Here is a 57,671-nt window from a genome sequence, read left to right as displayed (position 1 = left end):
TTTTTAAAAAGCCTTCATATCTTTTTTGGAGCATATTATTAATCTTCAAAGGAGCTTCCTTTTACAATTTTTTTTATATGGTTTATAACCAGTTTTGGTTTTGGTTCAGAATAGTGAAAAAGGAGGAAATATTTATAGATTAAATAAGGGATTATTAAGCTAATAAATCCTAAAAAGTAAACCCAAAAGCTATTTGGGTACTTGGTAACAATAAATAAAAATATGGCGGCAATTATTGTATACCCAAACGCATAAATATAGCCCTTTAAAGAGTTTTTTAAAGAATCCCATGTAATAGTGAACTCCACTTGCTTGTCTACAAAAGTACCAGTAATTTCCATTGGTGGAGCATCTTTAGTGATAAACTTAAAGTTAGTATCATCAATTTTTCCTTGGTATTCGTTGCGAAAAAGAAAATCGAAAGAAGTAAACTTGTCTTTTATTGATTTTTCAAAACAGGTTTTTATCTCCTGCTGATTTAAGTGGGTTGATAACTTGATAGTTTTTTTATTCATTAGTGCTATTCGGTTCTATAATCAACCAATTTTACCGGACCTTCCAACAAAGTTCTAACAATTTGGAGCGTACCATCATCTCTTGTGGCAATGTGCCATTTAATTAATGAGATGGCACCATTTTCTATTTCTAAACCAGTAATACTTCTGGGGTGTACACAACTACCATCATTAAAAAAGGCAATGTCTCCAGGTTCAGGAAAACGCGGTCTGTGGGTATGACCAAAAATGGTTAATAGGTTATTGTTATCTGCAATCCATTTTTTGGCACGTCGTTCAACTTTTATAAGCTCTTTGTAGTTTTTAGCAGGACTTGTGGGGTCTGCAATACCCATAACGTTTAAGGGTTTCCATAGAATTCTAACCATAAACCTGCTCCATTTCCAAAACAAAAAATTCCACCAATCGGCTTGATGTCCGTGGGTTAAAAACAGTTCTTGTCCCGTTTCAGCATGCTTTAAAACAATGGCTTCATTATACGTAATATCCCCAAAAAGCTCAACATCTTCTCCAACTTTCGGATCAAAATAACTTGAAAGGTGTCTTTTTACGTAATTTGGATTTCGGTAAACCATATCATGATTCCCCCAAATCATATGCAGCTTATTTTCTTTATGAAACTGCTGCATCAACAGAAACACATTTTTATGTGCATGCAAAATAGAATTGAAAGATATGTTTTCCCATAGTTCATCGCCATCACCCAATTCACAATACTGAAAACCTTCTTGGTAATAATGCTTTAAAGCATGGAAGTAAATGTTGCGGTTATTGGCAAAATCATCAGCAAAACTATTATCGCCTCTATGGCAATCACTAAATAAAATGAATTTACTGTCATCATTAAATTCAACAGTTTTGGCATTTTTATAAGCGTGGTCTAATCTTTTTCTAGATGAAAACATATTGTAGATTTTCTACGGCATGCTAAATATAGAAATTATTAATTAGTATCTAGACCGATTTTTTCAAGAGCAATGGGTAAAATCCGACTAACAAATCTGGAGTATGCCAAAGAGGAAGGATGTAAACCATCATTTGCTACAAGGTCTGGGTTTTCCAATCCATCTCTTGTAATATCTGTAATATAAACATAGGTTATTCCATTTTGGCTGCAATAGTTTTCTATAAAATTATTGTATTTATCAATGTCTTGAGAAATATGGCTATTTCCGTTTCCAAATGGCGTATAAGCATAATCTGGAATAGAGATAACAATTAAACGAGATTGTCCTTCTTTTGCATATTTTATGGCATCCCTTGTCAATTCAGCAAACTCATTTTCAAACACCTCAAAAGGTAAGCCTTGAAACTGATTATTCACACCAATTAAAAGGGTGACTAAACTATAGTCTCCACCAAGTTTTGCACTAGTTAAGGCATTTAAAAGATTAGTGGTAGTCCAACCTGTGATAGCAATAACTTTTGCATCGGCCTTTAAGTTATTAATTCGTGCTTTTAAACTGTCTTTAAGTTGTTCTGGGAACCTACATGTAGAGCATACATTTTGGCCAATGGTATAACTATCTCCAAGAGACAGAATTTTTAAGGAGTCATTTTCAACCGGATTAGAGATTTCTAGCTCATTTTTTTTTGGACTTTGGTTGTCATTTGAGTTGGTTGAGCAACCAAAATAGAAGACTAGCCCAAAGCTCATACAGAGCATTATGGTTTTCAATTTCATTTTTCTTTTAAAGATAATACAATAAAAATAAAACCGATTTAAACAAAAAAGCGCTTCTAAATGAAACGCTTTTTATAATCTTCTATTTCTAAATTGATATTTTCTCTATGGATTAGTAGACCATAAGGAGGCTCCTTTTAATAAGGCTCGTCTTGGTAACTTTATTCCAGCAGTTATTAATTCTGCAAAATCTTCTGGTTGTAAAACATTTTCAGAGCCTTTTTCCATCATACCTAAATCAAGAGTCATGTCTGTTTCTATAGTACTAGGTGTTAATGTGTTTACTCTAATATTATTTTTTCTAACTTCTTTCATTAAAGATTCAGACATCCCAATAACTGCAAATTTTGAGGCACAATATCCCGAAATATTTGGGTTGCCATTTAAACCTGCTGTAGAAGATATATTAATGATATCTCCTTCATTTTGTTTGATGAGGTTCGGCAATACTTCTTTGGTTACATAATACATGCCCATTACATTGGTTTGTATCATAGCGCTCCATTGTTCAACGGGCATATCATTAAAAGACCCAACAGAACAAATTCCTGCGTTGTTAACTAAAATATCAACGCCACCTAAAGTGTCTATGATGTTTTTGATACTGGGTTTAACTTCTTCATAATTACCAACATCAAATACCGCATAAGTAGCTTTAACACCCAGCGCTTCAATTTCAGAAACTGTTTCTTTTAAAACGGCTTCATTTCTGCCTGTTATTGCTACGTCAATGCCTTCTTTGGCAAATGCAATGGCTGTTGCTTTTCCCAATCCTCTACCACCTCCTGTGATGATGGCTTTTTTGTTTTTTAAATTTTCCATTCTATATATTTTAAGTTGGGTTTATGTTCAAGTTCTTTTTTATTTTCTAAAGTTTGTATATCTAAAAATTAGCTTCAATCCATAGGCCAGGAATAACGGCATTATCTATTGTGCTCATGCCTCCAGGCCGGATGTCATATTGTAAAGCAGGTTGCAATACAAAATAGTTTGTGATTTGAAAACGATAGCCCAATTCCAATACTATTTCTGAAGACAAATCATTGTCTTGTAAAGTCTGCCATTCATCACTAAAGGTACCAATTGTAGCAAAAAATAACATTCGGTCTTCTGTCCTAGATTTTATTGGTCCTTTCCAGTTGATGCCAAAACTACTTTGAAATGGCAATTTGGCCACCTCACCATGAGGAGAATAAGCCATTGTTAGAAAGGAGGTTAAGTTATCTGTTAAATCTATATCCATATGTCCATATAAACGGAAAAAATAGTCAGAGGTCTCAATGGAATCAAAATTAGCTAAACTACCAAAAACTTGGTTTGCTCCTATATAAACTCTGGTCTTGTGATCTGCCATTTTTCCAAACCAATCATATTGAAAAAATACGGATAAATCATCAGAAGACCTAAAGGCAAAGTCTAATCCATGCAAGGTTTCGTCAAATACAGTCTTGCTCAATTGATAAACACCCAATTGGATTTGATGTTTAGAATTGGGCTTGAATTTTAGCCTGCTTCCCCATGTTGCGAAAGGAAACGTTGTTGTATTACCGTCTAGTAATAAGGCTCTAATGACACCATTTACCGTATTGTTGAGTGCATAAAAATAGAGTTTAGAAACCATAAAGTCATCAACCGATGTGGTGCGTCCTGCTTTTAGGGAGAACTGGTCTCCAAAATCTTTTTCTATACTTAAATCATATAAAAAGGTGCTTTGACCGCCAACAATATTCAGTGGTTCAAAAACGGAACCAACCTCATTGGAAAGTCCGGCACCATGACGGTTTATCATAGATACTTTTCCACGAGTGCCTTTCCATCCTAGTATTTTTTCAAAATCAAGTTTGAAACCTGTGTAAAGTTGTCCGGCATATCTACTCGCGTGGTCTAATCCTCCGGATATATTTGCTGCCGCAATTGAGGCATATGAAATAAATGAGTCAATGCCACTGGTCTCAATTTTAACATGTGTTTTACTGGCTTCTTTCTCTTGTCCCATTAAAGAAAATGAGGCAAAAGCAAAGCCTAGTAAAATCAATTTTTTCATTTTACTTGTAAATTAAGTTCAAAAGGTTGCCGTTAATTTCAAGGTTCAAAAAAACGCTAAAATATTTTAGCCTATTTCCTTATTCTTGAAGGCAACCTATAAGATTTAAGTAATAATAGTGTTATACAATTTGGAGTATAATTGCCTTTATTTCCCAGTCCAATAATCCATGACCAAGACACCGCCTATAATAGGACCTACTTTACTCACTAAGGCTAAATGTGCCTTGTGAAAAAGGTATATTTCTCTGGCATGCTCATCATTAAACGTTAAGGTAAAACAGTGGGTGAACCCATCACTATGTCCTTCTGTACTGTCGTTTACGCCCCATTCAATATTAGCTATTTCAGGAATTTCATTTTTAAGGTTTAAAAATGTTTTAACAGCTTCATCAATTTGTTCTTGGGTAGCATCTTCTTTATATTTTAAGTTCACCATGTGCCTTAAAATCTTGCCTTCTCTTTTAATTTCTGGAGCAACCTTGTAGCTAACAACTTTACCAAAATCAAACCTAAAAGACCCTGCTATCATGAAATTGGTATCCTCAATTTTATGAGACCTCAATCCGTAGTAAATAGAATAACCAGTTTCTAAATAATTCATTGGTGTTAAAATCCCATCTTCACTCAATTTACAAAGTTGAATAGCTTCATCATCTCTTGTTCCAACAGCAATAACAGCTTCATTGTTTTCCACCGAAACAACTTCAATTCTTGTTTGCCCCTGCAGCTTTGTAGTTTCATCATCTTTTAAAACTGAATGCGGAACCAAAGCGCCCTTTTTGTTTATTTTGAATATACTAACGCCATCACCATGATATACAAAATCTGGTCTTTTTATAAAGCCACCTCTTTTGTAATATTTGTGATGTCTGTGACCTACAATAATGTAATAGTTATCTCCTAATTGAACCCCAGTTACTGGGTAGGCGCCTGTTAAATATCTGTCTTCAGTATTATCGCTAATATTGTTTATGTTTTTAAACTTTCCGTTTTCATAAACTCTAAAACTACTCACACCGTTATCTTGAAAACCACCTGTGTATAAATAGGTTCTACCTTTAATTTTGTGGGTATACATACCAATAATGCCATCAGTATGAATGGTTTCATTATCTGCCATAGATTGAACATGCGTTAATTTACCATCATCCTCTATCTTGAAAGAACTTAATCCTGGAGTTTCTTCTAAACCGCCAACAAAGAGATAAGACGATTTTTTCATGTGCACCACCTGCAAGGTAATAGCAACACCAAGGTGTGTTTCATCGGAATCTTCAACTAAAGCTACACGTTCAATAGAACCATTGTCAAGAATTTTAAAAGTTTCAATAACGTTACCAAATTTATTGGCTACAAAAAGAAAGTCGGTTCCGTTAATATTATCGGCCACCATACCTCTTGCAGGTCCTTTTTTCATGTGTAATTCGTGACTGCTTATGGGTGTAAGAATTCCTTCTTTATCCATACTGTAAACATCAACATCTCCAAAACCGCCCACATAAACGTAATGCGAACCATCTTTTTCATAGCTTGTTACCGTAACTGTATTTTTAGCCGATATACTTTTAAAATCTTGTCTGTAAAGCATTAAATCATCTTGCACTTGCGATAAACAAATTTGCGATAATATCAATGCGATAATGAAAACTCCCTTTTTCATATTCTTAATAGTTTTAGTCTTTTTCAAATGTAATTAATCTATAATTGATTTAGCTCCTGCAATTGCAATTGCTCTATCTTGTTCTATGGTGCCACCGCTAACGCCAATAGCACCAATAATTTTGCCGTCTTTGTTTTTGATTGGTATGCCTCCAGGAAAGGAAACAAGCCCCTGATTAGTCAATTCAATATTGTAAATAATACCTCCCGGTTGCGTTAATTCACCTAGTTTTCCGGTGTCAATATTAAAATAACGTGCGGTTTTAGCTTTTTTAATAGCTACATCAATACTTCCTAAATAAGATTCGTCCATTCTAACAAATGCTTTTAAGTTTGCACCTGCATCAACTACTGCAATATTTACTAAGACATTAGATTCTTCAGCGTTTTTCTTTGCTGCTAAAAGTGCTTTAAAGGCTTCGTTATGGGAAATATCATTAGTAATTTGGGCCTGGGCCACGTTTGATAGTAATGTTAATACAAGTGTAACAATACAAATTTTTAACTGTTTAAGCGTGCTCATAATTCTGAATATAATTTTATAATGCAAAAATTATAAACCATTCAGAGAAAATAGTTGAACAAGTTCAACTTAATAAAAAATTAAGACTGTTTTTTAATTTTACTTAGGAATTCATGTGTAATACCCAGATAACTAGCAATTTGTTTGTCTGTAATTTTAGATACAATATTTGGGTAAGTGTTTGCAAAATAATGATAGCGTTCTTTTGCAGTGTGAGTATGGTTTCTAATTAATCGACGTTGCCATGCTACTAATGCTTTTTGAGACATGACTCTAAATAGTTTTTCCACGGCTGGAACAGATTCATAGAGCTTTAATTTATCCGTTCTATCAATTAAAAGTACTTTACTGTCTTCTAAAGCTTGAATGTTTAAGCTGGAAGGTACTTGGTTCATAAAGCTGTCAATATCCATTAACCACCAATCTTTTGTTGCAAAATATAAGGTGTTTTCGTTTCCTTTTTTGTCGATTGTAAAAATTCTAAAACATCCTTCTAATACAAAACCTTCATACTTGTAAATACTACCTTGAGTTAGTAAGAAATCTTTTTTCTTAATAACAGTAGGGTTGAAGTGATTGCAAATAGTATCTAAATCTTCAGTGGAGATTTGAATGTTATTTTTAATATTTTCCTTTAATAAATTGTAAGACATTAGGATAGCTTGATGAGTCAAAAATACATCTAAATTATAGCAATAAACTAAAATTCATAAAAAAAGCGCTTCATAATGAAACGCTTTTTTAATTTGTTGGGAACAAAAAAAGGATTTAAAATTTATATTGTAGGAATGCTGTGAAATTACGTCCGGGTTCTGTAATTGGTGACATATTAAAATCTGGTTGATTTCTGTAGGAGAAATTTAAATGATTGGAATACGTTTCGTCAAATACATTTAAACAGGCTACACCAAGTGTGATATTCTTAAATAGGGTAGCACCCAATTTCACATCTAAAGTTTCATAGCCTGCAGTTTCGGTTTCACCAAAAGAAGGTGCAATATGAGATTGTTTTGATGTTATGTTATATTGTGCTTTTGCCCAGTAATTTTCTTTATCTACACCTATTGAAAATGTTGAGGTAAACGGTGGATTTAAAGGTAATGATTCACCAAAATCTTTGTTTTTTGTTCTAACATAAGCCGATTGATTTTGAAAGTAATAATCTTCTAAAAGTTCAAACTTAAACATAAACTCTAACCCAGTTTTATAAGCATTATCTATATTGGTAAACACCTTAGTGAATTGGGGTTGTAACATGGGCATAAACTTTCTTGGGATAGATGTGTCTACAACCGCAGAAATATAATTATTATAAACGCTATAAAAAGCCGATAATTGATAGCTGAAATTATTCAACTCATTAAGTTTTGAATGTCCTTGAAAGCCAATTTCAAATTGATTGTTTATTTCTGGTTTAAGTAATGGGTTACCTAAATATTCATAGCTGTCTTGACCTACCGTAAAATGGTTTATGAATCGTTCTGCCATATTAGCGGTTCTAACACCACGGCCATAAGCAACTTCCATAATCGTGTTGCTTGAAATATTATGTTTTAAAGATAATGTACCACTAATATTTGTTTCGCTCTGTTTTACATCATTACCGTAAATTGAGGCAAAATCATTTTCTAAATCCACGGCATTGGCGTTTACAAAATCTAACCTTAAACCTGCTGTGAAAGTAGTTTTGTTGATTTGGTATTTAGCTTCTGAAAACACACCAATATCATTTAAACTAGCATCTTGCCAAATCTTGTCCTGCCTTACCATAGGATTAGGGAGCATATTACCGTTCATCATTTTAATGGTACGTGTACGTGTTCCGTCTCGCCCTATTAAATTAGCATCTGTACCAACATACAGATTCACATTGTTATTAAACAACCAGTGTGTTTCAAGTTTTCCGCCTATTGTTGTTGACGTTACTGGAGACGATGCAAAAACCATATTAAAATTAGCCCTATTTTCATTGGTCATAAGATGGTCCACATAACTATAAAACCCCTTGGCGGTTATTCCTTTTAAGGTATTGCTAATATCTTCGGCTCTATAGTCTAAAGAAACTATGGTACTATTATCAAATTCGGTATCCATTGGTAGGCCAACATGTTTAATGTCTCTACCGAATGATTGACGCCAATGTCCTTGAATATATTGATTATCGGTAAGGTTGTAACCTAATTTAAGCCCATAATCCGTACTTCTGAAAGCAGAGGGAATAGTGGTGTTCTGACCGTCTTCATAATCGTCAAAATCTCTATAACCAATATTTCCAGTTATATTGAATTTGTTAGAAACATGTTGTAATTGAAGCAAGTTTACTAGAGCATTGCCATTGGTTTCATAACCCGCTGAAGCTTTACCATGAAAACCTTTATCTAGTTTATTGGGGTCTTTGGTAACCATATTTATAATGCCTCCAAAAGTAGCACCATATCTTACGGTGTAAGGCCCTTTTACAACCTCTATTTTTTCAATTTCTTCTGGAATAACATGGGTGGTTACTGGGTCCATTCTGTTTGGGCAAGCATGAACTGCTTTAGTGCCACCGTCATACATAACGTTTAGCTGCTCATAGGCGGATGCTCTAAATGTAGGGTCAATGGCATAATTACCACGCTTTATTGTAGAAAATCCATTTATTTCAGAAAATAAATCGGCTACGTTTTTAGGCTGAATACCCTTTTTCTGGTAATCATTTTTTACTGTACTATGAGTAGGATCTGTATTTGAATTTCCCGTTACAATGACTTCAGGTAATTGTGTTGTTTTTGTGTTTATGGTGTCTTGTTTTATTTGCGAATATGATATACATATTGAAGACACACATAACCACAAAGCTATATGTAATTTCATTTTTATAGTTTGAAAATGTTTCTAAAAAATGTTGATTTGGAACGAATCCAAATGACACTGGCAAAAGACAGTTAACTGATGTCTTGCCAACTATTAAAAACTAAACTATAGGAGGTTGAAAAAGAACTTCCTTAATATTGAAGTTGTAAAGGTTTTTATAAAAGAACCTTTGCTCTTTTTTTGAAGTGAATTTTTGGCTTAATGTAATATTTAGAATGTTAACAAAACCAATGGGGTAGTTTTCCATAGAGATTGATAAAGCTGATAACGGTTCTTGTTGTTGCTTTTCAATTTCCTTTACTAAATGACATTTCCCGTTACATTGTAACTCAGGTTTGTCCTGATTAATACATAAAAACTCAGCAATGTAATCTTGATTAAGCACATATTCAACGTAAGGTTGAACAGGTCTTAACATAGCCGTTAAGTACAAGAAAACAAATAATATGCCTGTTGTTTTATGCAAAAACTTAAAATTTTAGCAAATATATTGGTTGGTTTTAAACCAACAAAGGAAACTTAGTTAATTAACTAAGCTTCCTTTTTGGTTTTTAAAAAATGTTTAATTTTTAAATAATGGGTCGGCACCAATGGTTCCAACTAAACTACTAAGGTAATCTTCAGATGTTACTCTGTTGTATAATTGTTTAACCGCATCTAAGCGCTTTTCAATATTCAATTCAGAAACTAAAATATCATTATTAGGGTTTGCTTTAAAAGTTTCTAAATAATCTATTTGAGAACCATAATACTTAATATCTTTTTGTTGCTTTAATGCCAACCTTTCTTTGTACCAATCGGCATTAAGTACATAGTCTCTGTCAAAGAACTTTCTCAATTCTGGATCGTTAATATCTTTGCCTTCATAATTGCCATAAGCCATAATGTGTAAAAGAATTTTTAAAGGTGGAATTGCCGCTTCAACACTACCATCTGCAAAATAGTTTACAGCTACTTTTTGTTGCGCTTCAACTATGTTGTTAATACCATCAACATAATCTTCCATTCCTTGAAGTTCTGGTTTTAACATTCTCTCATCAAATACCGCTGTAGGTTCATCAAACAATCTGTTTAAACATAATAAAGAGAATGTTTTAGTAATTCTGTAACCTAATCTACTTGCTAATATTTTTTGGCCATCATATTCAAAATCTTCAAGTTTTTCAAGAGAACCATTTTTAATTAAATTATTTGGATCTCTATCTTCTGGTGCCATTCTCGCCCAAATTTCTGGAATAAGTAAACTTACATCATGGTCTATTTTATTTTCTGCACCAACATAACCTGCAGCTGTACTAAATCCGTTAGATTCAGTTAAAATGTGTGCAAGTAAGGCATTGTTTAAATCTGTTGTTGGCGTTAACATATTAAATGGCGCCTTAGTTAATGCCCCTTCTGATCCAGCTCCAGTTGTTGAAGGAGATTTTCCAGTTAAACTACAGATGAAATCCATAAATAACTCTGGAGTTTCTTGATAATGAATTGGGTTATAAACCGCTAAAGGTCTAATACCAGCTTCTCTATCAACAGGGTTGTTTCTTCTACCTGGTAAAACAGCATTTACTGTATGAATTACTGGGTCTTCAGGTTTTATCCTTCTCTTTAAACGAACACCTATATCAGAAATATATGAAGCTTCTGTTTCATTATAAAATATGTTTGGTTCTAGATAACGAGGGTTTTTAGTTGGTAAACCATCTTCAATAATTCTTGGGTGAGATGGTAATACAAACTGGATATCGTCATCATCCTCATTAATAATTTCTAATATGAAATCTTGAACTGGTTGCGTGTATTTATCAAAGTTAATGGTGTCTTCATAAATTTCTATAGCATCCTTTTTAGTTAACATTTCGTAATTAGTCAAGAATCTACCATCAGAAATAATATCTAATTCAGCGCCTTTGTCATAACCTCTAACTATGGCTTCATCTGGTCTTTGGAATAGATGAGCTTCACAGTTAATTAAGACTTTTACACTCTTGTTAATATACTCCGGATTTAAATTTTTAAGACTTTCTTTAGGAAGTGTTATAGAAGCTGAAATATCATCTTCAGTTTGAATTTTTTCACTAGCTGAAAAATCTGAACGTAATTTATTAAGCATCCAGTGACCTTCTTGGTCAAACCCAATACGCACATAACTACCAACAACCGGGTTGTTGTTGTAAATTAAAGACGTTCCTTTAACACCATTGATAATTTCAACAGACATTAAGTCTTTCCAGTTAAGGGTGGCTCCATGTGCTTGTCTGAATAAACGTTTCACAAACAATACCAACGAGCGTATATGAACAGGAATATTTTCAAGCCATTCATTAAACTCATCTGAGTTTTCATCTGAAGGAGTTAAAAGCTTTACAACAGATCCTAATGTTCTTTTTTCACTTAAGAATGATCTTGATTTTGGTCTGTTTGGATCTTTGTCTTTCCATCTAGTTGAGTAATTAAACTCAATAATTTCATCAGCTTTTTTGAAATCTTCTTCTATGTTATGAATATTAAACCTGCTATAGGTAATGGCATTTTGCATAGATTTAGAAATCTCTGATTTACCACCTCCAGAAACAGTACAAGGTTTATGACAAAAAACGCCTTCTGGAAAGGTTTCTATAATACGCCATAAATTAATTGATTTATGTTTTTCCAACCTTAGTTTATTCCCAGATGGATGTACATAGGTTTTAAAAGGAGATAATTTTAATTTCTGTTCTTTGCCTTTATAATTCCAAGAGATACTATTAGTATTTGTGTTGAAATAAGAAGATTCTGGTATGTAAACTATATTAGGATATTTCTTGTCTACAGCATAATTTTCAGGTTTAATATCAACCCTGTCAGCCAATAGTGTTTTAACATCCTCAAAAGTGTGATCTAGCCCGTAATATTGATTATAATCATTACAATTAACGGTGTCTCCCATAACACGTCTGGCATAAGCAATAGCTCCACCAGCATGCTCTTCTTCTAAGATACCGTATAGGTTGGCTGAATAACTAATCTGCGTTTTAATTTCTTTTTTTGAATATCCGTAGTAGTTATCAGCAATTAATGTTACCACTACACCAGTTTCATCTCTACAAGTAATTTTAAACGCACCACCATCATTATAAAGTTCGTTTTCTTCAATCCAGCACATGCCATCTTTTTTCTGACGGTCTGTAGCGTCATCAAAATGAGGAAGACCAACTTCTTTCTTTTTAAGTCTTAATAATTGGGGTGCAAGAATGATACAACCAGTATGACCTGTCCAATGTTCTGGGTCTAAGGCAGCATCATTGTGCGCTAAATTAGGGTTGCCAGCGTTTCCGAAGATATTCTCAACAAAATCTAGATTACTCACAAGAGAACCAGGAGCGAAGAAGCGAACTTCCAATGATTTTTTAGATATTACACCTTTAACTTCTGGACAAACTGTTGGCCTTAAAAGCATTGAAACCATAGTTTTTGCTTGCTCTTCTTGGTTTGATGTAAAAGGAAGCGTGTTTAATTCATCAGAAGGTTTGAATGCCTCATTTAAGAAATGTGCTAAAACTACTCTAGGTACCTCTTTCTTATCTAAAGGAACGGGAAGTGACCCTTCAACAATATGAAACGTTCCTTTTGTTGTTCTTTTATCATGTAAAGGGTTGTTTAGAATACCTTGTTTTAGTCTTTTAGAATTTACTAAATCACTTTCAAAAGAACTGCCATCAGGTGGTAAACTAGCTTCTCTAGCTTGCCCCTTTTTTGATAATATTAAAGTATTATTTGGTAGCTTGTAAGATTTATTAACCTTAACATCTTTCAAATAAGTGTCTATAAAACTCTGAATCCTAGAGTCTGCAGGAGATAAATGATCTGCTAAAAGTCTAGATTTTTCCCTAAGACTCATTATGAGTGGTCTTGTGGTTTTTTCAAATTCAGGGTCGCATAATTTTTCCTTGCTTTCCGCTTTATCTTTAAAAACGGGTTGTCCAATTGCTGCTAATTGCAAATTAATAAATTGGATGATGTCTTTTCTTGATTCTTTCATTGTTTTCTTCTTTGATTGTTAAGCGTATATGTACTAATTAACAAGACAAATTTACCTCATGGATAGCTTAAAAAAGCTGTCAAAAGTCATGTTGTCAGTACTTTTTGTACTAAAACGATGTAGTTGAAAACTAATTCAAATACTTACTTAAAAGCATTCAAGCCAGTAACATCTAATCCGGTAATTAATAAATGAATATCATGAGTGCCTTCATAGGTAATGACACTTTCTAAATTCATCATATGACGCATGATAGAGTATTCTCCAGTAATTCCCATGCCACCTAACATTTGTCTTGCTTCTCTGGCTATATTAAGGGCCATATCAACATTGTTTCGTTTAGCCATAGATATTTGAGCGGAGGTTGCTTTACCATCATTACGAAGTACCCCCAAACGCCATGTTAAAAGTTGTGCCTTGGTAATTTCGGTAATCATTTCTGCTAATTTTTTTTGTTGAAGCTGAAACTGACCAATAGGTTTATCAAATTGAATACGTTCTTTACTGTATCTCAGTGCTGTATCATAACAGTCCATGGCAGCTCCAATAGCTCCCCAAGCAATACCATATCTTGCAGAATCTAAACATCCTAAAGGAGCTCCTAATCCAGATTTGTTTGGTAGTAAATTCTCTTTTGGCACTTTTACATTATCAAAAATAAGCTCCCCAGTGGACGATGCACGTAATGACCATTTATTATGGGTTTTAGGTGTTGTGAAACCTTCCATTCCGCGTTCAACAATTAAACCATGAATTCTGCCTTCTTCATTCTTTGCCCAAACTATAGCAACCTGAGCAAAAGGAGCATTACTTATCCACATTTTGGCACCATTTAAAAGATAATGGTCACCCATATCTTTAAATTTGGTCACCATACCAGAAGGGTTACTGCCGTGGTCTGGTTCGGTTAAACCAAAACAACCCATCGACTCACCAGAAGCCAATTTTGGTAAATACTTTTGACGTTGTTCCTCAGTACCATATTTCCAAATAGGATACATAACTAAAGAGGATTGTACCGAAGCCGTAGAACGTACGCCAGAATCACCACGTTCAATTTCCTGCATAATCAATCCGTATGAAATCTGGTCTAAACCAGCACCTCCATATTCCATAGGGATATATGGCCCGAAAGCACCTATTTCAGCTAAACCATTAATGATTTGAGTAGGGAATTCTGCCTTTTGAGCATAGTCTTCAATAATTGGAGACACATCTCGTTTAACCCATTCTCTTGCGGCATCACGAACTAGTTTATGTTCGTCAGATAGTAATTCATCAAGATTATAATAGTCAGGAGCTTCGAACAAATCTAGTTTCATAAATTTTGAGATTATTCAGGTATAAAACAAATTTATTGAAAATAGTTTATTGAAAAGGGTCTTTTTTAGGAATTGTTGAAATTTTGAAGATTGACTGAAGATTGTAGGTGAAAGCCTGACGTTAAAGATTGAATTTAGTTGATTACATTTTTAAATAATAATCTTTGGTGAGTTTAATGTAGTCCTGAGTGTATTCATGTCTTTCAGTTTCAATAATTAATTCATCTTTATGTGTTGCACTTTGATGGAATGATAGTTCAATAAGACTTCGCTTTACCTCTGAAGTTGTGTTGCCTTTTACATGAAGCATTTTGTTTGGGAAAAGCTTGAATTTTTCTGCTAAAATGAGAAAAGAGGCTTCTTCTTTAAATGGAATAACAACACAGAAACTTCCCTTTTCATCAAGTAATTTTGATGCATTTTTTAATAAATGCTCAAACGGCATTGCATCTTGAAATCTTGCCAAATCTCTGGAATTATTTTGAGTTTTATAATCTTCAGAATAAAACGGCGGATTGGATACAATCAGATCGTATTTATCTTCAATTTCACCTGCAAATTCTTCCAATGAGGCATGATAGCAAAATAGTCTGTCTCCCCAAGGTGATTGTTCGAAATTATCAACACATTGTTCGTAGGCATCGGCATCAATTTCAATAGCGTCAATTATTTCCGAAGAGGTTCGTTGAGCAAGCATCAATGCAATAATTCCGGTTCCCGATCCAATGTCTAAAACTGAAAAAGGATTTTTTTCAATTGATGTCCATGCACCAACTAAAACACCATCAGTTCCCACTTTCATAGCACACCTATCTTGATTTATTTTGAATTGTTTAAATTGAAAAGGTTTTTGAGACATGTGTTTTTTTATAAAGTAGCAATAGTAGAAAATAAATGTTAATTGTTGACAAAATTTGTTAAAACTTTATACTTTATAAATCAAAAACGAGTTGTAATTACGTATATTAAGCAAACTAAAAAGTAGAGTTGTGAAGCGAATAGGTCAAATTGTTGAAAAGTTAAATGAATTAGTAATATTAAATGAAGAGGTTGAAAATGCCTATAAAAAGGCTAGTAGTAAACTAGAGAATAACTATACAAAAACCTATGCCAAAGAAAAAAGCCTTGAAAGAGGAGAGTTTGTTAGGTTTTTAAAAAATGAGTTAACAAAACTTGAAGCAAATGATGAAAATCTAATTGCTTTAAAGAGGAAGTTTCATATGGTGAGATTGAATTTTAGAAAATTCATCAAAATTGAAAATGATGCCGAATTTTTAGGTAAAGTTTATGAAATAGAAGTGTTAAGCATTAATAAATATGATGATTTGCTTTCTCAAATTAATCTGCCATTAACCCTTTGTAAATTACTCCTAAAACAACGAGATTTTTTACAAGCTAGATTGCATGTAATGGAAAGAGGTGAGTTAGTTGTTTCTTCTTCCTAAACTATAAGTATAAATCTATTAAACCTTCAGGGGTTTCTACAATTATTACCTTGTTAGGTCTGTCAATTTTAACGATAAACTCGTCATTTAGAGGAATTAAAATTTCAATACCATTTTGATCTATTTCAAAAAGCGCTTGTGAAGTTGAATCATTGATCGCTTTTATGATTCCCACTTTGCCATAATTTTTATCTTCAATAGAAAACCCAATAACCTCGTGAAAATAGAATTTGTCACCTTCAAGTTTGGGTAGGAATTCTAGAGGTAAATACAAATCACTTTTAAGTATACTGTCGGCATCTTCTTCCGTGTCAACATCTTCAAATTTAATACGTAATAATTTTGATTTATGTAGTTGCGATCTTTCAACAAAGAATGGTATCAGGTTGTTTTTATGCTCAACAAATATGGCGTCTAAATGCTCATAAATATCTGGTTGATCAGTATCTAATTTAGCCAATACTTCGCCTTTAAAGCTATATTTCTTTACAATTTTACCTAGATAAAAACAATCGTCCTTTTTCATGATATAAAATAAAAAACTCCGATACTTAGTATCGGAGTTTAAAAGTATAAAAAATTAATTTCTTACTCTTCTTCGTTTGAAGCTTCAGCTTCAGCAGCAACTTCTTCAGTAGCTTCCTCTGCTTCTTCAACAACAGGAGCAGCAGCAGCTATTCTTGCTTCGTTTACAGCTTTTTCTGCAGCTAAGGCTTCAGCTTTAGCTTTAGCTTCAGCGTCAGATAATCCGTCAGCTTTAGCTTGAACTTTTGCAGTCTTTTCTTCTAACCAAGCTTTAAATTTTTCTTCAGCTTGCTCTTCTGTTAAAGCACCTTTTTTAACACCGCCTGCTAAATGGTTCTTTAATAAAGCACCTTTATAAGACAATAATGTTTTAGCAGTATCAGATGGTTGTGCACCATTCTGTAACCACTTTACAGCACCATCAACATCTAATTCAACAGTTGCTGGGTTTGTGTTTGGATTGTAAGCACCTAATTTCTCAAGGTATCTACCATCTCTTTTTGAGCGCGAATCCGCAGCTACAATCCAGTAAAAAGGCTTCCCTTTTTTACCGTGTCTTTGTAATCTAATCTTTACTGGCATAATAATTAATTATTTGAGGTTCCCGACCTCGGTTATTAATGAGGGCGCAAAGATACTGTTTTTTACTTAATTATAAATAAAAGTTGAAGAAATGTTAAAGTATTAAAAAGTAATCTCTTTAGAAATGATTTTGTCTAAGTTGGTCAATGTTTTATCCAAATTGTTTGGGGCTAGAAATTTTTTCATAATTTGATTAGAAATAGCAACAATTTTATCATTACTTATCCTTTCTGAAGTACTCATAAAATGCCTTTTAACTTTTTCTAAAACGGTTGATTTGTGTTTAGATAAAAGTTGCCTTAAGGACAATTTATTATGCCATTTAACAAAGTTTAAAAGTTCTTGACTGGTGATTTCTTTAACCTTATTTATTGAAGTGAGGCGATTTTTTCTAGTATTCTCTAGTTCAATAGAAATAGTGTCTAAGTCTAGATAGGTAATATTCTTTTTCTTTGAAAGTGCTTCGTCAATATTGCCTGGTATTGCTAAATCAAGCAAAAGCATTTCTTTATTGGTGCAGGTCTTTTTAATGAGATGATGACAATTATTAACGGCACTAATAATAATGTCAAAGTCCTTAATGTCATTAGAAATAACCTTTTTCCAAGGATATAATTGACACTGATACCGATGAGATAGAACTTTGGCTTTCTTTTCAGTTCGATTACTAAGGTATAGATTAGAAAATTTAAATTTGGTATTATATTTTAAAATCTGATGAACTATATCGCCAGCACCAATAAGCAATATCTTTTTAGATTTAACACTTAGCTCATTATGGTACGAATTCTTTATAAAGTTTAAAGCTTTGTAGGCAACTGAAGTAGTACCGTCTCTAAAATTAGTTTCATTACTAATGCGCTTATGGTTTTTGAAAGCCGATTGTAATGCACGTTCTAATAACGAACCTTGTACTTTAAATGTCATTGAAAATTGATAAGCTTTCTTTATCTGGTGAATAATTTCAGCATCTCCGAGTACTAAAGATTTTAAACCAGAAGACACTGTTAAAAGATGTCTCACAGTATTTTTAGTATTATTACTAAAATTAAAAAGAGCTTTATTAGCATGAATATTGTCCTTTTTAATTTTAATAAAAAAATCTCTGATTACTGCAGCCGAAGTTAGGCTAGATTCAAAATAAATTTCAGTTCTATTACAAGTTGATAATATTAGTAACCCTATGATATCATCAAATGTATTACAAATGGAATGTATTAAGATGCCTTTTTCTTCATCAGACACATGAAAGTTTTCTCTTTGAATAATAGAAGCCGTTTCATGTGAAATGCTTATATATTTCAATGACATTTTCATAATAAATACTTTGTGATAAAAGCATTAATTCATTATTAGTCACCCATGGTTCTAACGTAATTCACAATTAACCATACGTCTTCTTCGTCTGGAATTTTCTTTTCGTAGTTAGGCATATCATCTCTACCTATATAACTTTTGTAAAAAATAGCACCATCAGATTGACTTTGGAATTCTCCTGTTGAGAAATCTCCTAAATCACCATCAACTTCATCTGCTTTTGGTCCATCACCTAATCCAGTTTTACCATGGCAAGATTTACAATGTTTGTTGTAAAGTGTTTTACCAATTGCAAGATCTACTGAAGGGTCTGTTGGGTTTTTCATTTTCTCATACTTTGCCGGTACTTTCCACTCATCTTGTACAACAGAAGTGAAAGAGTATAGCACAAAGCAAATGATTCCTAAAATTGCTAAAGTTTTAATCGTTTTCATGTTAAGATTCTTTTTTAATTTATATTAAGGTAATTTCAAAAACAATGCCAATGTATATGGCCATCTCGTAAATATTTATTGATTTTCAGTGTTCATTTCCAGCGCTTTGCCTTCTTTTTTAATTTTAAATAAATTTTTGATGGTATAGGCGTAATTTGCCCAAACTCCAACTAGTAATATGGTTAAAACAATATACATCCAAATAGGAGCAGCTTCAGACCACAAGGTGTTACTTTCTTCAACTTCTTGTTTGTTGTAAACACCCCAATTTATTGATTTTTCTTGAATTACATTTCCGTATTCATCATGGTCTTCAATAATAGCATAAACGATAAAATTACCATCAACATCTCCTGGAATGTCTGTTGGCATTTCAAATTCAAACTCGCCCTCTTCAATGGTTCCTTCTTCAATAGGCATTTTTGAAATCATGCCGTTTACAGAAATTATAACATCAGCTTCTTCAATAGCTATTTTGCTTCCTAAACTATCAAGTACAAAAGCGTTTACCAGCACTGTTTTCACACTATCAATTTCTTTCAGATCTAACTCTAAACGTAAATTTTGTACACTTAAAGTTTCTTCTTGTTCATCTATAGCATCGGTTTCTTCAAAATAAGCTTTTAAATTAATATAACCGTCTTCATCTATTAAATAATCTTGACTTTCAGGGAGCGTAATTTGAGCTATACCTTCATTATTGGTTTTTGATTTACCAAGCAATAACTCTTCGTCATTTAAAACATTATAAAATTTTATTTCGGCATCGTATACCGGAACTTTATCTTTTCTGTCTTTTTTATTTCTAGCAATAAAACTAACCTCAAGTGTTCTGGAATTATCTGCTTGCTTTAAGGTTTTAAAATAAAACAGCATTCTATAGTTGTCTGCACTGGTTTCTTGAGCAAAAGATGTCGCATTAATCATTAACCCAACTATTAGAGCAAATACAGAATATTTATAAAAAGTAGTTTTCATTATTTCTGATTTTGAGTTAGATTTTTAGGATGTCTCTTTTGTTCTCTTTCATGATCAATAATACCAGACATTGGAATTATTGGAACCAATCTCATAATTAAAATGAAGAACAAAATAAATGCTGCAACTCCTGCAAAACTTAAGGCCCATTCTATCCATGTTGCAGAATAATGAATGAATTCTGGTCTGGAGTCTTGTATTGGTAAGTAAGGTGTTTCTAAAGTGGGAACAATAATTAGATATCTGTTAAACCACAAGCCTAAAACTGCAATAACAGCTGCAAAAGTTATGCTTTTTATGGTTCTAAATTTTTTAAAGAACAGAATGATTATAGGTGCTATAACACCGATATAATTTGCAAAAATGAACATCCAAAAATATCTATTGAATAGAGTGTTAAGCAAATTGACATCGTGGGTTTTGTGGCTAAACCATCTTGAAAAATATTCGCTGAATGTGAAATATCCGAATAATAATGAAATAACTAATAAAATAACACCTGCACCAATAAAGTGTATTTTTCTAATATAATGTTCTAAATGATAAAACTTACGGATTAGATACATGGCTATAATAATAACTCCGATTCCTGAGTACAATCCAGCAACTATAAAGTAAGGAGCAAAAATAGAACTGTTCCAACCTGGCTGTAGTGTTAAGCTAAAAATCCAAGCTAAAACAGAATAAGCTATAATAGCCAGAGCAATAATCATTGCTGACATAGTACGCGTTATTTTATGCAGTTTTTCACGTTGGGTTGGCGTATCATAGTATCCTATTGCAAGCTTTTTGTATAACTTTTGTCTCCATGCTGGAGCTTTTTTACTGTTATCTCTGAGGATTGCGAAATCTGGAATGAATGTTAAATATAAGTAGATAAAACATCCAATTAAATCTGTAAGTATAGCTATAATATCCCAGGTAATGGGGGATTGAATTCTTGGATAGAGGAATAAATAATGAAGTCTATCTAATCTACCAATACATAGTAAAATGAAAATAGGTCCAATAATTAATGAGAGTACTGTTATGATTTCAACAATTCTCATTACTGAATTCTTCCAAGGTGTTTTAAAGAAATGCAAAATGCCTGAAATAAAAGCACCTGAATAACTTAAACATACAAAGAAAATAAAATTGATAATGTAAATACCCCAAACAACGTTGTCTCTCATGCCAGTTACTTCATGACCTTTAACAGCTTGAATTATGAAGGCCACAACTCCAACTAAAATAATAGCTATTAAAAATGCAATCCAAATTTTTGATGTTTTGGTTGATTTTTTAAGCATGGGAGAAAACTCTTTAACCAATTCTCTCTTTCTAATTTCTAAATCCATAATTAAGAGCCTTTAATTAGATTTCACCTTTCTTTTTTAATTCTTGTACATAAGGAACATCCTTGTAGCGTTCAATGATATCTTCATCAACATTGAATCCACGTTCTAATGGGAATTGTCTATCTACGGCTGGCAGATAGTATACATTGGGTTTGGTGCCTAAATGCTCTAAATGCCTGTAGCCACCTCTATCTTTTATTAAATCTGAAAAACGAACAGTTTCTTCACCATTGGTAACAATATCTTCGTTTTTATCTCCAAAATATATAACGCCCATAGGACAAGACTGAGCACAGTGAGGCAATTTTCCTTGTCTTAACATATCTGGACAAAAATCACATTTCATGACAGTACCTTCAGCTGCGGGAACACTTGTTTCTGGTGAATAAGGTTGTGATTTATCGTCAAATTTATCTTTGTGTCCCCAATTAAACTGGCGTGCCGAATATGGGCAACTGGTTATACAGAATTTACATCCAATACAACGGTCGTTATCAATTAAAACAATGCCATCATCACGTTTAAATGTGGCACCGGTTGGACACACAGTTACACAAGGTGGTTCATCACAATGAAAACAAGGCTTTGGAAACCAATAAGGAGATCCTTCTTCATTATCTTGAATAAGCTGCACCTTCATAAACTCTTCATTGTAGTCAAGGTTATGAGCTTTTTGGCAACTTTCAACACATTTTCTAGCATTTTTACATTTAGCTAAATCAATTACCATTACAAATTTCCTGTTAGGAATTCCTTTTCTAGATTCAGCTGGAGTGATATGTGCATCTGGATATTTATTCAGACTCTCGGCATCTACTTCCACCATTTTCCCATCAGGTGTTAGGACTCTCACCTTTTCGCCAGAAGTAGCTTCTTCATGGGCAGCATTAGATGCTATTGATAAGCCAGCAACAGCAGATACGCCAGATAACAATCCTAATTTTAGAAAATTTCTTCTGTTTGTTCCTTCTTTATGCTCTTCAGTATTTTCCATAATTCACCCAGTTAAATAAATTTCAATATTTAATTTAGTTGAAAATTAACCTTGACGTTGATTATTATTGTTCTGGTAATTTTCTGTATACGATAACTTGTTTATGTATGAATTCTTTTTTTAAAAATTATAGTTTCTTGTTATATTAAATCCTATTAAGAAATCACCATCAAAGAAATCGTTAGTATTCTTCATGTAATTTTGTTGAGGGACAATACCTCTTAAATTGGATAAGAATAGTTGAAATGTGTGTGATGAAGTTCCAAACTCAATACCTAAACTTAATCCAGGATTATTATAGCTTATATTTGGGAAATCTGGGTCAGTTCCAAAACTAGTTATAGGTTGGCTATAGTCAAACAAAATTGAAGTTTGTGAACTTATTTTAGCTCTACCACCAAATGCAATAGCAATTCGGTCATTTTCCATATAAGATTCTACCGTATTAAAGTGTGAAATACTTGGTACAATCTGTAATGAAAAGTTTGGACTAAATCTACGTGCAAATATTATTTGATGAAAATAGGAATATCTGTCTTGCTTAGTGTAAAATTTATTGTTTGGACGAGCATCTATTGTAAAATTACCATAGTAAGTAACACTTATTGGTATCTTTCCAGAACGGGTTTGATTTAATAAACCTGCTTTCCAATTAAAATCTTGAAGGCGACCTTCTTTGGTTGTGCCAAAACCAACTGTTAACCTGTCATGTAATGCATATGAAAGAGCTATCCTTATGTTTGATGCTCCCCAAAAACCTGCTAAATCATTTGTCCCACCATTAATTTCGCCAAATCTGTGCTGCATCATTACTTCCAACGTATTTTTGTTAAATAATACATTGGTAGCATTATCTATAAGTGTGGCACTTTCAAACGCTGGTCTTTCAGGTTTGTCTATTATGGAATCTTTTTTCTTCTCTTGAGCTAAGACCATTAATGGTAACCATAGAAACGTAAAAAGTATAATTTTATAATTTTTCATGTCTTATATATTAATTGTTTTCAGCACCTCTATTAATCCATTCTTTAATCAATGCTAAAGAAGTGTCATCAAGATCTCTATGTCCGTCTACAGCGAGTTTTGTGTAAAGTTTACTACCATTGGCATTATTTGCGGTAACATACTCTGGAACCAGAGAGCCATATTCATTGCCTGCTCTTAAATCTGGATCTAAAGTAGCATTATGGCATTGTGCACAATTGTCTGATGAAAATATGGGGATGATATCACTTGCAAACGAAACATCTTCAGTTGGGTCTATAATAATTTCTTCCCCTTCTTCTGGAAATTCATTGTAATAACATGAAAAACATATTAAAGTTAAACCACAAGCCAGAACTATTTTAAATAGTTTTTTCATTTTTAAAATTTTTAAATTAACCTGTATCTTAATTTCAACTAGAAATTTAAGTTAGCTTTGTTTTAATAAAGCCCAGAGAGAATTCTCTGGGACTTTTTATTTTCAGTTATTATGGATTTTGCAGCGCTTCAATAGAATTTTTCAGCAATGCTCTTGTATAAGCTGGATTATGTATACCATTACTTTGATCTTCCAAGGCTGTTCTATAGTTCCAAGTAGCCTTCGCTACATCGGCTGAGTAAGTACCAGGTACTGTTCTGTCATTTTCTAGCAATGGACTAGGATCAAGAGCTAACAATAAGTTCTTAAGTGTTTCCATATCTTCACTAAATCCTGCTATCTCAACAGGTATTTCAGTCATACTAGTATGACATTCAGTACAACTATTTAAGGCTGGTTTCCAAGAGTGTCCTCCAAATAGGTTGTCATTAGATTCTCCCATATGACATGTAGTACATGAAGCACCTGTTCTATGTGTTGCAGAGGCAACACCAGGGTATCCAGTTGTTCCTGCTATTGGAGCTCCCATAATACCTTCAAGCATAGTAGACTGTGGTGCGTGATGCGGTCCGAATCTGGAGCTTGTAATTTCGTAATTATCAGTGCCCGCTGGAATAGGATAACTTGGTCGTGGTTGGTGACATGTAGTACAAGAGTTACTTAAACCAAGTGGATCAGCATCGTTTTTGAAATCCAAAGATGTAGTTGGGTCCAATACCAATTTAACCGGATTAATGTTTCTTAAGGCATAATCATTACCATCATTCTCAAAGTCGAAAGATCTATGATCCCCATGACAACCTGTACAAGATATTGGGTTTGAAACAGCATAACCCATAGGGTTTACAGACTGAATTGGTTCCCCTGTAACCGGATGCGAAGCGAATTCACCTGTATCTTCATCTATTTCGTAGAATTTTCCAGACAAGTAATCTAAATAACCTTCATTGTTATGGCATTGAGCACAAGATGTGCTTGTTCCTCTAGCCCAAGAGCTTCCTATGCCATGACCAGAAACGTCATATGCACCCCAAATTCCAGTTCTATGAGAAGAAGAGTGGCAAGTTATACAACCTTCTGCTGAAGTATCGGCTCCATCTACCCCATCAATCCCATCAACCCCATCAATCCCATCAACGCCATCAACTCCGGGGAGGGCTATATAGTCATTTGTACAGTTTACTAACGTTATACTAAATGCTACTATCATCAAGTATCGTATTAATTTAAAGGTTTTCATAATTACTAAATTTGATATTAAAATTTTTTTAAAAAAATATGTTTCGAATAATGATTAAAATTATGTAACATTAGTTACCTAGAATATGACTATTGTCATATAAACGCCTAATTCTCTTACCTTAATGGAGGTGCTTAAGGGTTGGAAGCCAATGATTTAAAAAGATGTTTTTGTCCCGTTTCGAAACACCCTATTACCACTGATGTTTGAGAAAGTTAGGGTTGTGAAAAGAGGCTAATTAATAGCCTGAAGAAATTAAATATTTGATGATTTTGAAGGCTATTTTTACTAAAATCTTAAAATAATAAGCACACAGGAGTAGGTACTTTAACGTCATAAATGAACGAAAGTGTCCCATTTTTTGAATCAATACTGAAAACAGAAATATTATTACTCTTTTGATTAGCAACTAATAAAAATTCACCAGAAGGGTCTAATGTGAAGTTTCTAGGCCAATCACCATGAACACTTATGTTCTGAATTTTATTAATAGTGCCAGTTTCTTTATTTCGTTCAAATACGGCAATTGAGTTTTCCCCACGGTTAGAGCCATATAAAAAACGCTCGTCTTTAGATAAATGAATATCAGCACATGAGTTGTTGCCTGTGTAGCTTGCGTCTAAAGTAGAATCTTCATCAATTTTTTTGAATCCATCGGCAGTTCTTTTAACTGAAGTTATAGATCCTGCGTATTCGTTTATAATATAAATGTTTTGCCCATCTTTAGTTAAAGCAAAATGTCGCGGTCCAGGATTGCCCAGCATTTCAACAATGGTTTCTGATTTCAATTGGTAATTTTCGTTTTTTAATTTGTATTGATACATAGCATTTCTTCCCAAATCGGAAACAAATAAATCATCTTTATGAAACTGAGCCGAATGAGCTCTTGCTTTTTGGTTTTCAGTATTATGATCAAAAACTTGAAAAGCCTCATTTAAACGACCATCATTATTAAGGTTGTAAACGGAAACATTACCACCCCCGTAATTAGAAACTACAGCCTTATTTCCTTTTTCATTTACAGAAACATGACAAGGGCCTTTCCCGTTACTGGTTACAGTATTAAGTAATGTTAATGAGCCATCAGTATTTACTTTTAATGCATTAATGGCACTTAATTCACCTTCTCCAACGGCATATATATTCTTTTTATTAGGTGTATAACTTATAAAGGAAGGGTTGTTAATTTTTAGAGCCAGTTCTAATTTACCTAACTCACCTGTTTTCGTATTGAAATCTAATTTATAAATACCTTCACTATCGCCATCAGTATAAGTCCCAACATATAAAGGAATAGTTTGTGTATTACAGCTAAAATTTAAAATAGAGGTTATAAGGGCTAGATAAAGTAATCTGAATTTCATTTGACGATTTTTATAATTTCAAATGTAAACTTTTTAATGTTATTTTTTGTTCACAACTCTTAATAACTCCGTTTTAAAAAAGTGCAAATTCTCCCTATTTTTATTTGCTCGTTATTCTAATGTCAAGGACTAAACAAATCAACGACTAAACATTACACATGTATTTAATCTTCGATACTGAAACTACCGGATTACCAAAACGTTGGGATGCACCCATTACAGATACTGATAATTGGCCTAGGTGTATTCAAATTGCATGGCAACTTCACGATGCTATGGGTAACTGCATTGAGCATCAAGATTATTTGGTGCAACCGGAAGGGTTTAATATACCCTATGATGCTGAAAAAATACATGGTATTTCTACAGAATTAGCTCAGGAGCAAGGTGTGACCTTATCTGAAGTTTTAGAAAAGTTTAATGAAGCTCTTGGGAAAACTAAATTTATAGTAGGTCAAAACGTAAAGTTTGATTTGAACATTATGGGAGCGGAATTTGTTCGGGGTGATGTTGCAAATCCTTTACAAGAATTACCAGTTTTAGATACTTGTACGGAGCATACAGCTAATCTGTGTCAGATTCCCGGTGGGCGTGGTGGTCGCTTTAAATTGCCAACACTAACGGAGTTACACGAACATCTATTTAATGCTCCTTTTGCTGAAGCCCATAATGCCACAGCAGATGTGGAGGCCACAACACGATGCTTTTTAGAGTTAGTTCGTTTAAAGCAATATACTAAGGAACAACTTGATGTAGAACCAGACTATTTTGAAAAGTTTACCGAAGCTAATCCGGGTACTATAAACCTAATTGGGTTAAAACATGTTAACCTAAAAAAAGAAAGTGCAAAAATTCATGAGCACCTTCAAAAATTAGAGGCTGATGAACCTGCAAGTGATATAGGAGTTGATCAAGTAGATTTATCTGGAGCAGAGTTTGTCCATTTGCATAATCATTCACAATTCTCAGTGTTGCAATCCACCATGAGCATAGGTGATGTGGTAGCTGCTGCGGCATCACATAATATGCCAGCTGTTGCACTTACAGATCATGGAAACATGATGGGGGCTTTTCATTTTATAAATGCTGTAAATAAGCAGAATAGTGGAATAAAAGCTAGTATTGCTGAAGCTGAAGAAAAAGGTGAGACTACGGATAAAAAATTAATCAAACCCATTATCGGTTGTGAGTTCTTTGTTTGTGAAAACCATCAAGATAAATCTCGAAAAGATAACGGCTATCAGATTGTCTTATTGGCTAAAAATAAAAACGGGTACCACAATTTGGCAAAATTGTCATCCCATGCCTTTGTGGATGGGTTTTATTATGTTCCAAGAATTGATAAAAAGCTCATCAAACAGTATAAAGAAGATCTAATTGTTTTAACTGGGAACTTATATGGTGAAGTACCAAGCAAGGTTTTAAATATTGGAGAGAATCAAGCCGAAGATGCTTTGATTTGGTGGAAGAACGAGTTTGGTAATGATTTGTATATGGAGTTAATGCGCCATAACCAAGAAGATGAAAATCGGGTAAATGGCACATTGATAAAATTGGCAAGAAAGCATGATGTTAAGTTGGTGGCTACAAATAACACCTACTACCAAAACCAAAGTGATGCTAATGCCCATGACATTTTGTTGTGTGTAAAAGATGGTGAAAAACAAGCAACGCCAATAGGAAGAGGTAGAGGTTACCGTTATGGATTACCAAATCAGGAATACTACTTTAAGTCTTCAGATGAAATGAAAACCTTGTTTAAAGATGTTCCTGAAGCCATTTTAAACGTACAGGAGGTTGTAGATAAAATTGAAGGATTCCAATTAGCTCGTGATGTATTATTACCTGCTTTTGATATTCCGGATGAGTTTAAGCATGAAGAAGATTTAGTAGATGGTGGAAAACGAGGTGAGAATGCTTATTTAAAGCATTTAACTTACGAAGGCGCCAAAAAAAGATACGGGGAACCCTTATCTGAAGAGGTTGTTGAGCGCATTGATTTTGAGTTAAGTGTTATCGAAAATACAGGATACCCAGGTTATTTCTTAATAGTTGAAGATTTTATCCGAGAGGCTAGAAATATGGATGTCTCGGTTGGGCCGGGGCGTGGTTCTGCTGCTGGTTCTGTTGCGGCTTATTGCTTATGGATTACCAACATTGATCCTATGAAGTACGATTTGCTTTTTGAGCGTTTCTTAAATCCAGATCGTATTAGTATGCCAGATATTGATATTGATTTTGATGATGAAGGCAGAAGTAGAGTCATGGATTATGTAATTGAAAAGTATGGTGCAAATCAGGTAGCGCAGATTATTACTTATGGTACCATGGCCGCAAAATCGTCTATCCGTGATACTGCACGTGTTTTAGATTTACCACTTTTTGACGCTGATAGGATTGCGAAGTTGATTCCAAACATGTCTAAACTAAATAAGATTTTTGGTTTAGACGAAAAGGCTTTGGCTAGTAAGTTTAGGGCAGAAGAATTAGAAAAGGTAAATCAGCTATTAAATATTTCAGAAGGCTCAGATTTAGAGGCGAAAACAGTGAATACAGCAAGAGCCTTAGAGGGGTCTGTTCGCAACACAGGTATTCATGCTTGTGGAGTAATAATAACCCCTGATGATATTACCAAATTTGTACCGGTGTCAGTTGCAAAAGATTCAGAGTTATACGTTACTCAGTTTGATAACTCGGTAGTTGAAGATGCAGGTCTTTTAAAGATGGATTTCTTAGGGTTAAAAACCCTAACTCTTATAAAGGATACCGTAAAAATTGTAAAAGCAAAACATGATATTCAATTAGATCCAGAAAGTTTCCCTTTAGACGATGAAGAAACCTATGCGCTATTCCAAAGAGGTGAAACGGTTGGTGTGTTTCAATATGAATCTCCCGGAATGCAGAAACACCTTCGGGATTTAAAACCTACGGTATTTGAGGATCTTATTGCAATGAATGCGTTGTATCGTCCAGGGCCAATGGAATATATACCAAGTTTTGTTAGAAGAAAACACGGTGATGAGGAAATAACCTATGATTTACCTGCCATGGAAGAATATCTTAAGGAGACTTATGGTATTACGGTTTATCAAGAGCAGGTAATGTTGCTATCGCAAAGTTTAGCTGATTTCACAAAAGGTGAAGCGGATGTTTTGCGTAAGGCTATGGGTAAAAAACAGATTGCGGTTCTAGATAAAATGAAACCTAAGTTTATCGAACAAGCAAGCGCAAATGGTCATGATGCTAAGGTTCTTGAAAAAGTTTGGAAAGATTGGGAGGCTTTTGCAAGTTATGCCTTTAATAAATCGCACTCAACATGTTATGCGTGGATAGCCTACCAAACTGCTTATTTAAAAGCGCATTATCCTGCAGAATATATGGCTGCTGTACTGTCTAATAATATGAACGACATCAAATCGGTAACGTTCTTCATGGAAGAGTGTAAGCGTATGAAATTAAACGTTTTGGGTCCTGATGTAAATGAGAGTTATTATAAATTTTCGGTAAATCAAGATAATGCGGTTCGTTTTGGAATGGGAGCCATTAAGGGAGTTGGTCACGGTGCAGTTATGACCATAGTAGACAACAGAAAAGAAGGAGGTTCTTATAAGTCTATTTTTGATTTCGCTAAGCGCATCGATTTGCGTGCTGCTAATAAAAAGGCTTTTGAAAATTTAGCTTTGGCTGGAGGTTTTGATGGATTTGGAGATACTCATAGAGCACAATATTTCCACAAAGAAAGTGATTTAACCTTTTTAGAAATGGTTATCAAGTTTGCTCAGAAACATAAAGAGAATGAGAATTCTGCTCAGGTAAGTTTGTTTGGTGAATCTAGTGAAGTTCAGATTGCAGAACCTATTGTTCCACCTTGTGAAGATTGGGGAACCATGGAAAAGTTATCTAAAGAAAGAGAGGTGGTTGGGATATATATATCTGGCCATCCTTTAGATGATTTTAAAACCGAGATGAAAACTTTTTGCAACGCCACAGTAGGAATGTTTAATAATTTGGAACCTTATGTAAATAGAGAACTTGTTTTTGGTGGTGTTGTTACAGATGTTCAACATCGCGTGAGTAAGCAAGGAAAAGGGTGGGCATTGTTTACAGTTGAAGATTATACAGATAGTTATGAGTTTAGAATTTTTGGGGAGGAGTACTTAAAATTCAGGCATTTTTTAATGCACAATAATTTTGTGTTTGTTAAAACTTTTGTGCGCGAAGGTTGGGTAAATAAAGATACCGGAAAGAAAAGTGACCCAAGACTTCAGTTTAATAATTTCCAGTTGCTGCATGATGTCATGGAGCAGTATGCTAAAAAATTATCACTTCAATTAGATGTTAATGATTTAAAGGAAAGCAAGATTCATGAGATAAAAGATTTGTTGAGCATGCACCCAGGAAACCAAGCTTTAAATTTCGTGGTCTATGACACGAAGGAAAAAGTAAAACTGAATATGCCTAGTAGAAAACAAAAGGTTAAAGTATCTCAGGAATTATTGAATGAATTAGAAGAACAACATATTCATTATAAACTAAATTAAAATCTTTTTCGTTTTTCAAGGGTAGGAGTTTTTAAAATTCACTTGTTTTATTAGTGAATTGATTTAATTTAAAAAAAAATACCCATGAAAAAAATCTTAAGCTTAACATTTTTTATGTCTTTATTGTTCATTGCATGTGACAATGAAGGAACTCAAAACGATTTTAATGAAACAGATGCCCTATCAATTGATGCGGAGGTAGCTATTGAAGAAACGGAGGCTGTTTTAGATGATATTGTATTATATTCTGAAAGTGCTTATGGCATTTCTGGAATTAGTTCTAAAACGGTTTCTTCTAAAGGAGACGGACCAGATAAACGTGGTCATTCAGGATTCTTTAGAGAATGTGCTGATATTACTTTTGAAGAGACAGATACTACAATTACAACCACCATTGTTTTTACTGGTGAATGCGAGGATAAAGATGGTAATGTTATAACAGGAACTATAACCAAGGTAAGAGAAAAAGCAGATGGTTCTAGAACAAGAACTGTTACGTTTACAGATGTTAATATTAATGGGCGATTAGTGAATGGAACCAAACAGTATGTTTTCACTGAGGAGAATGATAATGGGAATCCTGAAATGACTGGTTCTGTAGATATTACGGTTGAAACAGAAGGTGGAACGGTTACAAAAGTAGGAAGCAGAACAGTGGAGATTACTGCTGGAGGAGATACCTTCTTCTGGTTTGATGATGAAAAAACAATTACAGGATCTTGTACGTATACAAATGCTGAAGGGAATACTTTTAGTGTTGAAATTACAACACCATTAGTAAAACCAGCCGAATGCAGATTTATAGCATCGGGTGTTAAAGAATTTACTAGAACGGAAGGGACTACTTTTCTAGATTACGGGGATGGTACTTGCGATAGAATTGCTACCAAAACACTTCCTGACGGAACCGTTAAGGAGGTTAGGTTAGGTAAAAGAAATTAGTACTGTACTTTAAAAAATAAAGAGCCCCCAAAGAAGAAAGAGTCATCTTATTATTAGATGGCTCTTTTTTTTGTTTCTAAATCTATGTTGTGCCTATAACTAACCTTCTTTAGAATCCAAATAATCTTCTAAAGCACTAAGTTTGCTATCCCAGAATTGAGAATAGAATTTTAACCATTTATCAACTTCTTTTAAAGGTTTGGGGTCAGCATTACAGAATCGTTCGCGTCCGTATGCCACAATATGAACCAAACCAGCTTCTTGAAGTGTTTTAATATGTTTGGTAACACCTTGACGTGTCATTTCAAACTGATTGGAAATTTGAGTGATAGATAAGGCTGAGGTTGCGATAACTAGGGCATGAAATATATCACGCCTTGTTGGGTCTGCAATAGCTTTAAAAAGTTTGGTGATTTTATCCTGCATTTACTAATTCTTTTAAGTAGTCTGTTAAACGGTTAACGCAGTTAGTCCAACCACCATTAAAACTTTCAAACATTTCAATAGCTGTTTCACCCTCGTATTTTGAAATCCCGGAATGCTCTAAATAGAGTTTTGTGCCGTTTTCTACAGGCACTAGATTCCAAGTAACTGTTGTTACGGCTTCGGTTCCCGTTACAATCCATGTGTAAACCAATTTATAAGGATTAGCTTCTTTTACTTCACCAAATATAGGTTCACAATGGTCTGTTTTAGATTTAAAGGTGTATTTATAACCTGCTTCGGGTTTAAAATCGGCGGCTAGAAACCAAGTTGAAATCTCATCTGCGTTTGTAATGGCACTCCACACTTTATCTATAGTATGGTTAAATACGTGTTCTTTGTTGATTACATCTTTCATAATGATTCGTTTTAAGATTAATACGCAACTATATGGTTGCTAAACTAAAATAAATAATTTAATAACGCAACTTTTTGGTTGCTTATTTGGAATTTTAAGAAGAAATCATTAGATCTTTTTAGGGGTATGCCATAAAAAATGCGTCTTATCTTTAAATATAAAACAAGATAATAACGTTATAAACAAAACAAATTGTTAGTTTGTAAGTATTCGTGTTTTTTTTGACTAATTTTGTGTTAATAAATTAATTAAGAATATTAAAAAGATATATTATGGCATTAGAGATAACAGATGCAACGTTTGAAGAAACAGTTTTGAAAAGCGATAAACCTGTATTGGTTGATTTTTGGGCAGCTTGGTGTGGACCATGTAGAATGGTTGGACCAATTATTGAAGAAATTTCTGGTGAGTATGAAGGAAAGGCAGTTGTTGGAAAAGTAGATGTAGACAATAACCAAGAATTTGCTGCTAAGTATGGTGTGCGTAATATTCCAACAGTATTAGTGTTTAAAGATGGTGAGGTTGTTGATAGAAAAGTTGGTGTAGCACCAAAAAATTCTTATACAGAGGCCATAGAGTCTTTACTATAACAGATTTAGAGAAAGAAAATGAAGAAGGTTTGCTATAATGGCAAACCTTTTTTTATTTTAGACGATATAGATTTTTGTTAAGCTAGAATAGACTTTGCTTTAGAATATGAATTTGCAACATGAATTAAATAAAACCGAAGGGTTTAAGAATTTAGGATTACTTGCTAAACATGTGGTTGAGGGTTTTATTGCAGGAATGCATAAAAGTCCGTTTCATGGGTTTTCTTCTGAGTTTGCAGAACATAAAATTTATAATAGAGGAGAAAGTACCAGACATATTGATTGGAAATTGTTTGCTAAAACCGATAAGTTATATACTAAGCGTTATGATGATGAAACCAATTTACGCTGTCATATAATTGTTGATAATAGTAGCTCTATGCATTATCCTGAAATGAGTGATTTTTCAATTGATAGGTTGAATAAAATTGCTTTTTCGGCATTGGCGTCGGCTACTTTAATGCATATGCTTAAACGTCAACGTGACGCGGTTGGTTTAAGTATTTATAGTGATGCTTATGATTTTTACGCTCAGGAAAAGGGTAGTGAGCGTCATCATCAAATGCTTTTAGGAGAACTTAGTAAAACAGTAGTTAGTAAACCTTTAAATAAACGGACCGAAACTTATACGTATTTGCATGAGATAGCGGAAAAAATTCATAGACGTTCCCTGATTTTTCTGTTTACAGATATGTTTCAAACAGCTGAAGATGAGGTTAAGCTTTTTGAAGCATTACGTCATTTAAAATATAATAAGCATGAGGTGATTTTGTTTCATGTATTTGATAAGCAAAAAGAGTATAGTTTTGATTTTGACAATACTCCTAAACGCTTTATTGATGTTGAAACAGGGGAGTATATAAACCTATATGCAGATACAATAAAAGAGAACTATAGTAAGCGTGTTGAGACTTACTTTACTGCCTTAAAACTAAAGTGCGCTCAATACAAGATTAAGTATGTTGAGGCCGATATAAATGATAGCTTTAATCATATATTAACTACTTATATGGTGGAGCGTCAAAAGTTTGTTTAATTTTTTTTAAAAAAGGTATAAAAAGATTTGACATATTAAAAAAGGCGTGTATATTTGCATCCGCAATGACGCAACGGTCTGGTAGTTCAGTTGGTTAGAATATCTGCCTGTCACGCAGGGGGTCGCGGGTTCGAGTCCCGTCCAGACCGCAAAATTGCTAAAAAGCTCTAAGAGATTAGGGCTTTTTTTGGCAAGTTAAAGAAGTTGTGTTGTTTGATAAATTTTAGGATTTATCAAAGGTTTAAGTAGTTAAACCAATGGAAAGCTTTCCTTTTTTCTGTGAAGAAAATTGGGATGCTTTTTTGTTTTATAGTAATTCTAAAGTTGCTTAATATTTAAATTTTTGCCACTTCTAGGTGTGCAATAAGGTGTGTCCTATTCTTTAAAGGTGTGCATCTTTTTCCTAATCATTTTAAATTAAAAACCATGAATACTTATATAAAAGTACTGTTCCTATTGGCAGGCAATAGAGTTAACAATAAAAACAAAGTTGCTATCAAATGCAGAATGACATATAATAAGCAACGTAAAGAATTCTCAACTGGACAATTTATAAATCCAAAGAGTTGGTTGAGAAAAGAACAAGCTATAAAACCTGATGAGCCTGATTCTAATTTAATAGAAGCTCAATTGAGCCTGATTAAAACAAAACTTTCTCCGGCTTTTTTATTTCTACAAGTTAAAGGAAGTGATTTTACAGTGGATGATACCTATTAAACAATATAAAGGTGAGACTATTTTAAGTAATTGTTTTATGCGTTGTATAATATTTTTCCTATATTTAAGTGAAATTAAATTATTCTATGGTACAAAAAACCTGTTTTAGTTTCTTTCCCAGAATTAATAAATAGCGACGTTCAATTTTCATGGGTGCATCTTGATAAGAGATGTCATTTACTAGATGTTTTTTGAATTTGGTTGCCCCAGTTTATTTGTGCTTTTCACGCTCGTATGTTTGTGGTGTTAACTTAAAATCACAACATGAAAAAAGACAACAATTCATTTTATTAGTACGAGGTGTTTATTCTAATTTAACTAACAAGTTTATGTTGAATTCTTTATCTCCTCAATTATTATCTATTAATAAATCAATTTATGTATATGAAAAAATTAATATTACTTAGTATTGCTCTCTTTTGTTTAATAGGTATCAATGCACAAACTTGGAACGAGACTCAAAAAATCGTGGGGACTAATAGATTTGGAGGAGACCATTTTAGTGAATCTGTTTCAATTAGTGGAAACTATGCTATAATTGGAGTTTTAGGGAATGGTGGAGTGGCTTATATTTTTGAGAGAGATGGAAGTGGTAATTGGAATGAGACTCAAGTGCTAAATGGCTCCGATAATTCTGGAGGCGTTCTTTTTGGTTATAAGGTAGCAATTGATGGTGATTATGCAATAGTAAGTTCAAAAAACACAGATGAAGATGAAAATGGTGCTAACCCATTGTTACGGTCTGGATCAGCGTATATCTTTGAGCGAGATGGAAGTGGTATTTGGAATGAAGTTCAAAAAATTGTGCCTTCAGATAGGGCCCAAGTAGATGAATTTGGATTTTCCGTTGCAATTAATGGTAATTACGCAATAGTTGGGACCATCAAAGAGGATGAAGATGAAACAGGATCTAATACATTACAGAATGCAGGATCTGCTTATATCTTTGAAAGAGATGGGAGTGGAAATTGGAATGAAGTTCAAAAAATTGTGCCATCAGATAGAGAGCAAAATGATAATTTTGGTTATTCGGTATCAATAGATAACAATTATATTATTGTTGGGTCTAGGGGAGAAGATCATGATGTAAATGGGTTTTCTAACCCTTTAGCAAGTTCAGGTTCAGCCTATATTTTTGAGCGGGATGGAAGTAATACTTGGAATCAAGTTCAAAAAATAGTCGCTGCAGATAGAGGTGCTTCAGATCAATTTGGCCATTCAATTTCTATAAGTGGTGAATATGCTGTGGTAGGGGCAAATTTTGAAGATGAAAATTCTATGGGAGGAAGTTCGTTATCAAATGCTGGTTCAGCCTATATTTATGAAAGAGATGGAGGGAGCGGTACTTGGACTCAGGTTCAAAAAATCACAGCATTTGACAGACTTGGCAATGATAATTTTGGGCAATCTGTATCAATTAGTGGCGATTATGTAATTGTGGGAGTTCCTCGTGAAGGTGAAGATGAGAATGGATTAAATACAATGAATTTAGCTGGTTCTGCTTATATTTTCAAAAGAGATAACGGTGGTGTTTGGAGCCAAATGCAAAAAATAGTAACATCGGATAGAACAGGAGGTGATTTATTTGGCACTTCTGTGTCAATTAGTAATGAGTATATTATTAGTGGAGCTCCATTTGAAGATGAAGATGAAATGGGGAATAATCCATTGAGTGATCCTGGGTCATCTTATATATTTGAGTTTGATTCTAATTTAGGAGTTGGTGATAATAATTTGTTGGCTACTAATTTTAAAATATATCCTAATCCGACTTCTGGAGGTTTTTTGAATATATTATCAAATTATCCTGAGACGGTTAAAGCTACTGTATTTGATGTTTTAGGAAAGAAAATTTTCAGTAGAACAATCACTAATAATAAATTAGATATTTCTAGTTTAAGTAATGGCTTGTATGTATTGAAATTAACCCAGAATAATTCATCAATTACAAAAAAGTTGTTGATAAAATAAATCTTAGGGTTTATCAAAGGTTTAAGTAGTTAAACCAATGGAAAGCTTTCCTTTTTTCTGTGAAGAAAATTGGGATGCTTTTTTGTTTGATGCCAGTTCATCTATTAAAAAACACTTTATCTTTTAATCTATTAATATTGGTTTATTAACAAATATTTTTTATGTAGCACTTATATTTTTAATGTTAGTGTTAGCATTAATACTAAGGATGTAATTAAATCTTTTACTGTGTATAGTGTTTCTGGATGGCTGATACGGCAAATATCTTACAGTGGAAACTCTAATATAGCTGAGATTTCTACTAAAACATTTAATGCAAGGAACTCATTTTATTGAAGTAGTTTCAGCTTTCTGGACATGGTTTTAAAAAACTAGTGAAAGAAGGACAATGAACAAACCAATATTGAATCTCACATTTTTAACTTGCTGGCTCCAACAAAACACCGGAAGAATGCTTTAAACCTTTTTTCTCTAAACCTTGGCAGTATTGATTGAGTTTTTCTAATGAGCCACTAAAGAATTGAACAAAGCCTTTCTTTTTTAATAAATTGTAAGCTATGCTTTTGAAAATACTCTGTTTTTGCATAACAGTTAAATTGATTCTAGTTAGACTATTACCAATCCGCTGAAGTGTTATTACAAGGTCAGATTTTTCGTTATGATTGGTGTCTATCCAAGTTATTAAGTCTTTAGATATGTTGAAGTTACGAGAAGTTAAAAAGGGATCATTTTCATCGCCATTCATAATACATCTATGTGTGCTGCCATTTTTGGTTATCTTACCGTTTGTTTTATCACTATCCTTTACATGAAGTACCCAGAGATGCTTAGCATGAGTGTCCGATACAACATCAAAAACAGATTCTATAGGAGCATTTATCACAGATTCAACAGACAGAATTTTACTCATTTTGGGATCTGGAGCATAATCTTCAATAGTAGGTTGAGGAATATGAGGTTCCAAAGGTGCTAGGGATAGATAACAATATTTAATGGCACCAAAATCATATTCGCAGTGTCCTTTATTTGGTTTTTCCCAAGCTACCTGTTCTATTTCAACCCAAGTAGAACAAGCATTAATCAGTTCGTTTGTTATTAAAGCATATTCATTTAAGGGAATGTTATTCTTCATAAGGCGGTGAGCCATAATAAGATCTTTACCAAAAAGCTTTGACCTATTTTTAACCTTATTGATAGAGATATCTCCGTAATGAATAATAAATTTCAAGCTAAGATTGTTAGCATGTATGCAAGCACCACATTGGCATATTCTCTGCGATTCATATTTACGTAAACTAGAATGAAACTTAGTATACATTCGTTGTACCTGAGCTAATGTTTCTGCTGCTGTCGGTTTTCTTCCCTTCCTATAAAATAGAATGGCGTCGCCTTCAATCTCTGATATTTGAAGCTCCATTTCATTGGCATCTATGAGTGCTTCAAGAAGCTCTTTAATAATGTGTTCGCTATGTGATATCTCTGTTTCATGAACAAACTTAGTAAAACCACTTATATCTGGAATAAAAAGAAGTGTTGGTTCTGCAGAGGTATTATTTGTTGGTTTCATGAATTAAATAATGACTTTAAAGAGAGGTTTGCCAATACAAAAATTGAAGGGAAGTTATTCACTTCCCTTATAATCTATAGTTCTAGTTTTCTGTCTCACTATTGTCTTCGGCAGGCGCTTCTTCCTGTGCAGGTTGCGGTGCCGGCATGTTTGTGCTAAAAATGTCTCTGTCTAGTCGCCATTGGCCATCAACATTTTTCCAGACGATGATGTATTTGCCTTCATCAAGTTTGTTATTATTGGAATCAAACAACGAATATGCACCTTCTTCAACAGCTGTGTCTCCAAAAGATTCAACTTCTACAGTAGTAAGCACCCCGTTATCAATGCCCATGTCAAATACAGCGCTCCAAAATTGTCCAATAGCTTCCTGTCCCTCAATTACAGGGCTGTTAACTGGAAATAATCTTCCGCCTTCAGTATAAAGATTGCCTATCTCGGTGCCTTTATGCGCATTAAATAATTCAATAAAAACTTTGTTGGCAGCAACAATTTCTTCAGTTACATCCTTAGGAGGCTGTGAACAGTTTGTGATCCAGATAGAGGCAAGTGATAGAATAATTAATGATTTGATTTTCATGGTTATTAGTGTTTGTTGGTTAAAAACTTATAATAATCAAGAAAGTTCGTGGAGTAGAAAAGGATATCGTAAGATACTAAATTTTTAAGACTCATGATAAGAGTTTTAAATTCATCGGTGACAATTTGATGATTTAAAACAAAGTTTAAAAAGCTAAATGGAACTAGTTTTTAGCCAATGTAAAAGAGGTAATTCGTTTCTTGAAGAAAATTTACAGTTTTCATTTAATAAATTATTTGTTCTTTGTAGAACGTGTCACCTGAATAAACCTAATAATAAAACTTATCTTAAGCACTATACCTGAAATAATCAAATAGATTGGTTTAATAATGGGGAATTCTAAGCTTTTAAAATATAACCCAGTTAGAAATAATATTAAGCCGAAAATTAATATAAGTAATTCTTTACCAGGTTGATATTCTCCACTTTTTGCTTTTTTTATAATGTAGACTGTTTTACAAGTAACACCAATTATAATAAGGATTAGACCAGCTACTTCCATATGGGTCAATTTTCTAATTAGAATGCCAATTAGTAATAAAATAATTCCTGCAAAAAGTAAAGATTTTGATTTCATTAGAAGCTTATTAAGGTTCAAAAGTAAAATATTCTTTATGTCTAAATAATGATAATTATCAAGTATCTTGGAATGTGTATGCCTTTTTATTCGAGTAAGTTTCTATGCTATTAATTTTGGCAATGTGGGTAATAAGGTTCTGTTAAATCTATTAAAAAGACTTTCAAACTAATCCTTTTTATCCAATTCTGGATATGTAGGAGTAATCATGATATGTGCTCTATGAGTTCCTGGGTTCATAATCCAAGGGTGGCCTGCTTTAAGAGGTTTTTCAGGTAACCCTGTAGTTGCGCTGGTAGCATAAGGAATATATACAACGTACCTAACCCGTTGATTAATTATTTGGTAAGTTTCGTTATCAACCTCTCCTCTAAGTACTGTAAGTGTTGCATTGTGAGGTATTTTTAATTTACCACTTTTAACTTCTTCCTCTCTTATATCGAATATTTCTTTGAAATTCTTGCCCTGACTTTTTAATTCACGTCCTCTTTCCATAAATACATCCAAATCTTTATGGTATGCCGCTACTTGAAAGCCTTTATTGTTTGGATTATCTGCTAAACAAACATATTGGTTTGAGCCTTCTCTTAAAACCTTGAAATTTCCTTCGGAATCATATCCGTAAACTTTAGCTCCTCCACGAAATTTATCATCTAGTCCTAATACTGCAGTTTCTATTTGCCATAACTCGGTTGGAATATTATTCTGAGCAAAAGAAGTAAAAGAGATGATTAATCCAAGAATGCATAATTTAGTTCTCATGGTTTTAAATTTTTAGTTCAGATATACCAACTAAATTTACAATAATTTATCAATCAATTTGTAAGTTGAGAGGTAATTCATAGCAGTCATACTAAAATGTTGGAATTGAAAAGCTGTTAATATGCTAATTCGCTTCTCACCCTCTCTAACAATCTTTTAGTTGCCATAATGCCATCATCTGGACTCATTATTTCACCCTCATACTCAATTCCTATATAATCAGAATAGTTGTGCTTTTTAACTATTTCTAGCATCCTTTTAAAGTCAATTGTAGTTTCATTACCCTTATCATCAAAATGGTATGACTTAGCGCTAACAGCTTTAGCAAAAGGCATCATATCTTTCATGCCCTTATACCTGTCGTATTCATTTTTACAGTCGTTCTTTTTTCCTTCTATACAAAAGTTGCCAAAATCTGGTAAAGTACCACAATTAGGCAAGTTTACTTTATTCATTAATTCCACAACCCAATGTCCATCACTTGAGAACCCACCATGATTTTCTAAAATAACATTCAATCCAAAGTCCTTAGCAAACTCAGATAAAGCAGTGAAACTCTCAGCATTGTATTTTAACATGTCTTCACGAGACCCATTTCCTTTGGCATCAACCCTAACAGAATGACATCCAATAGCATGTGCAGCCTCAATCCAACGTTTATGGGCATCAACAGATTTTAAGCGTTGGTTTTTATCATTGTGCCCTAAAGCACCTTCTCTCCCAACCATAATCAACAAATTTTTCACGCCCTCATCTTCAGCCCGCATTTTTAATTCTTTTTGGTAAGATTTATTTGTTGCCGGTTTTTCAAAAAAGAAACTCACATATTCAACTCCTAAAATGCCATATTTATCTTTAGCATATTTTGGAAAATCTAAGTTTGTTATGGTTTTATTTTTTAAAGCTTGACGGACTGACCATTGCGCCAAAGAAATATCAAAATGAAAATAAGTATTTAAAGGTTGACCAAATAAATTACCAAAACCAGAGCTAAGGGTTAAAGCTCCCATTCCTAATCCTGTTTTTTTTATAAAATCTCGTCTTGTTGTTTTCTTTTCCATTTCCTTTTATGTTAACTAACTTCTCAAATGTAATTATTTTCATCATTTAATAAGGTCATTTAATTAAATGAAACTCCATTCAAATAAGATTTCCCTATTTTATTAGCTTCAAAATTAACAGGTAAGGTCTACCGCAATAACTTCATTAAAGGGATTAGATTTTTCAAAAGAAAACTTACAAGGGAAGAGCTACTTGAAGCGTTGGTAGACCCAAGTGCACGTTTAGCTCCAGGTTACGGTAGCGTTATTCTTACATTAGGCAATAACCAAACCATTTTTGGTGTTCTATTAGAAGAAACAGAAAAAGATATAACACTAAAAACATCAGAGGTTGAACCATTAAAACTACCGCTGTCAAGAATTAAAAACAGAGAAATTGTTATTTCATCAATGCCCACCATTGGAACCTATATTGGAAAAAGAGCCTTAAGAGATTTAGTAGAATACTTGTCTAATTTAACAGGGGAAGAAGTGAAAACTGTACATTAATGGCGTAAATTCTTATAGATATATAAGGATTAAAGTCGTTTAATCGGTAATAGGTTACTATTTGTCCTGTATTTTTACTTTATAAGTAAATTATGACTAAATTAAAATAGCAAAGCGAATGCTTTGTTAGGTTAATAGCAGACTGAAGGCAGGCAAACGTGAACTATTGTTTGCCTTTTATATTTTGATTGTGTATTAGATATTTTTTCAAAGTAATTGATATTTTAGGATATGTGCGAAACATCATATTTTTCGGACATTAGTTTTATTTCATTATATTTACCATAACCCCTAAGTTATCCCCATTAATTTTTTTATAGCAAGTATGTTTAGTATAATACTAAGACACATCTTATACAATTTAAAATAATTATGAAAGACGAACTTTCTGATGATCAGGGATTCACTCAAAAAATAGAGCATATTCTAGAGGTCAATTTAGAGGATGAAAACTTTGGAGTCTCTAATTTAGCTTTAGAAATAGGTCTTAGTAGGTCACAATTGTATAGGAAGTTACAAGATGCTACAGGGAAATCTACCAGTCAATTCATTCGTGAATATCGCTTAAAGAGAGCGATGGAGATGTTGAAAAAAAATCAGTTTACAGCAGCTGAAATTGCGTATCGTGTTGGTTTTTCTAGTCCTACTTATTTTAATACTTGCTTTCATAATTTTTTTGGGTATCCTCCTGGAGAGGTTAAATATCAAAATACTGCTGCTCCTCCTAAAAAAACGGTTTCTAAAAAGCTATTAAGCATTGCACCTATAATTATCTTGATAGTGTTGATTGTTTTTAATGAGAAATTTAAGAATAAAGATGATGGAATTTCATCAATTGAAAAGACTATTGCCATTATGCCTTTTGAAAATGATAGTCCAAATAATGAGAACCAATATTTCTGTAATGGAATAATGACAGGTATAAGAGAATATTTAACTAAAATTCCTGATTTCAAGATTGCCTCAAGACGTTCTACTGAAAAATTCAGGAATAAGCAGATTTCTTTAAAGGCTATTGCCAATGAATTAGATGTTAATTATTTAATTGAAGGTAGGGTTCAACGTATTGGTAATAAAGCTATTGTTTCGGCAGAGTTAATTAATGTAAAAGAGGACAAAGTAGTTTGGTCTGAAAGTTATAATGAAGATGTTTCCGAAATTTTTAAAGTACAGGCCGATGTTGTACAATCTATAACTGAAAACCTTGAAACGGCTATATCGTCAAATTTAAAAAGTGAATTAAGTACGGATCCAACTAAGGATAAATATGCATATGAATATCGTTTACAGGGAGACGAGTATCTTTTTAAGGCCAATAGTTCATTGCAAAAACATAAGGTTTGGCTTGATTTATTAGATAAGGCAAAGTCATCTTATGAAAAGGCTATAAAAAGAGATTCTTTATTTGCCTCAGCATATATAGGTTTAGCACTAACCACTTTTCAACGCTATGGTAATTATGTAGGTGAAGATAATAAGTTTGATGAGGTGCTTTATTTAACAAATAAGGCTATAGCATTAAACCCAAACTATGCCTTTGCATATAAGCTAAGAGGAGATTACTTTGTGAGAATTAATAAAGAGGAGAATGCCATTTTAGATTATGAAAAAAGTTTAACAATTTATCCTAATGATGTGGGTGCTTTATTTAATTTAATTGGCATTCATAAGAGAAAAAACAAATACAAAGAGGCCATATTTACCCTTCAGAAAATAGAAAAGTTTGCACAATCTAGGGGTCAGTTAATGGGGCTTTATACAAACTATCTGGAATTTTATAGAACCTTAGAGAATCACCAAATGGTAGATTATTATTTTGATAAAATATTCGAGTTACAGACAGTGCCAAGATTTAGAAGAGATCGTGTGTATTCTTTTATACAGTCCATGAGGTATGATGAAGCCCTTGCCTATGTCAATAAAACTCTAGTTAAAGATAATCAACAGCGTAATGCCTTATTAGGGATGCTATATTTGTATAAAAGAGATGTTGAAAAGGCAACTCCATATTATAAAAAATGTTATAAACAAGTTGAAAAAGAGGGGGTGAACTCGTTAGCCTCTAGATCAGTTTATTGGGGTTATGGCATGTGTCTTTTGCGTGGTGGCCAGATTGAAAAGGGAAAAAACCTATTACGGAGACAAGCAGAATTGTATAATAATTTACTTAGCTCTAAACAAAGCTTGGATAGGCCTGTAAGTTATTACGTGTTATTTTTTATTTATGGCGCTTTGGGTGATATTGAAAAGTCTAATGAATGCATTGATAAATTTGAAGAAGTAGATGGTTGGCTTTTTTGGAATCTAATAAGCTACATTAAGGCAGATTTAGAGGCTGGTTTTTTTGAAGGCGATATAGAATATTTAAACGCCTCTATGAAAAGAGGTGAAAAACAATTAGAAGAAGTACAAAATATTATCAGGCCTTACTTGCCATCTGCACCCCCAGAATAAGTATGATTTACAAATTATAATCAAACATTAAATGGGTTGTAAAGCTCGTATTTGTTCATTATTTATATTTCACTACATTTTTTTACTAAAAAAATTAAAGAATCACCTGAAAGCTTAACAAGAATTATTTATTACATAAGCAACTGTCAATTAACATGTTGCATGTTTAAACGCATCATAATCTAAAGCCTTTAAAATAAAATCAGAATCAATTGCACGCAAATTGTTATGTGTTGCATCGGTTAAATAGACATCTTCACAACACTATTAATCTAAAAATCTTAAAATCATGAAAACACTAGTGAAATGTTTATTTGTAATCCCCTTATTTTTTTTAGCCTGTCATGAGAACGAAATTACCTCAACTCCTGAGCAAGAAAAAAATCCTTTGGGTTTGGAGGAAATGAAATTAGAACCAGTCGGTGCTAGCGTTAAAAACAGTTTATTCTCAAAAACTTCTGATAAAAAGAGCAGTATTCAGGACTTTGCTGCAGCTTTGAACGAACAACTATCTGAATATAATATTCAACTTGCAAAAATGGAACTTTTAGAATACGAAGGAGCAGGTATCACGGTTAATTTTAGAGCTGTAGGAAACAAACAATTGGGGGCTGATTTTGTGCCTGATGATCCAAGAAATTTTTTCCCAGGTACAGACCAACTGTTTTGGACAGACGGTACCGAACAAGGTACAGTAGGAAGTGAATATAGTATGACACCCGAGGAGACGTTAATCGCAACAAACAGTGCAATTAACACCTGGGGCTCCATTAATTGCTCTGAAGATCTAAACTTTTATAATGTTTACACAACCACTCCTTATGATATATATAGGGATGTAGGTGTTTTTCAACGCGCTTTGAATATGGGTGGAGCTGGTTGGAGAATTACTGGAAGCATTTTACACGGAGGTAACCTTCCTGCTGCATTTTTCGAAGCCCTACGCGAGGATGGAGGAACAAGAACTCTTGGTGTTACGTTTACATATATATGGTTTGATGGCCCAGGTCCGGATAGAGAACCAACAGACATTGACCAGAACGGTAAACGTGATGTGGCTTTTAGAGAAATCTATATAAATGGTTCTAGAAATTTTAAAGATGACCCTAATGATGTTACTAATAATGGTTATGCAGATTATGAAACCGTAATGTTGCATGAAATTGGTCATGGGCTAAGTCAAGGGCACTTTGGAAAAGCTTTTGAAGGCAAGAATGGTAAAACTCATTATGCGCCATTTGCGCTAATGAACGCTGGATATAGTAAAGCACAAAGAGAAATTACAGCAACCGATAATGCCGGACATTGTAGCATTTGGGATGGTTGGCCTTATGAATAAAATACTATTGTAACAGTTTTTGTATGATAGTTGTTTTGTAAAATGAAAGACCTTAAGTTTCGTTATTAAACTCAAGGTCTTTTTAGTATACAAAGATTTTAATAACAGAATTTTCTTAAAAGAAAATAAGTATCGAATAGCCTTATACCCTTCAATTTTCATGAATTAAAAAGGTTTAATTTACATAAGGGCCTTTGTCTACACGATAATCTTTTCCTTCATTTTTTTTCAACCATTTTGAAAATGCTTTCGCCCAACTTCCAGGTCTAATTTTTTCGGAAGTTAAAATTTTAGTTTCACTGTTGTACTTAAATCCTTCAGAGGTAATATTTTCTATAATTACATTGTAACCACCCTTTCTATGATCTTTAACGGGTGCTATAGAAGGACCATCCATAAATTTATCATCATTCCAAAGTTTTAAGCTGTCAAGATATTCTTCTGGAATTTCTAATAAAGCGTGTTTTTTAATTTGCGCTTGCGTGCCAAAAACAGCGTGAATGTTTTTTACGGAGGTACCATCGGCAAAACTTCCGGGTTTAGCATCTGGGTTTCTCTGGAGTTCTTTCTTTTTTACTCCACCCATTCCCATTTGAACCGCATAAGTACTTCCAATAGATTTTATACCATCTACCTTTACCACACCGTTATGTGCACTGTGAGGGCCTAACATTAAGGCGCATCTTCCGTTTTCGCTAACAATATTTTTAGCAGTAATATCAAATACAGCTGTATGTTCTCCAACAGCACCTGTTTCCAGTCTTAGGGTAACCCCTCCGTTGGCATATAAATCTTCAAAATGTACCGTTTGAGCACCATGCAATTGAACTAATCCGTACCCTGGACTGGCGTTGAATATTCTACAATTTCGAATAAGTCCATCTGCAGCTCTAGACACTTTCCAATTGCTAATATTCTTTGTTTTTGACCTAGTAGGGGTGAGGGTAATTCCGCAATATGTTGAAAAATTATCCTTTATATCCATATCTGAAATACAGAAATTTTTAACCATCCGACATAAAATACCCCTAGCACCTTCTCCTTTTTTTGGTATTCTATCTGAGTAATCGATTATCCATTTCCCTCCTTTTCCTTTAATGCTTACATTTCTAATAAAGCTTTTCTCATCATAATTAGGTTTTTTTTTGTTTTTTGGAGTTTCAGTGTCTATAATAAATACAGCTATTTTTGTTCCCTTTGGCCAATAAGGTTTAATAACCGTACCTTTATCTATAAGAAGATGTATATTAGATTTTAAATAAATATTTGAAAATTGATAAGTGCCTTTAGGGATTATCAATTGTCCTCCGCCTTTGCTGTGCAAGTCATTTATAGCATTTTGGACTATGTTACTTTGATTGTTTTCTGCGTTATCATTTATCAAACCATAATCTTTCATATTCTTAAGTGCCAGATGGTGGGTCATTGGTTCTTGGTATTGGGCATTCATTACTGAACAGCCAATTAGAATTATTAAAAGAGTAAATAGAGATTTTTTTAAATAACTCATAAATCTTAAGTTTTTATTTATTGTAAAAATAAAGAGTTTTAATTTTTACTTTATAGCTTTAAGTAAAAATAATGTATTGTAAGGTAAATTATTGTTTTAAAAAAGCCTGCTAATTATAATTAGCAGGCTTTCAATAACTGTACCGTTATAATTTTATTTAAAGTGCTTGTTTCCTTGGAAATCTTTAGCCTTTTTCTTTTTACCATTCATATTAAGTGAATAAGTAATGCCTAATTCAAATATAGGACCGTTTCTTTCGTATAAAGTTTCCTGATAGAAGATTTGTTGATTGGACGCATTAAAAGCATTGGTGTCTAAACCTTGGTCATTTTGAGCAAAAATATCCAATCCTCTAAGAGAAATATCCCATGCATCTGATGGTTGGTAGCTCAAAGCAATGTTTGAAACAGAAAAGGCATCATTTTGACCTTGTGATGTTACTGTGTTTGAAATTCTACTAAAGTCATAGTTGAATTTTAGTTTATCTGATATTGTAAAATTAGCATTTCCTTTTAAAGACCAGTTAGTACTATTTTGGTCTACATCATAACCGAATACCTCACCTTTAATTTGGTAGTTATATAATGAACCTCCAACAAATAATTTAACCCAAGAACTAGGAACAACATTCATATTTAACTCAGCACCTAAAGAGGTGGAGTTGCCTGCATTGGTGTAAGAACGAATCAATACATCTTCACCTAAAATAGCATTCAATTCTGGGTTTTCATTAGCTGTGGTTACCGTGTTTACTCTAAATACAGTGTTATCTGTTCCTCGGTAAAAACCTGTTAAACTAAAGGTGCTTTTTCCAGTTGAGGTTTCATAGGTGATTTCAGCATTGTTTAAATATTCAGCTTCTAATTCTGGGTCACCAACAACGTATACTTCAAAATGTCTACGGTATAAGAAAGGTGCCAATTTAGTTACAGAAGCTCTGTTGATTCTTCTACTTCCAGCTAAAGTTAATTTGTCTTTATTGCTAATTTCATAACTAAAGTGCGCAGATGGGAATAAATCAAATTTCTTTTGTACATAAGTTTCCTCTAAATCAGATCCAAAAATTGGAACATAATCGGTATTACCATTTTCTAAAGTTTGGTCACCATATTCTGCTCTTAATCCTAAGATGTAACTAAGTTTTCCTCTGGTTGCAGAATAGTCTGCATAGGCAGCATATACCGTTCTTGTTAAATCAATAGTATTATTTAAATCTTTCGTTACTAAAGTATTGTTGAAGTTAAACGAACCATCAATATTTGTGTATTGCACTTGTGCTCCCGTACCAAAAGTGCTAAACTCGTCAATTTGTATTTCGTAATCTGCATTAAAGCGTAAACCTTTTAAAGGTGTATTGTCTGATAGTGAATAATCATCAGCTTGAATAGCATTAGCGTAGTTGTTATCAATGTCGTTATCAACATCGGCTCTTGTATTATAGAAATAGTTCTTATTGTTTAACTCTCTACTTAATTTAGAAGTTTCATAAGCGGCAGCCATTTTAAAACTAGCATCATTAGCTAAAGCTACCGAGTAATCTACATTAAAGGTGCTGTACTCACCATATCTATCATCAACATTGGGGTTGTACATAAATTGTTCTGTACCTAGATCTTTATTAGATTGGTCTGCATCTGCATAAAACGTGTTATATACATAATAAGCAGCTCTTCCTTCATTTCTATTTCCGTAGAAATAAGAAAATGATAATTTTTTAGAATCAGATAAATCAATATCTATTCCAGCATTAGCGGTATAGTTCTCATACCACTCAGGACGCTCGCCATTTTTAGCATTCATATGGAAGAAATCACCTTCGGATTCGTTTACAAAAACTCTAGCTTCACCTGAGCGCTTTCCATTTACATTTTTCATGTTATAGTTGAAGCCACCATAAAGGGTAAAGTTTTTCTCGCTGTAAGTGATGTTGAAACCACCGCCGTATCGATCATCTTTTAAGTCATGCCCACTATATTCATCAGTTAGGTTAGCCCAAGGCGCTCCACCTAGCAAACCATTAACAGAAACTGAAAGGCCTTGGTTTAGATTTTTCTTGGTAGTAATATTGATGATTCCTCCTTTTCCTTGTGCATCATAACGTGCTGTTGGAACTGTAATCACATCAATTTTACTGATGTTGTTTGATTGGATTTGCCCTAATAAAACGGATGGTTTTATATTAGTTGGCTTTCCGTTTAGGTATACCATGAAATCAGTTGTTCCTCTAACCGAAACATTTCCGCTAGGATCAACAGTAATAGAAGGTAATTTATTTAAAACATCGGCAGCATTTCCGCCTTTTGCTGTAGCAAAATCGCTAGCATTATAAACTTTTCTATCAATTTTTGTAGTGGATGTTTTAGTCTGAGCCTTAACCGTAACAGCATCCAATGATTCTAATTGAGGTTTTAAAGCAACTGTTCCTAGGTTAGCATTAGGAGAGGAATTGGTAAGGATGATGTTTTCTATGGTATTGGTTTGATAACCAATAAACGAAATTTGTACGGTATAGCTTCCGTATGCCATATTTTCAACATTGAATTGTCCGTTATCCGAAGAAATAGCTCCTGAAACTGTTTCAGTTGTATTGCTTTTTAGTACTACAATGGTTGCAAACGGGATAGCATCATTTGAATCGCTATCTACTATAGTTCCTTGTATACTGCCTTTTTGAGCAAAGGCTAATGCTGTAAATAAAAAAAGAAGTAATAAAACCGAAAATTTGTTGTTCATTTTATGAATTATTTTGTAAAATTTATCGTAGAGTTCAGTTGTAATTTGGGCGCAAATGTATGTCATTTATACTAATTAAGTAATTTTTTAATAGCATTCATTTTAAGCTTACAAAAATAGGTAATAGCTTTAAGTTTATTAAAAGCCAATAAGACTTTTTAAGGAGCAAAAGGTTTAAATTAAGTAAGAAAAGATTTTTATATATTGGAGCTTTAAATATTTATGAAATGAATAATTACTTTTTTGCAAAAAGTAATTTTGTAAATTGCGTATCACAAAAATTACTAATTCAATAGAATGGTTACCTTAAAACAGCTAGCAAAAGAGTTGAATGTTTCAATTTCAACAGTCTCTAAAGCACTAAATAATAGTGAGGAGATTGGAGAAGAAACTGTACGCCGTGTAAAAGAGCTAGCAGAACTGTATAATTATAAACCAAATAAGGTAGCTTTAAGTTTAAAGCAAAATAAAACAAAAACCATAGGTGTTATAATACCTAATATATTGAATCACTTTTTAGCAAAAGTACTTTTCGGAATTGAAAGAGAAGCTACTAAACTAGGTTACCATATTATAACTTGCATTTCAAATGAGTCTTTGGAGAAAGAAAAAGAGAGTCTTCAGCTTTTAGCCAATGGTAGTGTAGATGGATTCATTTTATGCGTAGCGGAAGAAACCCAGATTAAGAATGAAGTAGAACATTTTAAAACTACTATAAGTCAAGGTTTACCAATTGTTATGTTTGATAGGGTGGCTCATGATGTTATGTGTGACAAAGTAATTGTAGATGACTTTGATGCAACGTATAATGCTACAAAAGGTCTGTTGAAAGAGGACAGAAAGAAGATTGCTTTTTTAAGTAACATTGAAGATTTAAGTGTTGGTAAGCTAAGAGAAAGGGGTTATGCCAAAGCCGTTTTAGAAGAAAATAGACAAGAACCTTTAATTTTAAAGATTAATAAGAATGATGATCAACAGAAAAATATAAGGTCTTTCTTAAAGAAGAATAAAGATATAGATGGTGTTATTGCAGCAGATAGCTCTTCTGGAATTATTGCCATTAATGCAGCGGTAAATTTAGGAAAAAAGGTGCCAAAAGACATTTCGGTAATTGGTTTTGCAAGTAAATCTGATGCTATTCATGCCTTTCCTAGATTAACTACAATTAGGCAACATGCTAAAGTTATAGGAGCAGAGACAGCTCAAATGTTAATTCATAGGTTGGAAAACATGGATTTAAAAGAAGACGTTAAGACAAAAATAGTTAAAACAAGTGTGGTCAAGAATGATTCTACTTTGAATTAGTTTTTTGTAAATTCATACTACGGCCAGCTTTCCGATTTTCTACTTAAAATACCGGTGATTTGGTTGAATTACCATTCATCGATGTATTTCATCTAAGAAATATGTATTTCATCGATTATTTTATTCCAAACATCTTTATGCTATCTACTTTAGTGAACTCTTAATGGGCACAATATTTTCCCCTCAGCACATTAAGGAAATTAATCCATTTTAAGACCATTGTTTTGGTCGATTCCCTCAAAATTTAAAAGTATAAATCTGTACACTTTTATGTGTTCGATTTAAAGTTAATTATTCCATTTTTCCCTCAACAGAGATTTTGTTAATCAAAGTCTTAGTTAACGAGTATTATTAAAAATTTAATATAGAAAAATAGTTTAACCTTAAATCGAATTAATATGAAAGCCCTAAAATTTACCTTAATTGCAGCCGTTTTGTTAGTAGCCTTTTCTTCTTGTACAAAACAAGATTTAAATGAAGATGATGTGTTGCAAGATGAAAGTGTTCCTACTTTATTTACTGGAGGAGAAGTTACCGAAAGATAAAAAATTTAATTTTAATTTACATAAAATGCCCTTATCTAAAATTTTAGATAAGGGCATTTTATTTTGTATATATTGAAAAATTATGGATACATTTATGCGACATAAATGTATTGTTAACATTGGGTTTAAGGTTTTTTATTCTATTATTTTTTTGGACAGGTCTTACATTTTCTCAAAATAAGATTGAGGTTGATAGTATTTTGTATTTTTTGAAGCACTCAGCAAATTCTAAAAACAAACTTGACTTAAGGTTATCTTATGCTTTAAAATCTAAAGATTTATCAGAAACCATCAAAATAGATACTCTAATTATAAAAAGTAAAATAAAGTTATCCATATTATACTTAGAAAAAGGGAATGATAAATCTTTTTTAAAATATAATCAGGAAGGTTTAAAGTTGGCAGAAAAGATAAATGATTCAACTTTTATGGCATTAATTAATAAAAGCCTTGGTTATTATTATTATAATAGATTAGTTGATAGTGCTTATTACTATAATACAAAAGCTCTAAAATTATATCGTGGCTTAAAGGATAATTATAATATGGCTACGGTGCTCTTGGATATTGCAATAATACAAAGAGATGAAAAGGATTTTACTGGAAGTGAATTGACTTCTGTAAGGGGTATAGGGTTACTTGATGAACTAAAACCTACGTATGAGGTTAATAGGAAGAAATCTTTTTTTTATAATAATTTGGGAACAGTCTTCGGTCAATTGGAGCAATTTGATGAGTCTGTAAAATATCACACTAAGTCACTTAATTTAAAAAAGAAATTAAAAGGTAAAAATAATGCCACCATTGATAATTCCAAAAATAATTTAGCGACCGCTTTTAAAAATTCTAAAAGATATAAACTAGCCTTAAAGCTCTACAGTGAAATTTTAGGCAATGAAAACTTAATTAACCAGCGCCCGGACTTTTATGCCTTAGTATTGGATAATTATGCTCATACGTTATATTTAATAAAAAAAACGGACCAACTACCCCAGTTGTATTTAAGAGCTTTAAATATAAGTGATAGTATCTCACATAACGGCTATAATTCTATTGTAATCAATCAACATTTAGCTGAATATTTCAATGATAAAAACATTAAAGATTCAGCATTATATTATGCCTATAGAGCTAAAGATATTTCTGAGAGCTATTATAATGATGACTTATTAAAATCACTTAAACTGTTGTCAGAAATAGAGCAAGGTGATAAGTCAGCTGGATTTTTAAAGGCCTATGTAAAACTAAATGATAGCTTACAAAAAGAAGAACGAAAAATAAGAAATAAATTTACCAGAATTCAGTATGAGACAGACCAACTAGAACAAGAAAACATCCAAATAGCCAAAGAGCGCATGTGGCTGCTTATTATATCGGTAGTTGTAATAATGGCGTCTTTCTTATTGTATTTGGTTATTACCCAAAGAAATAAAAACAAAGAGCTTCAATTTATTCAAAAGCAACAAGAGACTAATGAGGAGATTTATAATCTGATGTTATCACAAAATGAAGGTATTGAAGAAGCGAGAACACTTGAGAAAAAACGAATTTCAGAAGAGTTGCATGATGGTGTGTTAGGGCGTTTATTTGGTACAAGACTAAGTTTAGATAGTCTAAACTTTAATAATACACCTGAGGCAATAAAAACACGTGGTCAATATATTGAGGAGTTAAAAAATATAGAGCAAGATATTAGGAAAGTATCACATGAGTTAAATACCGATTTTGTTTCGGGTAGTGGTTTCATAGACATTATTAAAACACTGGTAGAAACACAAACCTTAGCTTATAACCTTCAATATGATTTAGATCATGATGATGGAATACATTGGGATGATGTAACTAATAAAAAGAAAATTCATATTTATAGAATAATACAGGAGACCTTACATAACATATATAAACATGCTCAAGCTACCCATGTGAATATTAGTTTTAAACTAAAAAATAATGTAATTTGCCTTACAATTGTTGATGATGGTTCTGGATTTGATGTTAATAAGGCAAAATCTGGTATAGGTCTTAAAAATATAAACTCCAGAATTAACGAAATAAAGGGAATAATAAAAATAACTTCAGAAAAAGAAGTAGGAACAACAGTTATTATTGAAGTCCCAATACCCTAACGACGAACTGTATGACTGAAAAGATTAAAATTTTAATGATTGATGACCACCCAATGATTATTGAAGGTTATCAAAACACACTACAATTCACAAAAAAGGAAAGCCAAGAGTTATTAATTAATATAGCTAACAACTGTGATGAGGCCGTAGCTTTTATGGATAAATCTGTTAGAGATGAAAGGCCTTATGATATGTTGTTTGTTGACATTAGTTTACCACCCTCATCTGATGGAAGGATGAATTCTGGTGAAGATTTAGCTGAATATGCTAGAAAAGTTTTACCAGATGCAAAAATTGTAATTTTAACCATGTTTAATGAATCGTTTAGAATTCATAATATTATCAAAAATATTAACCCTGAAGGCTTCTTAATTAAAAGTGATTTAACTTCCAGTGAGCTTGCTAGCGCCTTTCAAGCAGTACTTAATAATCCTCCTTTTTATAGCGGTACAGTAAACAGCCACATTAGAAAAACTATTTCAAGTGATATTGTCATTGATGAAAAAAACAGAAAGATTCTTCACTTACTTTCGCAGGGCATTAAAACTAAAAACTTGGCAACTCATCTAGACATGTCTTTAAGTGCTGTTGAGAAAAGGAAAAAGCAGTTAAAAGAATTATTTTCTGTAGAAGACGGACAAGATGAAACCTTATTAAACGAAGCTAGAAAGAAAGGTTTTGTATAACTAGAGCTATATTTTAATGGTTTGCGTTGTTTTTTGTAAATAAAGCAAAAGATTTTGTGCGTGAAACCCATGATTATATTTGAAAGCTACCTGTAAACCGTAAAGTAGTTACGGTTTTCCCACAGTTTAAAGACAAGTACATTTACTATATTTGTTTGTCAACACTTCAAAAAAATTAATTAATCCCTCAATTTTTTTTGTTGATAATAGCAATTTACAGACCCTGTGGAGGTGAGAGACCCACAGGGTCGCTTCTTTTAAAATGTGAAGAGAGCTTCTTTACTGTCCCAGACAATACCTATAAAAAGGCCGAGATAAATAATAGCCACTATAAATTTTATAAAGGCCGAGGTTAAAAAACCTATGAAAGACCCAAACGCAGCTTTTATAGCTGTTTTAGAATCGGTTTTATTTAGTAATTCTCCAAGATAGGCACCAGCAAACGGACCAATAATAACTCCGAACGGAATGGGAGCAATGAGTCCCACAATTAAACCAATAGATGTTCCAATCATACCGTATTTGGTTCCGCCAAAGCGCTTTGTGCCAATAGCAGGAATAACGTAGTCTAAAAGCCAAATAAGTATGGCAATTATTAAAGTAATTATTAAAAAAGATTTATCCATGGGAACCGACTTGGATAAATGTAGTATTAGTAGCCCAATCCAACTAGTTAGCGGACCAGGAAGCACGGGTAAGAAGCTGCCAATAATGCCTAAAACCATGAATAAAGCAGCAACAATAATTAAAATGATGTCCATGTAAATAGATTAAATTCTACTAAGTAAGACGTAATTAAGGTGCAAATGTTACATTTTTAACTAAAAAATTAGTTGAAACTAAAAATTTAGTTATATTTGTTTAAACTAAATCTTTAGTTGAAAGTAAAATAGTCAAAAAATGAAACAACTCACCAAAGCAGAAGAAGATATTATGCAAATACTATGGCTACTAAAAAAGGCCAATGTAAAGTCCATAATAGAGCAGATTTCAGAACCAAAACCGGCATACAATACGGTGTCTACAATAGTTAGGATTTTAGAAAGTAAAGGGTTTGTTGGTTATGAAAAGCAGGGTAAGGGGCATGTGTATTTCCCTATTGTTGAAAAGAACGATTATAGTAATCAATCCATAAATAAACTGGTAGATAATTATTTTCAGGGTTCTTTTAAAAGTATGGTGTCCTTTTTTATGAAGAAAAATGACATGAGTATGAAAGACTTAGAATCTGTGTTAAAAGAAATAAACAAAAAAGACTTATAATCATGTTTCAATATATAATTCAGACCATTGCGTTTCAACTGTTCTTTTTAATGGTTTATGATTTCTTTTTAAAGAAAGAAACCTTCTTTAATTGGAATAGAGCTTACTTATTAGGTACTGCATTATTATCACTATTAATTCCTTTAATTAAAATTGAAGGTTTTAAGAATGTAGTATCACCAGAATATATTATCACTTTGCCAGAAGTTTTATTGGGCAACGCAGAACAGCAGGCTGATGTTATATTATTAGACCCTGCAATCATATCTCAAAAATCGTTTTGGACATGGGAGATGTTATTCCTTCTAGGCGCATTTATAGCCGCATTACTGTTTGGGTTTAAGCTGATAAAAATGCTTGTGATGTTGGCCAAAAACCCGAAACATAAAGTTAATAACTTTCATATTGTTAAACTATTAAATAGTAGTGCAGCCTTTTCTTTTTTTAGATATATATTTTTGGGTGACAAAATACACGGGGAAGATAAAAAGGCCATTTTAAAACATGAAATGGTACATGTAAAACAATATCACTCTGTAGATTTATTATTATTGGAAATATTAAGAATTCTCTTTTGGTTCAACCCATTAATCTATATGTATCAAAACAGAGTTGTGGCACTTCATGAGTTTATTGCCGATGCCCATGCTGTTAATCCTGAAAATAGAAAGGCGTATTACCAAAACTTGCTAGCCCAAGTTTTCGACACAAAAAAAATATCATTCATCAATCCATTTTTTAAACAATCATTAATCAAAAAACGAATCGTTATGTTAACAAAATCGAAATCAAAACAAATTAATTTATTAAAATATGCCCTGTTAATTCCTTTGGTTTTTGGGATGCTCATATATACTTCCGCACAAACTCAAGACAAACTTGGAATTAGTAAGGAGGATTTAAGTGAATATACTTATTCAGTTAATGCGGTAGAAGTTAACTCAGATAAATTGGCTTTAAAAACAGCTAAAGAAGCTCAAAAAAAACAAGCGGATTTTATCAAATTGAATCCTAGTTATGTTGTTTGGGTTGATTATAACGATAATAAACCAGAATTCACATATAGCTTGCATCATGAAAGTGAAAAAATCCCTGAAGATTATAGCCTTAGAGATAATCACTCAGAAGGAGGTCTTAACTATAGATCATATGTTCACAATGTTTATAGTAAAGGGAATGAGAAAAAATATTTAAGTGAAATTGATGTACCATTTGCGGTAATTGAACAAGTACCTGTTTTTCCGGGTTGTGAAGGTCTAACTAAAGAAGAACAAAGACAATGTATGTCTAAAAATATATCCCAGTTTGTAAATAAAAATTTCAATACTAAAATTGCAACAGAGTATAAGCTAACGGGAAGACAACGTATCAACGTTATTTTTAAAATTGATAAAGAAGGTAATATTACAGGAGTAAGATCTAGGGCTCCGCACCCTGCCTTAGAGGAAGAGGCTATTAGGGTGATTAAATTGCTGCCGAAAATGATTCCTGGTATGCAAAAAGGGAAGGTAGTTAATGTACCATATAGTTTACCTATTATTTTTCAAGTGGCAGACAGTAATAAATTTGATAAATATATAACCGTAGATAAGTTAGAAGAGTCGGCTAAACTGAACCTATCAATTAACAGGAATGATATTTCGGTACCGTTCGCTCTTATAGATCAAGTACCTGTTTTCCCGGGTTGTGAAGGTCTAACTAAAGAAGAACAAAGACAATGTATGTCTAAAAACATATCTCAGTTTGTAAATAAAAATTTCAATACTAAAATTGCAACAGAGCATAAGCTCACTGGAAGGCAAAGAATTAACGTAATTTTTAAAATTAATAAAGA

General features: G+C 33.0%; 51 protein-coding genes and 1 tRNA gene (2 of these 52 only partly in view). 17 read left to right on the top strand and 35 right to left on the bottom strand.

The annotated features are described in order from the left end of the window. From FUA22_RS09385 to FUA22_RS09320, 14 genes are all read right to left on the bottom strand, one after another. A protein-coding gene (locus FUA22_RS09385) for a DUF1853 family protein (protein ID WP_147767706.1) crosses the window boundary here: on the bottom strand, window positions 1-34 show its start. 761 nt of this gene lie to the left of the window's left edge; only the first 34 of its 795 coding nucleotides appear in the window; the start codon lies at window positions 32-34; the stop codon falls past the left edge of the window. A gap of 4 nt (window positions 35-38) precedes the next feature. Further along, window positions 39-515 carry a hypothetical protein gene (locus FUA22_RS09380; protein WP_147767705.1) on the bottom strand — a complete coding sequence of 159 codons (477 nt, stop codon included), beginning with the start codon at window positions 513-515 and terminating at the stop codon, window positions 39-41. 5 nt (window positions 516-520) lie between these two features. Beyond that, window positions 521-1,420, bottom strand: a complete 900-nt coding sequence (locus FUA22_RS09375; RefSeq protein ID WP_147767704.1) for a metallophosphoesterase family protein — start codon at window positions 1,418-1,420, stop codon at window positions 521-523. Between the two features lie 38 nt (window positions 1,421-1,458). Beyond that, on the bottom strand, window positions 1,459-2,199 hold the full coding sequence (locus tag FUA22_RS09370) for an SGNH/GDSL hydrolase family protein (RefSeq protein WP_147767703.1): 741 nt from the start codon (window positions 2,197-2,199) through the stop codon (window positions 1,459-1,461). Between the two features lie 105 nt (window positions 2,200-2,304). Continuing rightward, a complete protein-coding gene (locus tag FUA22_RS09365; protein WP_147767702.1) occupies window positions 2,305-3,021 on the bottom strand; it encodes a 3-ketoacyl-ACP reductase in 717 nt (238 codons plus the stop codon). 61 nt (window positions 3,022-3,082) lie between these two features. Further along, window positions 3,083-4,243: a carbohydrate porin gene (locus tag FUA22_RS09360; protein ID WP_147767701.1), complete on the bottom strand. Its 1,161-nt coding sequence runs from the start codon at window positions 4,241-4,243 to the stop codon at window positions 3,083-3,085. Window positions 4,244-4,390: 147 nt separating this feature from the next. Next, entirely contained in the window at window positions 4,391-5,905 is a 1,515-nt protein-coding gene (locus tag FUA22_RS09355) for a Dabb family protein (RefSeq protein ID WP_206667098.1), read from the bottom strand. 33 nt (window positions 5,906-5,938) lie between these two features. After that, complete coding sequence (locus tag FUA22_RS09350; RefSeq protein WP_147767700.1) at window positions 5,939-6,427, bottom strand: GlcG/HbpS family heme-binding protein; 489 nt, start codon at window positions 6,425-6,427, stop codon at window positions 5,939-5,941. 80 nt (window positions 6,428-6,507) lie between these two features. Further along, on the bottom strand, window positions 6,508-7,080 hold the full coding sequence (locus tag FUA22_RS09345) for a Crp/Fnr family transcriptional regulator (RefSeq protein ID WP_147767699.1): 573 nt from the start codon (window positions 7,078-7,080) through the stop codon (window positions 6,508-6,510). Between the two features lie 115 nt (window positions 7,081-7,195). Further along, the gene (locus tag FUA22_RS09340; protein ID WP_241664801.1) at window positions 7,196-9,283 is read right to left on the bottom strand and encodes a TonB-dependent receptor plug domain-containing protein; all 2,088 of its coding nucleotides are present in this window, start codon (window positions 9,281-9,283) and stop codon (window positions 7,196-7,198) included. A gap of 100 nt (window positions 9,284-9,383) precedes the next feature. Continuing rightward, a complete protein-coding gene (locus tag FUA22_RS09335) occupies window positions 9,384-9,749 on the bottom strand; it encodes a hypothetical protein (RefSeq protein ID WP_147767698.1) in 366 nt (121 codons plus the stop codon). 96 nt (window positions 9,750-9,845) lie between these two features. Continuing rightward, the gene (locus tag FUA22_RS09330; protein ID WP_147767697.1) at window positions 9,846-13,298 is read right to left on the bottom strand and encodes a hypothetical protein; all 3,453 of its coding nucleotides are present in this window, start codon (window positions 13,296-13,298) and stop codon (window positions 9,846-9,848) included. Window positions 13,299-13,441: 143 nt separating this feature from the next. Further along, entirely contained in the window at window positions 13,442-14,620 is a 1,179-nt protein-coding gene (locus FUA22_RS09325; protein WP_147767696.1) for an acyl-CoA dehydrogenase family protein, read from the bottom strand. A 142-nt stretch (window positions 14,621-14,762) separates the two neighbouring features. Beyond that, entirely contained in the window at window positions 14,763-15,422 is a 660-nt protein-coding gene (locus tag FUA22_RS09320) for a tRNA1(Val) (adenine(37)-N6)-methyltransferase (protein WP_241664800.1), read from the bottom strand. 187 nt (window positions 15,423-15,609) lie between these two features. Between FUA22_RS09320 and FUA22_RS09315 the strand changes: the two genes are divergently transcribed. Then, complete coding sequence (locus FUA22_RS09315) at window positions 15,610-16,065, top strand: DUF2383 domain-containing protein (RefSeq protein WP_170309890.1); 456 nt, start codon at window positions 15,610-15,612, stop codon at window positions 16,063-16,065. Window position 16,066: 1 nt separating this feature from the next. Here FUA22_RS09315 and rimM read toward each other — a convergent pair whose 3' ends face one another. The 11 genes from rimM to FUA22_RS09260 all read right to left on the bottom strand — a co-directional run bounded on the left by rimM (window position 16,067) and on the right by FUA22_RS09260 (window position 26,202). Next, window positions 16,067-16,591 (bottom strand): ribosome maturation factor RimM, encoded by a 525-nt coding sequence (rimM, locus tag FUA22_RS09310; protein WP_147767693.1) that lies wholly within the window; start codon window positions 16,589-16,591, stop codon window positions 16,067-16,069. Between the two features lie 62 nt (window positions 16,592-16,653). Beyond that, the gene (locus FUA22_RS09305; RefSeq protein WP_147767692.1) at window positions 16,654-17,172 is read right to left on the bottom strand and encodes a 30S ribosomal protein S16; all 519 of its coding nucleotides are present in this window, start codon (window positions 17,170-17,172) and stop codon (window positions 16,654-16,656) included. Between the two features lie 102 nt (window positions 17,173-17,274). Continuing rightward, window positions 17,275-18,489 (bottom strand): glutamyl-tRNA reductase, encoded by a 1,215-nt coding sequence (locus FUA22_RS09300; protein WP_147767691.1) that lies wholly within the window; start codon window positions 18,487-18,489, stop codon window positions 17,275-17,277. Between the two features lie 35 nt (window positions 18,490-18,524). Beyond that, complete coding sequence (locus tag FUA22_RS09295) at window positions 18,525-18,923, bottom strand: c-type cytochrome (RefSeq protein ID WP_147767690.1); 399 nt, start codon at window positions 18,921-18,923, stop codon at window positions 18,525-18,527. 75 nt (window positions 18,924-18,998) lie between these two features. After that, window positions 18,999-19,901, bottom strand: a complete 903-nt coding sequence (locus FUA22_RS09290; RefSeq protein WP_147767689.1) for a hypothetical protein — start codon at window positions 19,899-19,901, stop codon at window positions 18,999-19,001. Continuing rightward, on the bottom strand, window positions 19,901-21,241 hold the full coding sequence (nrfD, locus tag FUA22_RS09285; protein WP_147767688.1) for an NrfD/PsrC family molybdoenzyme membrane anchor subunit: 1,341 nt from the start codon (window positions 21,239-21,241) through the stop codon (window positions 19,901-19,903). The genes FUA22_RS09290 and nrfD overlap by 1 nt, the downstream gene beginning before the upstream one ends. A gap of 16 nt (window positions 21,242-21,257) precedes the next feature. Further along, window positions 21,258-22,235, bottom strand: a complete 978-nt coding sequence (locus tag FUA22_RS09280) for a 4Fe-4S dicluster domain-containing protein (protein WP_147767687.1) — start codon at window positions 22,233-22,235, stop codon at window positions 21,258-21,260. A gap of 120 nt (window positions 22,236-22,355) precedes the next feature. Next, window positions 22,356-23,219, bottom strand: a complete 864-nt coding sequence (locus FUA22_RS09275; protein ID WP_241664799.1) for a DUF5777 family beta-barrel protein — start codon at window positions 23,217-23,219, stop codon at window positions 22,356-22,358. Window positions 23,220-23,229: 10 nt separating this feature from the next. After that, the gene (locus FUA22_RS09270) at window positions 23,230-23,598 is read right to left on the bottom strand and encodes a hypothetical protein (RefSeq protein ID WP_147767686.1); all 369 of its coding nucleotides are present in this window, start codon (window positions 23,596-23,598) and stop codon (window positions 23,230-23,232) included. A gap of 109 nt (window positions 23,599-23,707) precedes the next feature. Then, entirely contained in the window at window positions 23,708-24,838 is a 1,131-nt protein-coding gene (locus FUA22_RS09265; protein WP_147767685.1) for a hypothetical protein, read from the bottom strand. A gap of 296 nt (window positions 24,839-25,134) precedes the next feature. After that, window positions 25,135-26,202: a lactonase family protein gene (locus tag FUA22_RS09260; RefSeq protein WP_147767684.1), complete on the bottom strand. Its 1,068-nt coding sequence runs from the start codon at window positions 26,200-26,202 to the stop codon at window positions 25,135-25,137. Window positions 26,203-26,360: 158 nt separating this feature from the next. Between FUA22_RS09260 and dnaE the strand changes: the two genes are divergently transcribed. Together dnaE and FUA22_RS09250 are read left to right on the top strand one after the other, a co-directional pair. After that, a complete protein-coding gene (gene dnaE / locus FUA22_RS09255) occupies window positions 26,361-30,743 on the top strand; it encodes a DNA polymerase III subunit alpha (protein WP_147767683.1) in 4,383 nt (1,460 codons plus the stop codon). Window positions 30,744-30,827: 84 nt separating this feature from the next. Then, on the top strand, window positions 30,828-31,685 hold the full coding sequence (locus FUA22_RS09250) for a hypothetical protein (RefSeq protein ID WP_147767682.1): 858 nt from the start codon (window positions 30,828-30,830) through the stop codon (window positions 31,683-31,685). Window positions 31,686-31,784: 99 nt separating this feature from the next. Here the strand turns inward: FUA22_RS09250 and FUA22_RS09245 are convergent, their stop codons facing one another. Together FUA22_RS09245 and FUA22_RS09240 are read right to left on the bottom strand one after the other, a co-directional pair. After that, the gene (locus FUA22_RS09245) at window positions 31,785-32,111 is read right to left on the bottom strand and encodes an ArsR/SmtB family transcription factor (RefSeq protein WP_147767681.1); all 327 of its coding nucleotides are present in this window, start codon (window positions 32,109-32,111) and stop codon (window positions 31,785-31,787) included. Next, complete coding sequence (locus FUA22_RS09240) at window positions 32,101-32,526, bottom strand: SRPBCC family protein (protein ID WP_147767680.1); 426 nt, start codon at window positions 32,524-32,526, stop codon at window positions 32,101-32,103. Before FUA22_RS09240 ends, FUA22_RS09245 begins: the two co-directional genes overlap by 11 nt. A gap of 272 nt (window positions 32,527-32,798) precedes the next feature. On the opposite strand from FUA22_RS09240, the gene trxA reads away from it, so the two are divergent. The 5 genes from trxA (at window position 32,799) to FUA22_RS09215 (ending at window position 36,840) form a co-directional block, all read left to right on the top strand. Next, complete coding sequence (gene trxA, locus FUA22_RS09235; RefSeq protein ID WP_147767679.1) at window positions 32,799-33,116, top strand: thioredoxin; 318 nt, start codon at window positions 32,799-32,801, stop codon at window positions 33,114-33,116. Between the two features lie 106 nt (window positions 33,117-33,222). After that, on the top strand, window positions 33,223-34,152 hold the full coding sequence (locus FUA22_RS09230) for a DUF58 domain-containing protein (protein WP_147767678.1): 930 nt from the start codon (window positions 33,223-33,225) through the stop codon (window positions 34,150-34,152). Window positions 34,153-34,227: 75 nt separating this feature from the next. After that, window positions 34,228-34,301, top strand: a tRNA-Asp gene (locus tag FUA22_RS09225). A 277-nt stretch (window positions 34,302-34,578) separates the two neighbouring features. Continuing rightward, window positions 34,579-34,869, top strand: a complete 291-nt coding sequence (locus FUA22_RS09220) for an Arm DNA-binding domain-containing protein (RefSeq protein ID WP_147767677.1) — start codon at window positions 34,579-34,581, stop codon at window positions 34,867-34,869. 384 nt (window positions 34,870-35,253) lie between these two features. Next, window positions 35,254-36,840: a T9SS type A sorting domain-containing protein gene (locus FUA22_RS09215; protein ID WP_170309889.1), complete on the top strand. Its 1,587-nt coding sequence runs from the start codon at window positions 35,254-35,256 to the stop codon at window positions 36,838-36,840. A gap of 418 nt (window positions 36,841-37,258) precedes the next feature. On the opposite strand, the gene FUA22_RS09210 is transcribed toward FUA22_RS09215, so the two are convergent. From FUA22_RS09210 to FUA22_RS09190, 5 genes are all read right to left on the bottom strand, one after another. Beyond that, window positions 37,259-38,407: a DUF2652 domain-containing protein gene (locus tag FUA22_RS09210; RefSeq protein WP_147767675.1), complete on the bottom strand. Its 1,149-nt coding sequence runs from the start codon at window positions 38,405-38,407 to the stop codon at window positions 37,259-37,261. Between the two features lie 82 nt (window positions 38,408-38,489). Then, window positions 38,490-38,987 carry a YybH family protein gene (locus FUA22_RS09205; protein WP_147767674.1) on the bottom strand — a complete coding sequence of 166 codons (498 nt, stop codon included), beginning with the start codon at window positions 38,985-38,987 and terminating at the stop codon, window positions 38,490-38,492. A gap of 232 nt (window positions 38,988-39,219) precedes the next feature. After that, complete coding sequence (locus FUA22_RS09200) at window positions 39,220-39,564, bottom strand: hypothetical protein (RefSeq protein ID WP_147767673.1); 345 nt, start codon at window positions 39,562-39,564, stop codon at window positions 39,220-39,222. Window positions 39,565-39,732: 168 nt separating this feature from the next. Continuing rightward, window positions 39,733-40,326, bottom strand: a complete 594-nt coding sequence (locus FUA22_RS09195; protein ID WP_147767672.1) for a hypothetical protein — start codon at window positions 40,324-40,326, stop codon at window positions 39,733-39,735. A gap of 116 nt (window positions 40,327-40,442) precedes the next feature. Next, window positions 40,443-41,387, bottom strand: coding sequence for a sugar phosphate isomerase/epimerase family protein (locus tag FUA22_RS09190; RefSeq protein ID WP_147767671.1), 945 nt, complete (start codon window positions 41,385-41,387; stop codon window positions 40,443-40,445). A 201-nt stretch (window positions 41,388-41,588) separates the two neighbouring features. Here FUA22_RS09190 and FUA22_RS09185 point away from each other — a divergent pair, with 201 nt between their 5' ends. The 3 genes from FUA22_RS09185 (at window position 41,589) to FUA22_RS09175 (ending at window position 45,669) form a co-directional block, all read left to right on the top strand. After that, the gene (locus FUA22_RS09185) at window positions 41,589-41,876 is read left to right on the top strand and encodes a hypothetical protein (RefSeq protein WP_147767670.1); all 288 of its coding nucleotides are present in this window, start codon (window positions 41,589-41,591) and stop codon (window positions 41,874-41,876) included. A 372-nt stretch (window positions 41,877-42,248) separates the two neighbouring features. Beyond that, window positions 42,249-44,330, top strand: a complete 2,082-nt coding sequence (locus FUA22_RS09180; RefSeq protein WP_147767669.1) for a helix-turn-helix domain-containing protein — start codon at window positions 42,249-42,251, stop codon at window positions 44,328-44,330. 289 nt (window positions 44,331-44,619) lie between these two features. Further along, on the top strand, window positions 44,620-45,669 hold the full coding sequence (locus FUA22_RS09175; protein WP_147767668.1) for a hypothetical protein: 1,050 nt from the start codon (window positions 44,620-44,622) through the stop codon (window positions 45,667-45,669). A 175-nt stretch (window positions 45,670-45,844) separates the two neighbouring features. Here the strand turns inward: FUA22_RS09175 and FUA22_RS09170 are convergent, their stop codons facing one another. Both FUA22_RS09170 and FUA22_RS09165 read right to left on the bottom strand, forming a co-directional pair. After that, a complete protein-coding gene (locus FUA22_RS09170) occupies window positions 45,845-47,179 on the bottom strand; it encodes a glycoside hydrolase family protein (RefSeq protein ID WP_147767667.1) in 1,335 nt (444 codons plus the stop codon). A gap of 153 nt (window positions 47,180-47,332) precedes the next feature. Then, complete coding sequence (locus tag FUA22_RS09165; protein ID WP_170309888.1) at window positions 47,333-49,912, bottom strand: TonB-dependent receptor; 2,580 nt, start codon at window positions 49,910-49,912, stop codon at window positions 47,333-47,335. A gap of 297 nt (window positions 49,913-50,209) precedes the next feature. On the opposite strand from FUA22_RS09165, the gene FUA22_RS09160 reads away from it, so the two are divergent. The 4 genes from FUA22_RS09160 to FUA22_RS09150 all read left to right on the top strand — a co-directional run bounded on the left by FUA22_RS09160 (window position 50,210) and on the right by FUA22_RS09150 (window position 54,574). Continuing rightward, window positions 50,210-51,217, top strand: coding sequence for a LacI family DNA-binding transcriptional regulator (locus FUA22_RS09160; RefSeq protein ID WP_147767665.1), 1,008 nt, complete (start codon window positions 50,210-50,212; stop codon window positions 51,215-51,217). 398 nt (window positions 51,218-51,615) lie between these two features. Further along, entirely contained in the window at window positions 51,616-51,762 is a 147-nt protein-coding gene (locus tag FUA22_RS18435) for a hypothetical protein (RefSeq protein ID WP_170309887.1), read from the top strand. 209 nt (window positions 51,763-51,971) lie between these two features. Then, window positions 51,972-53,888 carry a sensor histidine kinase gene (locus FUA22_RS09155; RefSeq protein WP_147767664.1) on the top strand — a complete coding sequence of 639 codons (1,917 nt, stop codon included), beginning with the start codon at window positions 51,972-51,974 and terminating at the stop codon, window positions 53,886-53,888. Window positions 53,889-53,899: 11 nt separating this feature from the next. After that, complete coding sequence (locus FUA22_RS09150; RefSeq protein WP_147767663.1) at window positions 53,900-54,574, top strand: response regulator; 675 nt, start codon at window positions 53,900-53,902, stop codon at window positions 54,572-54,574. A gap of 257 nt (window positions 54,575-54,831) precedes the next feature. On the opposite strand, the gene FUA22_RS09145 is transcribed toward FUA22_RS09150, so the two are convergent. Beyond that, a complete protein-coding gene (locus FUA22_RS09145; protein WP_147767662.1) occupies window positions 54,832-55,335 on the bottom strand; it encodes a DUF456 domain-containing protein in 504 nt (167 codons plus the stop codon). Window positions 55,336-55,474: 139 nt separating this feature from the next. Between FUA22_RS09145 and FUA22_RS09140 the strand changes: the two genes are divergently transcribed. Next, complete coding sequence (locus FUA22_RS09140) at window positions 55,475-55,837, top strand: BlaI/MecI/CopY family transcriptional regulator (protein ID WP_147767661.1); 363 nt, start codon at window positions 55,475-55,477, stop codon at window positions 55,835-55,837. A 2-nt stretch (window positions 55,838-55,839) separates the two neighbouring features. Further along, on the top strand, window positions 55,840-57,671 hold the 5' portion of the coding sequence (locus FUA22_RS09135) for an energy transducer TonB (RefSeq protein ID WP_241664798.1). It continues 187 nt past the right edge of the window; the window shows 1,832 of its 2,019 coding nt (coding positions 1-1,832); it begins with the start codon at window positions 55,840-55,842; its stop codon lies off the right edge, out of view.

This window comes from Seonamhaeicola maritimus, from assembly GCF_008056315.1.
GTDB classification, from domain to species: domain Bacteria; phylum Bacteroidota; class Bacteroidia; order Flavobacteriales; family Flavobacteriaceae; genus Seonamhaeicola; species Seonamhaeicola maritimus.
Note: the sequence above shows the minus strand (reverse complement) of the source record. Positions and strands in the feature narration are given on the sequence as shown.

What these genes read in the sequence shown, in the direction of transcription:
- FUA22_RS09350 (WP_147767700.1), bottom strand. Translation starts at nt 6,427, where the DNA reads ATGAGCACGCTTAAACAGTTAAAAATTTGTATTGTTACACTTGTATTA.
- FUA22_RS09200 (WP_147767673.1), bottom strand. Translation starts at nt 39,564, where the DNA reads ATGAAATCAAAATCTTTACTTTTTGCAGGAATTATTTTATTACTAATT.
- FUA22_RS09160 (WP_147767665.1), top strand. Translation starts at nt 50,210, where the DNA reads ATGGTTACCTTAAAACAGCTAGCAAAAGAGTTGAATGTTTCAATTTCA.
- FUA22_RS09195 (WP_147767672.1), bottom strand. Translation starts at nt 40,326, where the DNA reads ATGAGAACTAAATTATGCATTCTTGGATTAATCATCTCTTTTACTTCT.
- FUA22_RS09355 (WP_206667098.1), bottom strand. Translation starts at nt 5,905, where the DNA reads ATGAAAAAGGGAGTTTTCATTATCGCATTGATATTATCGCAAATTTGT.
- FUA22_RS09290 (WP_147767689.1), bottom strand. Translation starts at nt 19,901, where the DNA reads ATGAAAACTACTTTTTATAAATATTCTGTATTTGCTCTAATAGTTGGG.
- FUA22_RS09265 (WP_147767685.1), bottom strand. Translation starts at nt 24,838, where the DNA reads ATGAAAACCTTTAAATTAATACGATACTTGATGATAGTAGCATTTAGT.
- nrfD (WP_147767688.1), bottom strand. Translation starts at nt 21,241, where the DNA reads ATGGATTTAGAAATTAGAAAGAGAGAATTGGTTAAAGAGTTTTCTCCC.
- FUA22_RS09300 (WP_147767691.1), bottom strand. Translation starts at nt 18,489, where the DNA reads ATGAAAATGTCATTGAAATATATAAGCATTTCACATGAAACGGCTTCT.
- FUA22_RS09250 (WP_147767682.1), top strand. Translation starts at nt 30,828, where the DNA reads ATGAAAAAAATCTTAAGCTTAACATTTTTTATGTCTTTATTGTTCATT.
- FUA22_RS09305 (WP_147767692.1), bottom strand. Translation starts at nt 17,172, where the DNA reads ATGCCAGTAAAGATTAGATTACAAAGACACGGTAAAAAAGGGAAGCCT.
- FUA22_RS09140 (WP_147767661.1), top strand. Translation starts at nt 55,475, where the DNA reads ATGAAACAACTCACCAAAGCAGAAGAAGATATTATGCAAATACTATGG.
- FUA22_RS09180 (WP_147767669.1), top strand. Translation starts at nt 42,249, where the DNA reads ATGAAAGACGAACTTTCTGATGATCAGGGATTCACTCAAAAAATAGAG.
- FUA22_RS09375 (WP_147767704.1), bottom strand. Translation starts at nt 1,420, where the DNA reads ATGTTTTCATCTAGAAAAAGATTAGACCACGCTTATAAAAATGCCAAA.
- FUA22_RS09380 (WP_147767705.1), bottom strand. Translation starts at nt 515, where the DNA reads ATGAATAAAAAAACTATCAAGTTATCAACCCACTTAAATCAGCAGGAG.
- FUA22_RS09210 (WP_147767675.1), bottom strand. Translation starts at nt 38,407, where the DNA reads ATGAAACCAACAAATAATACCTCTGCAGAACCAACACTTCTTTTTATT.
- trxA (WP_147767679.1), top strand. Translation starts at nt 32,799, where the DNA reads ATGGCATTAGAGATAACAGATGCAACGTTTGAAGAAACAGTTTTGAAA.
- rimM (WP_147767693.1), bottom strand. Translation starts at nt 16,591, where the DNA reads ATGAAAAAGGACGATTGTTTTTATCTAGGTAAAATTGTAAAGAAATAT.
- FUA22_RS09330 (WP_147767697.1), bottom strand. Translation starts at nt 13,298, where the DNA reads ATGAAAGAATCAAGAAAAGACATCATCCAATTTATTAATTTGCAATTA.
- FUA22_RS09175 (WP_147767668.1), top strand. Translation starts at nt 44,620, where the DNA reads ATGAAAACACTAGTGAAATGTTTATTTGTAATCCCCTTATTTTTTTTA.
- FUA22_RS09145 (WP_147767662.1), bottom strand. Translation starts at nt 55,335, where the DNA reads ATGGACATCATTTTAATTATTGTTGCTGCTTTATTCATGGTTTTAGGC.
- FUA22_RS09215 (WP_170309889.1), top strand. Translation starts at nt 35,254, where the DNA reads ATGAAAAAATTAATATTACTTAGTATTGCTCTCTTTTGTTTAATAGGT.
- FUA22_RS09240 (WP_147767680.1), bottom strand. Translation starts at nt 32,526, where the DNA reads ATGAAAGATGTAATCAACAAAGAACACGTATTTAACCATACTATAGAT.
- FUA22_RS09320 (WP_241664800.1), bottom strand. Translation starts at nt 15,422, where the DNA reads ATGAAAGTGGGAACTGATGGTGTTTTAGTTGGTGCATGGACATCAATT.
- FUA22_RS09280 (WP_147767687.1), bottom strand. Translation starts at nt 22,235, where the DNA reads ATGGAAAATACTGAAGAGCATAAAGAAGGAACAAACAGAAGAAATTTT.
- FUA22_RS09230 (WP_147767678.1), top strand. Translation starts at nt 33,223, where the DNA reads ATGAATTTGCAACATGAATTAAATAAAACCGAAGGGTTTAAGAATTTA.
- FUA22_RS09270 (WP_147767686.1), bottom strand. Translation starts at nt 23,598, where the DNA reads ATGAAAAAACTATTTAAAATAGTTCTGGCTTGTGGTTTAACTTTAATA.
- FUA22_RS09220 (WP_147767677.1), top strand. Translation starts at nt 34,579, where the DNA reads ATGAATACTTATATAAAAGTACTGTTCCTATTGGCAGGCAATAGAGTT.
- FUA22_RS09325 (WP_147767696.1), bottom strand. Translation starts at nt 14,620, where the DNA reads ATGAAACTAGATTTGTTCGAAGCTCCTGACTATTATAATCTTGATGAA.
- FUA22_RS09365 (WP_147767702.1), bottom strand. Translation starts at nt 3,021, where the DNA reads ATGGAAAATTTAAAAAACAAAAAAGCCATCATCACAGGAGGTGGTAGA.
- dnaE (WP_147767683.1), top strand. Translation starts at nt 26,361, where the DNA reads ATGTATTTAATCTTCGATACTGAAACTACCGGATTACCAAAACGTTGG.
- FUA22_RS09190 (WP_147767671.1), bottom strand. Translation starts at nt 41,387, where the DNA reads ATGGAAAAGAAAACAACAAGACGAGATTTTATAAAAAAAACAGGATTA.
- FUA22_RS09150 (WP_147767663.1), top strand. Translation starts at nt 53,900, where the DNA reads ATGACTGAAAAGATTAAAATTTTAATGATTGATGACCACCCAATGATT.
- FUA22_RS18435 (WP_170309887.1), top strand. Translation starts at nt 51,616, where the DNA reads ATGAAAGCCCTAAAATTTACCTTAATTGCAGCCGTTTTGTTAGTAGCC.
- FUA22_RS09260 (WP_147767684.1), bottom strand. Translation starts at nt 26,202, where the DNA reads ATGAAATTCAGATTACTTTATCTAGCCCTTATAACCTCTATTTTAAAT.
- FUA22_RS09340 (WP_241664801.1), bottom strand. Translation starts at nt 9,283, where the DNA reads ATGAAATTACATATAGCTTTGTGGTTATGTGTGTCTTCAATATGTATA.
- FUA22_RS09370 (WP_147767703.1), bottom strand. Translation starts at nt 2,199, where the DNA reads ATGAAATTGAAAACCATAATGCTCTGTATGAGCTTTGGGCTAGTCTTC.
- FUA22_RS09345 (WP_147767699.1), bottom strand. Translation starts at nt 7,080, where the DNA reads ATGTCTTACAATTTATTAAAGGAAAATATTAAAAATAACATTCAAATC.
- FUA22_RS09360 (WP_147767701.1), bottom strand. Translation starts at nt 4,243, where the DNA reads ATGAAAAAATTGATTTTACTAGGCTTTGCTTTTGCCTCATTTTCTTTA.
- FUA22_RS09170 (WP_147767667.1), bottom strand. Translation starts at nt 47,179, where the DNA reads ATGAGTTATTTAAAAAAATCTCTATTTACTCTTTTAATAATTCTAATT.
- FUA22_RS09275 (WP_241664799.1), bottom strand. Translation starts at nt 23,219, where the DNA reads ATGAAAAATTATAAAATTATACTTTTTACGTTTCTATGGTTACCATTA.
- FUA22_RS09165 (WP_170309888.1), bottom strand. Translation starts at nt 49,912, where the DNA reads ATGAACAACAAATTTTCGGTTTTATTACTTCTTTTTTTATTTACAGCA.
- FUA22_RS09205 (WP_147767674.1), bottom strand. Translation starts at nt 38,987, where the DNA reads ATGAAAATCAAATCATTAATTATTCTATCACTTGCCTCTATCTGGATC.
- FUA22_RS09245 (WP_147767681.1), bottom strand. Translation starts at nt 32,111, where the DNA reads ATGCAGGATAAAATCACCAAACTTTTTAAAGCTATTGCAGACCCAACA.
- FUA22_RS09295 (WP_147767690.1), bottom strand. Translation starts at nt 18,923, where the DNA reads ATGAAAACGATTAAAACTTTAGCAATTTTAGGAATCATTTGCTTTGTG.